This window comes from Streptomyces sp. NPDC043685 (assembly GCF_056436585.1).
In genome coordinates, this window is sequence record NZ_JBWKCH010000009.1 from 218618 (window position 1) to 276288 (window position 57671).

At 72.7% G+C, this 57671-nt stretch carries 50 protein-coding genes (2 of these 50 running past the window's edge); 36 read left to right on the forward strand and 14 right to left on the reverse strand.

What is annotated here, in order from left to right; all coding sequences use genetic code 11:
- Positions 1 to 730: the 3' portion of a thiol-disulfide oxidoreductase DCC family protein gene (locus AC0665_RS28705; RefSeq protein WP_478706060.1), read on the forward strand. The gene continues 254 nt to the left of window position 1, outside the view; 730 of the gene's 984 nt are visible here — the last part of the coding sequence; the start codon falls outside the window, past its left edge; it ends in the stop codon at positions 728 to 730.
- A 177-nt stretch (positions 731 to 907) separates the two neighbouring features.
- Here AC0665_RS28705 and AC0665_RS28710 read toward each other — a convergent pair whose 3' ends face one another.
- Positions 908 to 1681: a TetR/AcrR family transcriptional regulator gene (locus AC0665_RS28710; RefSeq protein ID WP_363119808.1), complete on the reverse strand. Its 774-nt coding sequence runs from the start codon at positions 1679 to 1681 to the stop codon at positions 908 to 910.
- Between the two features lie 109 nt (positions 1682 to 1790).
- Here AC0665_RS28710 and AC0665_RS28715 point away from each other — a divergent pair, with 109 nt between their 5' ends.
- The 5 genes from AC0665_RS28715 to AC0665_RS28735 all read left to right on the forward strand — a co-directional run bounded on the left by AC0665_RS28715 (position 1791) and on the right by AC0665_RS28735 (position 7878).
- On the forward strand, positions 1791 to 2750 hold the full coding sequence (locus AC0665_RS28715) for an ATP-binding cassette domain-containing protein (RefSeq protein ID WP_478607696.1): 960 nt from the start codon (positions 1791 to 1793) through the stop codon (positions 2748 to 2750).
- Entirely contained in the window at positions 2747 to 3565 is an 819-nt protein-coding gene (locus AC0665_RS28720) for an ABC transporter permease (protein WP_468411752.1), read from the forward strand. The genes AC0665_RS28715 and AC0665_RS28720 overlap by 4 nt, the downstream gene beginning before the upstream one ends.
- A 136-nt stretch (positions 3566 to 3701) precedes the next feature.
- A complete protein-coding gene (locus AC0665_RS28725; RefSeq protein WP_478706061.1) occupies positions 3702 to 5222 on the forward strand; it encodes a cellulase family glycosylhydrolase in 1521 nt (506 codons plus the stop codon).
- Between the two features lie 274 nt (positions 5223 to 5496).
- Positions 5497 to 7101 carry an alpha/beta hydrolase gene (locus tag AC0665_RS28730; RefSeq protein ID WP_478706062.1) on the forward strand — a complete coding sequence of 535 codons (1605 nt, stop codon included), beginning with the start codon at positions 5497 to 5499 and terminating at the stop codon, positions 7099 to 7101.
- Between the two features lie 111 nt (positions 7102 to 7212).
- Positions 7213 to 7878: a formylglycine-generating enzyme family protein gene (locus tag AC0665_RS28735; RefSeq protein WP_478706118.1), complete on the forward strand. Its 666-nt coding sequence runs from the start codon at positions 7213 to 7215 to the stop codon at positions 7876 to 7878.
- Positions 7879 to 7941: 63 nt separating this feature from the next.
- Here the strand turns inward: AC0665_RS28735 and serC are convergent, their stop codons facing one another.
- Positions 7942 to 9060 (reverse strand): phosphoserine transaminase, encoded by a 1119-nt coding sequence (gene serC / locus AC0665_RS28740; protein ID WP_363119801.1) that lies wholly within the window; start codon positions 9058 to 9060, stop codon positions 7942 to 7944.
- A 75-nt stretch (positions 9061 to 9135) separates the two neighbouring features.
- Between serC and AC0665_RS28745 the strand changes: the two genes are divergently transcribed.
- From AC0665_RS28745 to AC0665_RS28760, 4 genes are all read left to right on the forward strand, one after another.
- On the forward strand, positions 9136 to 12036 hold the full coding sequence (locus AC0665_RS28745) for an FAD-binding and (Fe-S)-binding domain-containing protein (protein WP_478706063.1): 2901 nt from the start codon (positions 9136 to 9138) through the stop codon (positions 12034 to 12036).
- Positions 12037 to 12157: 121 nt separating this feature from the next.
- Positions 12158 to 13294, forward strand: a complete 1137-nt coding sequence (locus tag AC0665_RS28750) for a lipid II:glycine glycyltransferase FemX (protein WP_478706064.1) — start codon at positions 12158 to 12160, stop codon at positions 13292 to 13294.
- Positions 13295 to 13455: 161 nt separating this feature from the next.
- Complete coding sequence (locus AC0665_RS28755) at positions 13456 to 14415, forward strand: EamA family transporter (RefSeq protein WP_468636230.1); 960 nt, start codon at positions 13456 to 13458, stop codon at positions 14413 to 14415.
- A gap of 71 nt (positions 14416 to 14486) precedes the next feature.
- Positions 14487 to 15089: a DinB family protein gene (locus AC0665_RS28760; protein WP_478607709.1), complete on the forward strand. Its 603-nt coding sequence runs from the start codon at positions 14487 to 14489 to the stop codon at positions 15087 to 15089.
- A gap of 43 nt (positions 15090 to 15132) precedes the next feature.
- Here AC0665_RS28760 and AC0665_RS28765 read toward each other — a convergent pair whose 3' ends face one another.
- Positions 15133 to 15825, reverse strand: a complete 693-nt coding sequence (locus AC0665_RS28765; protein WP_478607712.1) for a hypothetical protein — start codon at positions 15823 to 15825, stop codon at positions 15133 to 15135.
- Positions 15826 to 16284: 459 nt separating this feature from the next.
- Between AC0665_RS28765 and AC0665_RS28770 the strand changes: the two genes are divergently transcribed.
- The 9 genes from AC0665_RS28770 to AC0665_RS28810 are packed head-to-tail and all read left to right on the forward strand — an operon-like array spanning position 16285 to position 26920.
- Positions 16285 to 17079 (forward strand): TIGR03084 family metal-binding protein, encoded by a 795-nt coding sequence (locus AC0665_RS28770; RefSeq protein ID WP_478706065.1) that lies wholly within the window; start codon positions 16285 to 16287, stop codon positions 17077 to 17079.
- On the forward strand, positions 17076 to 18743 hold the full coding sequence (locus tag AC0665_RS28775) for an acyclic terpene utilization AtuA family protein (RefSeq protein WP_478607716.1): 1668 nt from the start codon (positions 17076 to 17078) through the stop codon (positions 18741 to 18743). The genes AC0665_RS28770 and AC0665_RS28775 overlap by 4 nt, the downstream gene beginning before the upstream one ends.
- Entirely contained in the window at positions 18740 to 20338 is a 1599-nt protein-coding gene (locus AC0665_RS28780) for an acyl-CoA carboxylase subunit beta (protein ID WP_478706066.1), read from the forward strand. Before AC0665_RS28775 ends, AC0665_RS28780 begins: the two co-directional genes overlap by 4 nt.
- A gap of 10 nt (positions 20339 to 20348) precedes the next feature.
- Positions 20349 to 22193 (forward strand): acetyl/propionyl/methylcrotonyl-CoA carboxylase subunit alpha, encoded by a 1845-nt coding sequence (locus AC0665_RS28785; protein WP_478607722.1) that lies wholly within the window; start codon positions 20349 to 20351, stop codon positions 22191 to 22193.
- Between the two features lie 42 nt (positions 22194 to 22235).
- Positions 22236 to 23366, forward strand: a complete 1131-nt coding sequence (locus AC0665_RS28790) for an acyl-CoA dehydrogenase family protein (RefSeq protein ID WP_478607725.1) — start codon at positions 22236 to 22238, stop codon at positions 23364 to 23366.
- A gap of 39 nt (positions 23367 to 23405) precedes the next feature.
- Positions 23406 to 24974, forward strand: a complete 1569-nt coding sequence (locus tag AC0665_RS28795) for a 4-coumarate--CoA ligase family protein (protein ID WP_478706067.1) — start codon at positions 23406 to 23408, stop codon at positions 24972 to 24974.
- On the forward strand, positions 24971 to 25705 hold the full coding sequence (locus tag AC0665_RS28800; protein WP_478706068.1) for an enoyl-CoA hydratase family protein: 735 nt from the start codon (positions 24971 to 24973) through the stop codon (positions 25703 to 25705). Before AC0665_RS28795 ends, AC0665_RS28800 begins: the two co-directional genes overlap by 4 nt.
- Positions 25693 to 26304: a TetR/AcrR family transcriptional regulator gene (locus AC0665_RS28805; RefSeq protein ID WP_363119788.1), complete on the forward strand. Its 612-nt coding sequence runs from the start codon at positions 25693 to 25695 to the stop codon at positions 26302 to 26304. The genes AC0665_RS28800 and AC0665_RS28805 overlap by 13 nt, the downstream gene beginning before the upstream one ends.
- 34 nt (positions 26305 to 26338) lie before the next feature.
- Positions 26339 to 26920 carry a hypothetical protein gene (locus AC0665_RS28810; RefSeq protein WP_478509560.1) on the forward strand — a complete coding sequence of 194 codons (582 nt, stop codon included), beginning with the start codon at positions 26339 to 26341 and terminating at the stop codon, positions 26918 to 26920.
- Between the two features lie 12 nt (positions 26921 to 26932).
- Here the strand turns inward: AC0665_RS28810 and pdxH are convergent, their stop codons facing one another.
- Entirely contained in the window at positions 26933 to 27601 is a 669-nt protein-coding gene (gene pdxH, locus AC0665_RS28815; RefSeq protein WP_468411716.1) for a pyridoxamine 5'-phosphate oxidase, read from the reverse strand.
- 283 nt (positions 27602 to 27884) lie between these two features.
- Here pdxH and AC0665_RS28820 point away from each other — a divergent pair, with 283 nt between their 5' ends.
- A complete protein-coding gene (locus AC0665_RS28820; protein WP_478706069.1) occupies positions 27885 to 28985 on the forward strand; it encodes a citrate synthase 2 in 1101 nt (366 codons plus the stop codon).
- Between the two features lie 50 nt (positions 28986 to 29035).
- On the opposite strand, the gene AC0665_RS28825 is transcribed toward AC0665_RS28820, so the two are convergent.
- On the reverse strand, positions 29036 to 29515 hold the full coding sequence (locus AC0665_RS28825; protein WP_478607737.1) for a diadenosine tetraphosphate hydrolase: 480 nt from the start codon (positions 29513 to 29515) through the stop codon (positions 29036 to 29038).
- A 455-nt stretch (positions 29516 to 29970) separates the two neighbouring features.
- Here AC0665_RS28825 and AC0665_RS28830 point away from each other — a divergent pair, with 455 nt between their 5' ends.
- Positions 29971 to 31365, forward strand: coding sequence for a PAS domain-containing protein (locus AC0665_RS28830; protein ID WP_468411710.1), 1395 nt, complete (start codon positions 29971 to 29973; stop codon positions 31363 to 31365).
- 22 nt (positions 31366 to 31387) lie between these two features.
- Here AC0665_RS28830 and AC0665_RS28835 read toward each other — a convergent pair whose 3' ends face one another.
- On the reverse strand, positions 31388 to 32143 hold the full coding sequence (locus AC0665_RS28835) for an SIS domain-containing protein (protein WP_478607739.1): 756 nt from the start codon (positions 32141 to 32143) through the stop codon (positions 31388 to 31390).
- Positions 32144 to 32413: 270 nt separating this feature from the next.
- Between AC0665_RS28835 and AC0665_RS28840 the strand changes: the two genes are divergently transcribed.
- A complete protein-coding gene (locus tag AC0665_RS28840; protein ID WP_366050025.1) occupies positions 32414 to 33106 on the forward strand; it encodes an iron-dependent transcriptional repressor DtxR in 693 nt (230 codons plus the stop codon).
- Between the two features lie 633 nt (positions 33107 to 33739).
- On the forward strand, positions 33740 to 34627 hold the full coding sequence (locus tag AC0665_RS28845; protein WP_468636258.1) for an alpha/beta fold hydrolase: 888 nt from the start codon (positions 33740 to 33742) through the stop codon (positions 34625 to 34627).
- 19 nt (positions 34628 to 34646) lie between these two features.
- Here the strand turns inward: AC0665_RS28845 and AC0665_RS28850 are convergent, their stop codons facing one another.
- From AC0665_RS28850 to AC0665_RS28860, 3 genes are all read right to left on the reverse strand, one after another.
- Positions 34647 to 36269, reverse strand: a complete 1623-nt coding sequence (locus AC0665_RS28850; protein WP_478706070.1) for a transporter — start codon at positions 36267 to 36269, stop codon at positions 34647 to 34649.
- On the reverse strand, positions 36266 to 37057 hold the full coding sequence (locus AC0665_RS28855; protein WP_468411702.1) for an ABC transporter ATP-binding protein: 792 nt from the start codon (positions 37055 to 37057) through the stop codon (positions 36266 to 36268). The genes AC0665_RS28850 and AC0665_RS28855 overlap by 4 nt, the downstream gene beginning before the upstream one ends.
- Before the next feature lie 113 nt (positions 37058 to 37170).
- Positions 37171 to 37833: a bifunctional DNA primase/polymerase gene (locus AC0665_RS28860; protein ID WP_363119996.1), complete on the reverse strand. Its 663-nt coding sequence runs from the start codon at positions 37831 to 37833 to the stop codon at positions 37171 to 37173.
- A 306-nt stretch (positions 37834 to 38139) separates the two neighbouring features.
- Here AC0665_RS28860 and AC0665_RS28865 point away from each other — a divergent pair, with 306 nt between their 5' ends.
- Complete coding sequence (locus AC0665_RS28865; protein WP_468636263.1) at positions 38140 to 39525, forward strand: NsdA family TPR-like regulatory protein; 1386 nt, start codon at positions 38140 to 38142, stop codon at positions 39523 to 39525.
- A gap of 200 nt (positions 39526 to 39725) precedes the next feature.
- The gene (locus tag AC0665_RS28870; protein WP_478706071.1) at positions 39726 to 41447 is read left to right on the forward strand and encodes a hypothetical protein; all 1722 of its coding nucleotides are present in this window, start codon (positions 39726 to 39728) and stop codon (positions 41445 to 41447) included.
- 73 nt (positions 41448 to 41520) lie between these two features.
- Here AC0665_RS28870 and AC0665_RS28875 read toward each other — a convergent pair whose 3' ends face one another.
- Positions 41521 to 42831, reverse strand: coding sequence for an ABC transporter substrate-binding protein (locus tag AC0665_RS28875; protein ID WP_478706072.1), 1311 nt, complete (start codon positions 42829 to 42831; stop codon positions 41521 to 41523).
- A gap of 117 nt (positions 42832 to 42948) precedes the next feature.
- Here AC0665_RS28875 and AC0665_RS28880 point away from each other — a divergent pair, with 117 nt between their 5' ends.
- Positions 42949 to 43449, forward strand: a complete 501-nt coding sequence (locus tag AC0665_RS28880; protein WP_363119774.1) for an SCO4402 family protein — start codon at positions 42949 to 42951, stop codon at positions 43447 to 43449.
- A gap of 46 nt (positions 43450 to 43495) precedes the next feature.
- The gene (purU, locus tag AC0665_RS28885) at positions 43496 to 44377 is read left to right on the forward strand and encodes a formyltetrahydrofolate deformylase (RefSeq protein ID WP_468636267.1); all 882 of its coding nucleotides are present in this window, start codon (positions 43496 to 43498) and stop codon (positions 44375 to 44377) included.
- Between the two features lie 96 nt (positions 44378 to 44473).
- Here purU and AC0665_RS28890 read toward each other — a convergent pair whose 3' ends face one another.
- Positions 44474 to 45784 carry a maleylpyruvate isomerase N-terminal domain-containing protein gene (locus tag AC0665_RS28890; RefSeq protein ID WP_478607751.1) on the reverse strand — a complete coding sequence of 437 codons (1311 nt, stop codon included), beginning with the start codon at positions 45782 to 45784 and terminating at the stop codon, positions 44474 to 44476.
- Entirely contained in the window at positions 45781 to 46362 is a 582-nt protein-coding gene (locus AC0665_RS28895) for a sigma-70 family RNA polymerase sigma factor (RefSeq protein ID WP_478706073.1), read from the reverse strand. Before AC0665_RS28895 ends, AC0665_RS28890 begins: the two co-directional genes overlap by 4 nt.
- A 363-nt stretch (positions 46363 to 46725) precedes the next feature.
- On the opposite strand from AC0665_RS28895, the gene AC0665_RS28900 reads away from it, so the two are divergent.
- A complete protein-coding gene (locus tag AC0665_RS28900; RefSeq protein WP_468411688.1) occupies positions 46726 to 47106 on the forward strand; it encodes an STAS domain-containing protein in 381 nt (126 codons plus the stop codon).
- A gap of 168 nt (positions 47107 to 47274) precedes the next feature.
- On the forward strand, positions 47275 to 47787 hold the full coding sequence (locus AC0665_RS28905) for an EF-hand domain-containing protein (RefSeq protein WP_468411686.1): 513 nt from the start codon (positions 47275 to 47277) through the stop codon (positions 47785 to 47787).
- 37 nt (positions 47788 to 47824) lie between these two features.
- On the opposite strand, the gene AC0665_RS28910 is transcribed toward AC0665_RS28905, so the two are convergent.
- Positions 47825 to 49327, reverse strand: coding sequence for a class I adenylate-forming enzyme family protein (locus AC0665_RS28910; RefSeq protein WP_478706074.1), 1503 nt, complete (start codon positions 49325 to 49327; stop codon positions 47825 to 47827).
- Positions 49328 to 49427: 100 nt separating this feature from the next.
- Here AC0665_RS28910 and AC0665_RS28915 point away from each other — a divergent pair, with 100 nt between their 5' ends.
- The 4 genes from AC0665_RS28915 to AC0665_RS28930 all read left to right on the forward strand — a co-directional run bounded on the left by AC0665_RS28915 (position 49428) and on the right by AC0665_RS28930 (position 53689).
- Positions 49428 to 50630 carry an amidohydrolase family protein gene (locus AC0665_RS28915; RefSeq protein ID WP_468636274.1) on the forward strand — a complete coding sequence of 401 codons (1203 nt, stop codon included), beginning with the start codon at positions 49428 to 49430 and terminating at the stop codon, positions 50628 to 50630.
- Between the two features lie 9 nt (positions 50631 to 50639).
- On the forward strand, positions 50640 to 51773 hold the full coding sequence (locus AC0665_RS28920) for an acyl-CoA dehydrogenase (RefSeq protein ID WP_478607759.1): 1134 nt from the start codon (positions 50640 to 50642) through the stop codon (positions 51771 to 51773).
- A gap of 6 nt (positions 51774 to 51779) precedes the next feature.
- Complete coding sequence (locus AC0665_RS28925; RefSeq protein ID WP_478607761.1) at positions 51780 to 52766, forward strand: acyl-CoA dehydrogenase family protein; 987 nt, start codon at positions 51780 to 51782, stop codon at positions 52764 to 52766.
- Positions 52767 to 53209: 443 nt separating this feature from the next.
- The gene (locus AC0665_RS28930; protein WP_468412135.1) at positions 53210 to 53689 is read left to right on the forward strand and encodes an ATP-binding protein; all 480 of its coding nucleotides are present in this window, start codon (positions 53210 to 53212) and stop codon (positions 53687 to 53689) included.
- Between the two features lie 400 nt (positions 53690 to 54089).
- Here AC0665_RS28930 and AC0665_RS28935 read toward each other — a convergent pair whose 3' ends face one another.
- Positions 54090 to 55016 carry a cyclase family protein gene (locus AC0665_RS28935; RefSeq protein ID WP_478706075.1) on the reverse strand — a complete coding sequence of 309 codons (927 nt, stop codon included), beginning with the start codon at positions 55014 to 55016 and terminating at the stop codon, positions 54090 to 54092.
- A 104-nt stretch (positions 55017 to 55120) separates the two neighbouring features.
- Between AC0665_RS28935 and AC0665_RS28940 the strand changes: the two genes are divergently transcribed.
- The 3 genes from AC0665_RS28940 to AC0665_RS28950 form a co-directional block, all read left to right on the forward strand.
- The gene (locus AC0665_RS28940; RefSeq protein WP_478509549.1) at positions 55121 to 56035 is read left to right on the forward strand and encodes an SDR family NAD(P)-dependent oxidoreductase; all 915 of its coding nucleotides are present in this window, start codon (positions 55121 to 55123) and stop codon (positions 56033 to 56035) included.
- Between the two features lie 84 nt (positions 56036 to 56119).
- The gene (locus AC0665_RS28945) at positions 56120 to 57268 is read left to right on the forward strand and encodes an acyl-CoA dehydrogenase family protein (protein ID WP_478706076.1); all 1149 of its coding nucleotides are present in this window, start codon (positions 56120 to 56122) and stop codon (positions 57266 to 57268) included.
- Positions 57268 to 57671: the start of an alcohol dehydrogenase catalytic domain-containing protein gene (locus AC0665_RS28950; RefSeq protein ID WP_478607773.1), read on the forward strand. The gene runs 646 nt beyond the window's last position; the window shows 404 of its 1050 coding nt (coding positions 1–404); the start codon lies at positions 57268 to 57270; its stop codon lies beyond the right edge, outside the window. Before AC0665_RS28945 ends, AC0665_RS28950 begins: the two co-directional genes overlap by 1 nt.

The following is a 57671-nucleotide window of genomic DNA, read 5'->3' on the forward strand; positions in this document are numbered from 1 at the left end:
CGTGGGCAGCCCCCGCGACGTCGAGGCCATCTCCATCGGCCCGGACGACCAGATCTACGTCGGCGACATCGGCGACAACCTCGGTGGCACCTGGCCGTACGTCTGGATCTACCGGCTGCCCGAGCCGAAGAAGCTGCGCGACCAGACGATCAAGGCCACGCAGTACGTCGTGAAGTACTCCGACGGTGCGCGGAACGCCGAGTCCCTCGTCGTGCACCCGAAGACCGGCCGTGTCTACATCGTCGACAAGAACGAGAAGGGCGGCCACCTGTACGAGGGCCCGGCCCGGCTCTCGCCCTCCGGGCCGAACGTCTTCCGCCCCGTCGCGGCCGTCCCCGACCTGGAGGCCACCGACGCCGCGCTCTCCCCGGACGGCGAACACCTCGTCGTGCGCAGCTACTTCGGGGCGATCGCGTACGACTGGAACGGCGGGAAGATCAAGCGGAAGGAGCGGCTGGGAGTGCCGTTCCTCGGCCAGGGCGAGTCCGTCACGTACACCGCCGACGGCAAGAAGCTCATGTACGGCGCCGAGGGCGCGGACAGCCCCGTGGAGCCGCAGGACGCCCCCGGGGCCGGAACGTCCGACTCCTCCTCGGGCAGCGGCGGTCCGGCCACGTCCGAGGACGGCGGCGAAGGCCTGAGCGGCAACCTGAAGACGGGGGCGATCGCCGCGGGCGTGGCACTGCTGGCGGTACTGGGGCTGCGGGGGATGAGGCGGCGACGGGGGTAGCCGGGCCGGGCGGCTGCTGCCTGGGTGGGGCGATCGCCGCGGGCGTGGCACTGCCGGCGGTACTGGGGCTGCGGGGGACGAGGGTACTGCACCTGCACCGACATCCTGGCCGGCCTCGCCCGGCTCGGTGCCGTAACCGGGCCCGACGCCCGGCTTGGCCGTGACGGCCCCGCACCCCTAGGCCGTGCGCTCCGCCACCAGTACCTCCAAGCCGTCCAGCATCCGCTGCAACCCGAACTCGAAGTGGTCGAACTCCGAGTTGAAGGCGTCCTCGGAGAGGGACGCCATCACCGGGTAGCGGCCCGTGGCCATGGCCTTCTCCAGGGCCGGCACCTGTGCCTGCCAGAACTCGGCGTCGGTCAGGCCCGTCCGGCGTTCGGCTTCGATCTGGTACAGCCGCGTGCGCGCGGCCCCGACCACATACCCGTCGATCATGATGATCGCCGAGACCAGTTCGGGGTCGCTCAGTCCCATCGGGCGGATCAGGGTCAGCACCTTCTCCATGCCGTCGAGGGCGCTGGGGCCGAGGATCGGCCGGGACTGGTTGACCTGGAGCAGCCAGGGGTGGCGCTGGTAGAGGGCGAGCGTGGCACGGGCCAGGGCCTCCAGGGCGGCCCGCCAGCCGCCGTCGCCCAGGGCGGCCGGGTTCTCGGAGGGGCGCTGCACCCGGTCCAGCATGAGATCGAGCAGCTCGCCCTTGCCCGGCACGTACCGGTACAGCGACATGGTCCCGGTGCCGAGCTCCGCCGCGACGCGGCGCATGGAGAGGCCCTCCAGGCCCTCGGTGTCCGCCACCCGGATGGCCGCTTCCACGATCCGGTCCAGCGTCAGGGTCGGTTTGGGGCCCCGGCTGGGTCGGTGGCCGGTGTCCCACAGCAGTTCGAGGGTGCGGGCGATGTCGCCGCTGCCGCTGGTCTCCGTACCGCCCGTGCCACTCGTGCCGCTCGTCATGGTGTCCAGCTTAAGTGGCCGCCGAAAAACTGGGTACGGCGTACGCGTAATCGGGTACGCTGTACTCAGTTCGGTGCCGGCGGGGCCCGGGCGCACAGGAGGGGGCGGCATGGAGGGATACGCGGTGCGGGCCGAGGCCCTGGAGAAGCGGTACGGCGAGAAGCGCGCTCTGGACGGCTTCGACCTGGCCGTGCGCGAGGGCACGGTGCACGGTCTGCTCGGGCCGAACGGGGCGGGCAAGACCACCGCCGTCCGCATCCTGTCCACGCTGATCCGGCTGGACGGGGGCAGCGCGACGGTCGCGGGGCTGGACGTCACCCGGCAGGCGCGTGAGGTGCGGGCCCGTATCGGGCTGACCGGCCAGTACGCGGCGGTCGACGAGGTGCTCACCGGCCGGCAGAACCTGGAGATGTTCGGCCGCCTGTTCCACCTGGGCGGCAGGCGGGCCCGGCTGCGGGCGACCGAACTGCTGGAGCAGTTCGACCTGACCGACGCGGCCGACCGGGGCGTGGGCAAGTACAGCGGCGGCATGCGGCGCCGCCTCGACCTCGCCGCCTCGATGATCCTCGCACCGGCCGTCCTCTTCCTCGACGAGCCGACGACCGGTCTCGACCCCCGCAGCCGGGGCGAAGTCTGGGATTCCGTACGGGCGTTGGTGGCCGACGGCACGACCGTGCTGCTGACCACGCAGTACCTGGAGGAGGCCGACAAGCTGGCCTCGCACATCACCGTCATCGACCAGGGGCGGGCGATCGCCGACGACACCCCGGACGGTCTGAAGAACCTGGTCGGCGGCGACCGGATCGAGGTCGTGGTCGCCGAACGGTCCGAGATGGGCCGGGTGGCGAAGGTGGTCGCCCGGGTCGCGGACGGCGAACCGGAGTCGGACGAGACCGAGCTGCGGGTGCACGCCCCGGTCACCGACCGGGTCACGGCCCTCACCGAGGTCGCGCGGACCCTCCAGGACGAGGGCGTCCGTGTCGAGGACATCGGGCTGCGCAGGCCGAGCCTCGACGACGTGTTCCTGCGCCTGACCGGGCACCGCACCGAGAAGGAGGCAGCGGCGTGAGCACCGTCGACCTGAGCACACCGAGCACCCGGAGCGGTCTGTACTGGCTGCTCGCCGACTGCTGGAACATCGTCCGCCGCGGCCTGACCCACTACCAGCGCCAGCCGGTCAACATCGCCTGGCAGCTCGGTTTCCCGATCCTGTCCGTGCTGCTCTACGGCTATGTGTTCGGCAGCGCGATGAAGGTTCCGGGCGGCGGGGACTACAACGACTTCCTGATGCCGGGCATGTTCGCGATGACCATGGCGTTCGGCTTCATCAACACGGCGACCGTGGTGGTCTACGACTCCACCAAAGGCGTCATCGACCGCTTCCGCTCGATGCCGATGGCCTCCTCCGCCGTGGTGGCGGGGCGGGGGGTCACCGACATCATCGTCGCCTGCGCCGAGTTGGCGATCATGATGCTGACCGCGCTCGCCATGGGCTGGCGGCCGGACGGCGGCCCGGGCTTCCTCGGCGCGTTCGGGCTGCTGCTGTGGCTGCGCTTCTCGCTGATCTGGATCGGGGTGTGGCTCGGCCTGCTCGTGCCCAACCCCGAGGCGGCGGGCGGCCTCTTCGCGGTCGCCTTCCCCTTCACGATGATCTCCAGCATCTTCGTCGCGCCGCAGCTCATGCCCGACTGGCTGGGCTGGGTGGCGGTCTGGAACCCGATCTCCTCCACGGCGGCGGCCACCCGGGAGCTGTTCGGCACGCCGGTCACCGGCGACTCGTGGGTCGAGCAGCACGCGCTGCTGATGGCCGGGGTGTGGCCGGTGATCCTCACGGTGATCTTCCTGCCGCTGGCGGTACGGCGGTTCAAGAAGCTGAGCCGTTAGCGGTCCCGGCGGCGGCAACACCTTCCAGAGTCTTGACGTGCTCATGTTGCGTCAGTTCTCTGGGAGGTGCACGGCGTGATGGGAGCGCTCCCAGCCTGTTCCGGGCGCCGTGCCTCCCCCGAGAGGAAGCAGCCACATGTTCCGCACTCTGCGCAGAGCGCTGTGTGTTGCCGCGGCGCTCCTGTTACCGCTGGCGGGTGTGCAGTCGGCGCGCGCCGATGTCTCCGCCGAGGCCGCCGGTGGCGGGTACTGGCACACCAGCGGCCGGCAGATCCTGGACGCGTCCGGGCAGCCCGTCCGGATCGCCGGCGTCAACTGGTTCGGCTTCGAGACCGACATCCACGTCGTCCACGGCCTGTGGGCCCGCGACTACAAGAGCATGATCGACCAGATGAAGTCGCTGGGTTACAACACCATCCGCATGCCCTACAGCGACGACATCCTCAAGCCCGGCACCATGCCGGACAGCATCAACACCGACGGCAAGAACGCGGACCTGCGCGGCCTGACGTCCCTCCAGGTCCTGGACAAGATCGTGGCCTACGCCGGTCAGTCCGGCCTCAAGATCGTCCTGGACCGGCACCGTCCGGACGCGGCGGGCCAGTCGGCCCTCTGGTACACGTCCTCGGTCCCCGAGTCGACCTGGATCGCCAACCTCAAGGCCCTGGCGGCGCGGTACAAGGGCAACTCCACCGTGGTCGGCATCGACCTGCACAACGAGCCCCACGACCCCGCCTGCTGGGGCTGCGGCGACACCGCCCGGGACTGGCGCCTGGCCGCCCAGCGCGCGGGCAACGCGGTGCTGTCGGTCAACCCCGAGCTGCTGATCATGGTCGAGGGCGTGCAGTCGCACAACGGCACGAACGGCTGGTGGGGCGGCAACCTCATGGGCGTGGCCCAGTACCCGGTCCAACTGGACGTGCCGAACCGGCTGGTGTACTCGGCGCACGACTACGCCACGTCGGTGGCGCAGCAGTCGTGGTTCTCCGACCCGTCCTTCCCGGCCAACATGCCCGGGATCTGGGACAAGTACTGGGGGTACATCTTCAAGCAGAACATCGCCCCGGTGTGGCTCGGCGAGTTCGGTACGACCCTCCAGCCGGCGGTGGACCAGAAGTGGCTGTCCGAACTGGTGAAGTACCTGCGCTCGACGTCCGCGTACGGCGCCGACAGCTTCCACTGGACGTTCTGGAGCTGGAACCCCAACTCCGGTGACACCGGCGGCATCCTGAAGGACGACTGGCAGACGGTCGACACGGCGAAGGACGCGTACCTGGCGTCCGTCAAAGCCCCCGCCTTCGACTCCGGCACGCCCGGCCCCGGCCCGGGCGGTCCCGGCGGCCCCGGTGGCTCCACACCCACCTGCTCCGCCGCCTACACCGTCAGCAGCGACTGGGGCGGAGGCTTCAACGCCGAGGTGAAGGTGACCAACACGGGCACGCTCGCGCTGAAGTCCTGGAAGGTCACCTGGACGTGGAGCGGGTCGCAGAAGGTCACGAGCATGTGGAACGCGTCCCACACCCAGAGCGGGGCGACGGTCACGGCGGTGAACGCGGCGCACAACGGGACTGTGCCGGTGGGCGGTTCGGCGAGCTTCGGTCTGGGCGGTGCGCCCGGGGGCGGGGCCGTGCCGAGTGTGAGTTGCACGGCGACATGAGCGGAGGGTGAGGCGGCGGGCGCCCGGTGTTCCGCCGGGCGCCCGCCGCCCGGCCCGCCCGACCGGACCTCCGCGACCGGTCAGGCACGCCGGTCCGGCTGTCCGGAATTGCCAGAAAATCCGCATACTGAGGGGTTCTTAAGGGCCGGCTGTGACTCGATTCGGTCAAGTCTCTGTCGAATCCGTACATGAGTGCTGCGCTCATCCGCAACGATGCGGCACGGCCCGTGTCAACTCGCGGGCCTGACCCCCCTCACCGTTGCGAGAGAACTCCATGAGAAGAAGCGCAGCCGTACTGTGCGGCGCGACCGTCGTTCTGGCCGGGACACTCACCGCCGTCCCCGCCAGCGCGTCGCAGTCCGCGCACACCGCCCCGGTGGCGACCGCCGCCGCGAAGATCACCTGGAAGAAGTGCGGGACGGACGACACCCCGACGCTCCAGTGCGCGTCGGTGAAGGTGCCGCTCGACTACGCGAAGCCGCGAGGGAAGCAGATCAAGCTGGCCCTCTCCCGCGTGCCGCACACCGCGTCGAAGTCCCAGGGCCCGCTGCTGGTCAACCCCGGCGGCCCCGGTGGCAGCGGCCTGTCCCTGGCCGAATTCGTCGCGTCCTCCCTGCCCGAGGCGGTCGCCGCCCAGTACGACGTCATCGGCTTCGACCCGCGCGGAGTGGGTCAGAGCCAGCCCGCCCTGGACTGCAAGCCGGGCCACTTCGACCCCGTGCGCCCCGACTCCGTGCCGAGCACACCGGCGCTGGAGAAGGCCAACGTCGCGCGCGCCAAGGCCTTCGCCAAGGCCTGCGGCACGAAGTACGCGGACGTCCTGCCCTACATCGACACGGTCAGTGCCGTGAAGGACATGGACTCGATCCGCAAGGCCCTCGGCGCGTCGAAGATCAACTACTTCGGTTACTCGTACGGCACGTACCTCGGCGCCGTCTACGCCAAGCTGTTCCCCGAGCGGGTGCGGCGCCTGGTGCTGGACTCGATCGTCGACCCGACCGGTGTCTGGTACGACGACAACATCCAGCAGGACTACGCCTTCGACAAGCGTCACAAGGCGTTCACGGCGTGGGTGGCCAAGTACAACGGCACCTACAAGCTCGGCACCGACCCGAAGAAGATCGAGGCCAAGTGGTACGCCATGCGGTCGGCCCTGGCCAAGAAGCCGGCCGGCGGCAAGGTGGGCGCCTCCGAGCTGGAGGACATCTTCATACCCGGCGGCTACAACAACGCCTACTGGCCCACGCTCGCCCAGACGTTCGCCGCCTACGTCAACGACCACGACACCGCGGCGCTGGTCAAGGCCTACGACAGCATCGCCGCCATCGACGCCTCCGGCGACAACGGCTACAGCGTCTACACCGCCGTGCAGTGCCGTGACGCGTCCTGGCCGCGCGACTGGAAGCAGTGGCGCAAGGACAACTGGGCGGTGTACGAGAAGGCTCCGTTCATGGCCTGGAACAACGCCTGGTACAACGCGCCCTGCGCGTTCTGGCCGACGAAGTCGCTGAAGCCCGTGAACGTCAGCAACACCAAGCTCCCGCCGGTGCTGCTGTTCCAGGCGACGGACGACGCGGCCACGCCCTACCAGGGCGGTGTGACCATGCACCGGCTGCTGAAGAAGTCCAGCCTGGTCGTCGAGCAGGGAGGCGGCAACCACGGCATCACGCTGAGCGGGAACGCCTGCCTCGACAAGCACCTCGCGACGTACCTGACCAACGGCAAGGTCCCGCACGGCAACGGCGTGGCCGACGCGGTGTGCAAGAAGACCCCCGACCCGAAGCCGCAGCCGGCGGCGCAGCAGGCGCCGAGTGCGGTCCAGCCGGCCGTCGCGGCGATCGGTGACAGCCTGCGCGGAGTCCTGGGGTTCGGACGCTGAGCGCGTCAGTGACCCAGGTCTGACGTGACCGAACGGGGGCGCCGGGCGACACTCGCCGGGCGCCCCCTAAGGTGTCCGGTCATGGGCGAGGGCGAGGGCGCGGACGACGAGATGGTGACCGTCCCGGCGGGGCGCGTCACGCTGTCCGACCGGCGGACCGAGCGCAGTTGGGCGGTGGAGGTCCGGTCGTTCCGGTTGTCGGCGTTCCCGGTCACCCAGGCGTGGTACGCCGAGGTCACCGGCGAACGCCCGAGCGCGGTCCGCGGCGACCGGCTGCCCGTCGAGGGCGTGTCCTGGTGGGACGCCGTCCGCTTCTGCGACGAACTGTCCCGGCGCGAGGGCCTGACCCCCGCCTACACGCTCCGGCCCGGTGCCGAGACCGCCGACTGGGACACCACCGCCGACGGATACCGGCTGCCGACCGAGGCCGAGTGGGAACACGCCTGCCGCGCCGGCACCACCGGCCCCCGCTACGGCCCGCTCGACGACATCGCCTGGTACCGGGCCAACTCCGGCGGCGGCATCCACCCGGTGGGCGGCAGGAAGCCCAACGCCTGGGGCCTGTACGACATGCTGGGCAACGTCTGGGACTGGTGCTGGGACCTCTACGACGCCGACGTCTACGGCTCCTACCGGGTGCTGCGGGGCGGCGGCTGGTCCGACGAGCACTGGAGCTGCCGCGCCTCGGTGCGCCGCCGGAGCCACCCGACCTTCCGGATCGACGACGTGGGGTTCCGCGTGGCGCGCTCGGCCCCGCCCGGGCCCGAACGGGGCTGAGCACGGCCGAGGGCGCCCCGCTCGTGCGGGACGCCCTCGGCACTCAGGTCGTGTGCGGGAAGGTCAGAGCTTCTCGATCACGTAGTCGACGCACTTGGTGAGCGCCTCGATGTCCGCCGGGTCGATCGCCGGGAACATCGCCACCCGCAGCTGGTTGCGGCCCAGCTTGCGGTACGGCTCGGTGTCGACGATGCCGTTGGCGCGCAGCACCTTGGCGACGGCGGCGGCGTCGACCTCGTCCGTGAAGTCGATCGTGCCGATGACCTGCGAGCGCTTGGCCGGGTCGGTGACGAACGGGTTGGCGTACTTGATGTCCTCGGCCCAGCCGTACAGCGTGCGGGCGGAGGTCGCCGTGCGCCGGACCGCCCAGTCCAGGCCGCCCTGGCCGTTGATCCACTCCAGCTGCTGGTTCAGCAGGAAGAGGGTGGCGAGGGCCGGGGTGTTGTACGTCTGGTTCTTGCGGGAGTTGTCGATGGCCGTCGGCAGCGAGAAGAACTCCGGCACGTGGCGGCCGGAGGCGTGGATCCGCTCGGCGCGCTCGATGGCGGCCGGGGAGAAGACGCCGATCCACAGGCCGCCGTCGGAGGCGAAGGACTTCTGCGGGGCGAAGTAGTAGACGTCGGTCTCGGAGACGTCCACCGGCAGGCCGCCGGCGCCGGAGGTGGCGTCGACCAGGACCAGCGCGCCCTCGTCGGCACCGGCCACGCGCTTGATCGGCATGGCGACACCGGTCGAGGTCTCGTTGTGGGTGAACGCGTAGACGTCCACACCCGCCTCGGCGACCGCCTCGGGGTGGGTGCCCGGGTCGGCGGAGATGACGTCCGGCTCGGCCAGCCAGGGTGCGAGCTTGGCGGCCTTGGCGAACTTGGAGGAGAACTCGCCGAAGCTGAGGTGCTGCGACCTGTTCTCGATCAGGCCGTGCGTCGCGACGTCCCAGAACGCCGTCGAGCCGCCGTTGCCGAGGACGACCTCGTAGCCGTCGGGCAGCTGGAACAGCTCGCTGATGCCTTCGCGCACCTGGCCGACCAGGTTCTTGACGGGGGCCTGGCGGTGTGAGGTGCCCAGCAGAGAGGTGCCGGTCGCGGCGAGGGCGTCCAGCGCCTCCGTCCGCACCTTGGAGGGACCCGCGCCGAAACGTCCGTCCGCGGGCTTGATGTCAGAGGGAATCCGGATCTCAGCCACGCAGGCGAGCGTAGCCGTTTACGGAAACGCGGGCGAAACGTCGTCCGTCGGGTGAGACGGTGTTGAGTGGGGGACATGGGGAATCTCGAAGCAGGGCTGCGGGGGGCCGTCCACGGCGAGGTGGGGTTCGACGTCACCTCCCGTGCGCTGGTCACGATGGACGCGTCCAACTACCGGCGCGTACCTCGGGGGGTCGTCGCCCCCGTCGACGCCGACGACGTGGCAGCCGTCCTCGCGGTGTGCCGGGAGCACGGCGTTCCGGTCGTCGCCCGCGGCGGGGGCACGTCCATCGCCGGCCAGGCCACCGGCACCGGTGTCGTCCTGGACTTCACCCGGCACATGAACCGGCTGGTCGCCCTGGATCCCGGGGAGCGGACGGCCGTGGTGCAGCCGGGACTGGTGCTCGACCGGCTCCAGGAGGCCGCCGCCCCGCACGGGCTGCGGTTCGGGCCGGATCCGTCCACGCACAGCCGGTGCACGCTCGGCGGTATGATCGGCAACAACTCGTGCGGCTCCCACTCGGTGGCGTGGGGGACCACGGCGGACAGTGTGCGGGAGCTGGACGTCGTCACCGCCCGCGGGGAGCGCCTGCGGCTCGGCCGGGACTGGGCCGGGGCGCCGGACGGGCTGCGGGCCCTGGCCGAGGGGGAACTGGCGCGCCTGCGCACCGGGTTCCCGGAACTGCCCCGCCGCATCTCCGGCTACGCGCTGGACGCCCTGCTGCCCGAGCGGGGCGCCGATGTGGCCCGCTCCTTCTGCGGCTCCGAGGGCACCCTCGGTGTGCTGACGGAGGCGGTCGTACGCCTGGTCGAGGCGCCCCCCGCGCGGGCGCTCGCCGTGCTGGGGTACGCCGACGAGGGCGCGGCGGCGGAGGCCGCCGCCGGTCTGCTGCCGCTCCGGCCGCTGACCGTGGAGGGGATGGCGGCGGACCTGGTGCCGTCCGCGGCCGGGCTGCCGCGGGGCGGGGCCTGGCTGTTCGTGGAGACCGGCGGGGAGTCGGCGGCCGAGGCACGCGCGCGTGCGGAGGCGATCGTGCGGGCGGCCGACGTGGTGGACGCGCTCGTGGTCACCGACCCGGCCGGGCAGCGTGCGCTGTGGCGGATCCGGGAGGACGCGAGCGGTACGGCGACGCGCATGCCGGACGGGACCGAGGCGTGGCCGGGCTGGGAGGACTGCGCGGTGCCGCCCGCCCGGCTCGGGGCGTATCTGCGGGACTTCCGGGCTCTGATGGCGGCGCACGGGCTGCGCGGCGCGCCGTACGGGCACTTCGGGGACGGCTGCATCCACGTCCGGATCGACTTCGACCTGCTGACACCGCCCGGGATCGCCCGTTTCCGCCGCTTCTCGCAGGAGCTCGCCGACCTGGTGGTGGCGCACGGCGGGTCGCTGTCCGGGGAGCACGGCGACGGGCAGGCGCGTGCCGAGCTGCTGCCGCGGATGTACGGGGACGAGATGGTGGGCCTGTTCGAGCGGGTGAAGGGGGTGTGGGACCCGGACGACCTGCTCAACCCCGGGATGCTCGTCCGCCCGGCGCCCCTGGACACGAACCTGCGCTTCTCCGCCCTGCCCCGCGAACCGGTCGACGTGGCCTTCGGCTACCCCTCCGACGGCGGCGACTTCTCGGCGGCGGTGCGGCGCTGCGTGGGCGTGGCCAAGTGCCGTACGACGCCGGCGCCGGGCTCTGGCGTCATGTGCCCCTCCTTCCGGGTGACGGGCGCCGAGGAGCACTCCACGCGCGGTCGGGCCCGGCTGCTGCACGAGATGCTCGCGGGCGAGGTGGTGACGGACGGCTGGCGCTCGGCCGAGGTCCGGGACGCGCTCGACCTGTGCCTGTCCTGCAAGGGCTGCCGCTCGGACTGCCCGGTCGGGGTCGACATGGCCACGTACAAGGCGGAGTTCCTGCACCACCACTACGCCGGGCGGCGCCGCCCGGCCGCGCACGTCGTGATGGGCAGACTGCCGGTGTGGCTGCGGGCGGTGTCCCGCACGCGCACGGCGTGGCTGGTCAACGCGCTGGCCCGGGTACGGCCCCTGGTCTGGGCGGCGAAGCGGCTGGGCGGGATCGCGCCGGAGCGGGACCTGCCGCGGGTGGCGTCGCGGACGTTCAGCCGGTGGTGGGAGCGACGCAGGGCACCCGGCGCCTCCGCGCGAGGCCCCGCCGCGCAGGGCGAGCTGGTCGTCCTGTGGCCCGACACCTTCACCGAGCACCTCTCGCCGGACGTGGGGCGGGCGGCCGTGCGCGTGCTGGAGGCGGCCGGGCTGCGGGTGGCGCTGCCGCCCACCCTGCACCTGGCGAAACCGCCCGTGGGCGACGGCAGGACGGTCGCCCTCGACCCGCTGTCCCTGCTGCGCGGCCGGGGCCGGGTCTGCTGCGGGCTGACGTACGTGTCGACGGGCCAGCTGGACCGCGCCCGGGCCGTCATGCGCCGCACCCTCGACCTGATGGAACCGGTGCTGGAGACCGGCGCCCCGGTCGTGGTGCTGGAACCGAGCTGCGCCGCCGCCCTGCGCACGGACCTCCCCGAGCTGCTGCACGACGACCCGCGCGCGGCCCGGCTCGCCGCGAAGGTCTACACCTTCGCGCAGACGCTGGAGCGGCACGCCCCCGGCTGGACCCCGCCACGCGTGGACCGCCCGGTGGCCGGGCAGACCCACTGCCACCAGCACGCGGTGCTGGGCGACGCCGCCGAGCGCCGGCTGCGGGAGGCGGCCCTGCTCTCCGGGGAACTGAGCGGCGGCTGTTGCGGCCTGGCGGGGAACTTCGGCTTCGAGAAGGGCCACTACGAGGTGTCCGCCGCCTGCGCGCGGGAGCAGCTCCTGCCGGCCGTGCGGGACGCCCCCGACGGCACGGTGGTGCTGGCGGACGGTTTCTCCTGCCGCACCCAGCTGGAGCAGCTGGCGGGCGTACGGGGCAGGCACCTGGCGGAGGTGCTGGCCGAGGCGCTGGAGGAGGACCGCCGGCCCGGCGGCGCGTAAGGCGTTCGGGCCACGGCACGGGTCCACCCGAGTGTCTGAGCCGGGGGAGGGACGGGGCCGCTCCTAGGCTCGCGGGACCAGTCACCGCCCGCCGAGGGCCGCTGCTCGAAGGAGCCCGCGCATGAGCGTCCGCGTCCAGCCGATCACCCGTGACGAGCACCTCACGTTCGTCACGGCCCGCCCCTCCGCGAGCCACACCCAGGTCCCCGCCTGGGGCGAGGTGAAGCCCGACTGGCAGGCGGAGAGCCTCGGCTGGTTCGACGACGGCGGGCAGCTCGTCGGCGCGGGGCTGGTGCTGCTGCGCCCGCTGCCCGGGCCGCGGGTGCCCGGGCTGCCGCGCCACCTCGCGTATCTGCCCGAGGGTCCGCTCCTGGACTGGCACGAGCCCGGCCTGGAACGGCTGCTGGAGCCGATGCTCGCCCACCTGAGGCGGCGGGGCGCCTTCGCGGTGCGGATGGGGCCGCCGGTCGTGGTGCGCCGCTGGAGCGCCGAGGCCGTCAAGGCGGCCATCGCGGACCCGTCCGCCCGGCGGCTGCGCGATGTGCGGGCGACGTCGTACGAACCGCGGGCCGGGCAGGTCGCGGACAATCTGCGCCGCATGGGCTGGCGGCAGTCCGGGGCCGCCGGGGAGGACGGCTTCGCCGCGGGGCAGCCCCGCTACGTCTTCCAGGTGCCCTTCGCCGGCCGGTCGCTCGAGGAGATCCACGGCGGCCTGAACCAGCAGTGGCGCCGCAACATCAAGAAGGCGGAGAAGGCCGGGGTGAAGGTCGTGCGCGGCGACCTGGAGGACCTGCCGGCCTTCCACGAGCTGTACGGCGAGACCGCCGAGCGGGACCGTTTCATCCCGCGCCCGCTGCCGTACTTCCAGCGCATGTGGAGCGCGCTCACCGCCGAACACCCGGACCGGATGCGGCTCTACCTCGCCTACCACGACGGGGAGGTGCTCGCCGCGGCCACGATGCTGACCGTGGGCGACCACGTCTGGTACTCCTACGGCGCCTCCACCGACCGCCGCCGCGAGGTCCAGGCCAGCAGCGCCGTGCAGTGGCGCATGATGACCGACGCGCACGAACTCGGCGCCGCCGTCTACGACCTGCGCGGCATCACCGACACCCTGGAGGAGTCCAGCCATCTGCTGGGCCTGCTGCGCTTCAAGGTGGGCACCGGGGGCGAGGCGGTGGAGTACCTCGGCGAGTGGGACTACCCGCTCAACCGCCTGCTCTACAAGGCGTTCGACATGTACCTGTCCCGCCGCTGAGGTCTCACAGCCCGAGACAGAGGCAAAAAGGGTTCACGCACCTGACGGAGTCCATTACCCTGGACTGTGCAGTGCATCGGGCTGTACGTTAAGTGCATCCGGGTGTACGCACCGCACACACGCAGGACCCGGACACCGCCCCTCGAGTACAGGACCCGCCCGTGACCCCGCCGGAGACCGCCACCTCGCTTCCGTCCGCGACCGCCGACGCCACCGCGCCGGGCGCCGGCCCGGGCCGGTTCGGCTCCCTGGGGCCCGTGGGCCTGGTGCTGGCGGGCGGGATCTCCGTGCAGTTCGGCGGCGCCCTGGCCGTGACGCTGATGCCGAGGGCCGGTGCTCTCGGGGTGGTGGCGCTGCGGCTGCTGGTCGCGGCGGTCGTGCTGCTCCTGGTGTGCCGTCCGCGGCTGCGCGGCCACTCGCGCGCCGACTGGGGCACGGTCGTCGTCTTCGGCGTCACCATGGCCGCGATGAACGGCCTCTTCTACCAGGCCGTCGCCCGCATCCCGCTGGGCCCCGCCGTCACGCTGGAGGTGCTCGGCCCGCTCGCCCTGTCGGTCTTCGCCTCCCGCCGCGCGATCAACGTCGTCTGGGCGGCGCTCGCCCTCGCCGGTGTCTTCCTCCTCGGCGGGGGCGGCTTCAGCGGCCTCGACCCCACCGGTGCGGCCTTCGCCCTGGGTGCCGGCGCCATGTGGGCGGCCTACATCGTCTTCAGCGCCCGTACGGGCCGCCGCTTCCCGCAGGCGGACGGGCTGGCCCTGGCGATGGCGGTGGGCGCGGTGCTGTTCCTGCCCCTGGGCATCGCCGAGTCGGGGACGAAGCTGCTCGACCCGGTGACGCTCGGCCTCGGCGCCGCGGTGGCCCTGCTCTCCTCGGTCCTGCCCTACACCCTCGAACTCCTCGCCCTGCGCCGCCTGCCCGCCTCCACCTTCGCGATCCTGATGAGCCTCGAACCGGCGATCGCCGCGACGGCCGGCTTCCTCATCCTCGACCAGGCCCTCAGCGCCGCCGAGGCCGCCGCGATCGCCCTGGTCGTCGCGGCGAGCATGGGCGCGGTACGCACCCAGGTGGGCCGCGGCCGCAAGAGGGCGGCGGCGCTCGAAGGCACGGCACTGGAGGGCTGACGGGCCTGCGCGCCCGGCGGTCCCGGGGCCGCCGGGCCCCGGTTGTCAGTGCCGGGTGCGAGACTGCGCGCATGACCGCTTCGGATCCGAAAGCCGACCTCCTGCGCTATCTCCAGGAGGCGCGGAACGCGCTGTTGTGGAAGCTCGACGGGCTCTCGGAGTACGACATCCGCCGGCCGCTGACACCGACCGGCACCAATCTGCTGGGGCTGGTCAAGCACACCGCCGGTGTGGAGCTGGGGTACTTCGGCGACACCTTCGGCCGGCCGTTCTTCGCGCAGGACCCGCCGTCCTGGTGGTACACGGAGGACGCCGAGCCGAACGCCGACATGTGGGCCACCCCGGACGAGTCCCGCGAGGACATCGCCGGGCTGTACCGCGCGGCGTGGGAGCACGCGAACGGCACGATCGCGGCCCTGCCGCTGGACGCGGTCGGACGCGTCCCGTGGTGGCCCGAGGAGCGGCGCGAGACCACGCTGCACCACATCCTGGTGCGGGTGATCGCCGACACCAGCCGTCACGCCGGTCACGCCGACATCGTGCGCGAACTCATCGACGGGTCGGTCGGTCTGACGCCGGGCAAGGACAGCATGCCGCCGGGCGACCGGGCCATGTGGGAGGCCCACCGGCTCCGGCTGGAGAAGGCGGCGCGCGCGGCGGACGAGGCCGGCTGAGCCGACCGGGCCCACCGGGCCGTGACGCCGCGGGCGCCGGGCTCTACCGCACGACAACCCCGCGCACCGAGATCCCGTAGTGCGCCCTCAGCCGACGCAGCTCCCACAGTCCGACGGCGGTCACCGACAGCGGTGCCCCGAGCATGAACACCGCCCGCACCGGCCCCGGCACCCCCGCGTACGCCCCGGTGAACAGGTCGATCAGCGTCATCTCCCACACCAGCGTCATGGCGAGCAGCGGCGGCATGGTCTGGTGGATGTCGGCCGTGCGGAACACGTGCAGCAGCGCCAGGCCGATGCCCCAGGCGATGAACGGCAGCACCCACACCAGGATGAGCACGATGATCACCCATGTGACCACGGTCATCGCCGGGTTGGTGGCGAACCGTCCGTCGACGAAGCCGGTCAGCACCGTCAGCGGGAACACGAACACCGCGGCGATCAGGGCAACGATCGCCCCGAACGGCTTCGCGGCCCGGCGCAGCAGATCCCGCCGGGCCGACGGCGCGGTCAGCGCCAGCAGGATTCCCACCGCCACCGGCAGGGTCACGGACAGCACCAGCACGTTGATCCAGGACTGGTGGACGCGGTCGTCGGCGACGTCCCGCACGGAACTGTCCACCTTGTAACTCACCGACACCCACACCACCGCGGCCAGTCCCACCAGCGTGCGGATCTTCTGCATGCGGGCGATGAAGGCGTCCTCGACGAGGTCGGGCCGGGACGGCCGGAACACCCGGCGCGCGGTGTGGACGGGCCCGATCCGCCGTCGCAGCCGTGCGACGGGGCCAGGGGGCGGTGGCGCCGGCTGGGGCACATAGGGGTGCGGCACATGGGGCGGATAACCACCCCCGGGCGGCGGCACATGGGGTGGATAACCACCCCCAGGCGGCGGATACCCACCCCCCGGCGGCGCGTACGGGCCGGGCGAGGGCGGCAGGGGCCCTGGCCGTGGGCCGTTCGGGTCGTACGGCGGCTGCCCGCCCGGATTCCAGGTGCTCATCCTCGTGTCTCCCCCGATGCGTGACCAATGGAACGAGCGCGCCCCGGAGTGTAGTGACCCCGCCGCCGAGGAGCACGCTTCCGGCCACCTCACCATTTCATGCAAGCACGCTTGATTGTTTCCGGCCTCGCTGCCATGCTCCTCAGCACGCCGCACCACCCCGCACACCGAAGTGCCCCGAGGGGAGCGCCCGTGTCCGATCCGACGTCCGTGATCGACGACCTGCGCGAGGAGAGCGAGGAACTCGACCGCCTCGTGGCCGGGTCGCCCCCGCAGCGCTGGTCGCTCGCGACCCCCGCGCCCGGCTGGACGGTGGCCCACCAGATCGCCCACCTCGCCTGGACGGACCGCTCGGCCCTGCTCGCCGTCACGGACGCCGACGGCTTCCACGCGCTGGTCGAGAAGGCCCTCGCCGCACCGGACTCCTTCGTCGACGAGGGCGCAGAGGAGGGCGCCGCGCTCCCGCCCGCCGAACTGCTCGCCCGGTGGCGGGAGGGCCGTACGGCACTTCAGAGGGCGCTGCGGGCGGCCCCGCCCGGGGCGCGCTTCCCCTGGTACGGCCCGCCCATGTCGGCCGCCTCCATGGCGACGGCCCGGCTGATGGAGACCTGGGCCCACGGACAGGACGTGGCCGACGCGCTCGGTGTGGCACACCCGCCCACGGACCGGCTGCGCCATGTGACCTGGCTCGGGGTGCGCACCCGGGACTTCGCCTTCGGCGTGCACGGCCTCACCCCGCCCGCCGACCCCTTCCGCGTCGAACTGCGCGCCCCCTCGGGCGACCTGTGGACGTACGGCCCCGACGACGCCTCGCAGCGGGTCACCGGCCCCGCCCTCGACTTCTGCCTCCTGGTCACCCAGCGCGCCCACCGCGCCGACCTGGCCCTGCGGGCCGAGGGCCCCGACGCCGACCGCTGGCTCGGCATCGCGCAGGCCTTCGCGGGACCGGCCGGCAGCGGACGCCCGCCGAAGGACTCCGCCTCGTGACCCTGCGCATAGGCAACGCCTCCGGCTTCTACGGCGACCGCTTCGAGGCGATGCGCGAGATGCTCACCGGAGGCGAACTCGACGTCCTCACCGGGGACTACCTCGCCGAGCTGACCATGCTCATCCTCGGCCGGGACCGGCTCAAGGACCCGGCGGCCGGCTACGCCCGCACGTTCCTGCGGCAGTTGGAGGACTGCCTCGGACTCGCGCGCGAACGCGGCGTCAGGATCGTCGCCAACGCCGGCGGACTGAACCCGGCCGGACTCGCCGACGCCGTCCGGCGGTTGGCGGACCGGCTGGGCATCCCCGTACGCGTCGCCCAGGTGGCGGGCGACGACCTCACCGCCGCGCATCCCGGCAGCCTCGCCGCCCACGCCTACCTCGGCGGCTTCGGCATCGCCGAGTGCCTGCGGGCGGGCGCCGACATCGTCGTCACCGGGCGGGTGACGGACGCGGCCCTGGTCACCGGGCCCGCCGCCGCCCGGTTCGGATGGACACCGCAGGACCACGACCGGCTCGCGGGCGCGGTGGTGGCGGGACACGTCCTGGAGTGCGGGGCGCAGGCCACCGGCGGCAACTACGCCTTCTTCCGGGACGGCGACGTGCGCCGCCCCGGCTTCCCGCTCGCCGAGCTGCACGAGGACGGCAGCTGCGTCATCACCAAGCACCCCGGCACCGGCGGCTTCGTCGACGTCGGCACGGTGACCGCGCAACTGCTGTACGAGACGGCCGGTGCGCGGTACGCGGGGCCGGACGTCACCGCCCGGCTGGACACCGTACGGCTGCGCCAGGACGGGCCCGACCGGGTGCGGATCGAGGGCGTGCGCGGTGAGGCGCCGCCGCCCACCCTCAAGGTCGGGCTCAGCAGGCCGGGCGGCTTCCGCAACGAGGTCGTCTTCGTGCTCACCGGCCTCGACATCGAGGCCAAGGCCGCCCTGGTGCGGGACCAGCTGGAACCGGCCCTCGGCAAGGTCGCCGACGTGCGCTGGGAACTCGTCCGCACCGATCGGCCCGACGCGGACACCGAGGAGACGGCGAGCGCGTTGCTGCGGCTGGTGGTCAGGGATGCCGACCAGCAGACCGTGGGACGTGCCCTGAGCGGGGCCGCGGTGGAGCTGGCCCTGGCGAGCTACCCCGGCTTCCATGTGTCGGCGCCACCCGGGAAGGGCTCGCCCTATGGGGTCTTCGAGGAGGTGTACGTCCCCCATGGGGCCGTCGACCATGTGGCCGTCCTCCATGACGGACGCCGGATCACCGTGCCGCCCCCACAGGACACCCGGGCCCTCGAACCCGCGCCGGAGCCCACGCCGCCCGAGCCGCTGCCGCCGGGGCCGTGCCGTCGCGCCCCCCTGGGGCTGGTCGCCGGGGCCCGCAGCGGCGACAAGGGCGGCAACGCCAACGTCGGGGTGTGGGCCCGCACGGACGAGGCCTGGCGCTGGCTCGCGCACGAGCTGACCGCCGACCGGTTCCGGGAGCTGATCCCCGAGAGCCGCGAACTGACGGTCGTGCGGCACCTGTTGCCGAACCTGCGCGCCCTCAACTTCGTCGTCGAGGGCATCCTCGGCGCCGGTGTCGCCGCGCAGCACCGCTTCGACCCGCAGGCCAAGGCCCTCGGCGAATGGCTGCGCTCCCGCCACCTGGACCTACCGGAGGCCCTGCTGTGACCGTCCTGTCCTCCGCGCTCGACCCCGGCAGCCCGGACCACCGGGCCCATCGCGAGGCGATGCTCGCCAAGCTCGCCGCACTCGACGCCGAGCACGCCAAGGCCCTCGCGGGCGGCGGCGAGAAGTACGTCGCACGGCACCGGCAGCGCGGCAAGCTCCTCGCCCGCGAGCGCGTCGAACTGCTCCTCGACCCGGACACCCCCTTCCTGGAGCTGTCCCCGCTGGCCGCCTGGGGCAGCGACCACACCGTCGGCGCGTCCCTCGTCACCGGCATCGGTGTCGTCGAGGGCGTCGAGTGCCTGATCACCGCCAACGACCCCACCGTGCGCGGCGGGGCGAGCAACCCCTGGTCGCTGAAGAAGGCTTTGCGCGCCAACGACATCGCCCTCGCCAACCGGCTGCCCGTGATCAGCCTGGTGGAGTCCGGCGGCGCCGACCTGCCCTCCCAGAAGGAGATCTTCATCCCCGGCGGCGCCGTCTTCCGGGACCTCACCCGGCTGTCCGCCGCGGGGATCCCGACCGTCGCGGTCGTCTTCGGCAACTCCACCGCGGGGGGCGCCTACGTCCCCGGCATGTCCGACCACGTGATCATGGTCAAGGAGCGGGCGAAGGTGTTCCTCGGCGGCCCTCCGCTGGTGAAGATGGCGACCGGCGAGATCAGCGACGACGAGTCCCTGGGCGGCGCCGAGATGCACGCGCGCACCTCGGGCCTCGCCGACCACTTCGCCGTCGACGAGCCGGACGCGCTGCGGCAGGCCCGGCGCGTGGTCGCCCGCCTCAACCACCGCAAGGCGTACGAGGATCCGGGCCCCGCCGAGCCGCCGAAGTACGACGCCGAGGAGCTGCTGGGCATCGTCCCGGGCGATCTGTCGAGCCCCTTCGACCCGCGCGAGGTCATCGCCCGGATCGTCGACGCCTCCGACTTCGACGAGTTCAAGCCGCTCTACGGCACCAGCCTGACCACCGGCTGGGCCGCCCTGCACGGCTATCCGGTCGGCATCCTCGCCAACGCCCGGGGGGTGCTGTTCAGCGAGGAGTCGCAGAAGGCCGCCCAGTTCATCCAGCTCGCCAACCAGCGCGACATCCCGCTGCTGTTCCTGCACAACACCACCGGCTACATGGTCGGCAAGGAGTACGAGCAGGGCGGCATCATCAAGCACGGCGCGATGATGATCAACGCCGTCAGCAACTCCAAGGTCCCCCACCTGTCCGTCCTGATGGGCGCCTCCTACGGCGCCGGCCACTACGGCATGTGCGGCAGGGCCTACGACCCCCGCTTCCTCTTCGCGTGGCCCAGCGCCAAGTCGGCCGTCATGGGCCCGCAGCAGCTCGCGGGCGTGCTGTCGATCGTCGCCCGCCAGTCGGCCGCCGCCAAGGGGCAGCCCTACGACGACGAGGCGGACGCCGCGCTGCGCGCCATGGTGGAGCAGCAGATCGAGTCCGAGTCGCTGCCGATGTTCCTGTCCGGGCGGCTGTACGACGACGGCGTCATCGACCCGCGCGACACCCGCACCGTCCTCGGCCTGTGCCTGTCCGCGATCCACACCGCCCCCTACGAGGGCGTGCGCGGCGGCTTCGGCGTCTTCCGGATGTGAGGAACCCTCAGTGATCACTTCCCTGCTGGTCGCCAACCGGGGCGAGATCGCCTGCCGGATCTTCCGCACCTGCCACGACCTGGGCATCCGTACCGTCGCCGTGCGCTCGGACGCCGACGCGAACGCCCTCCACGCGCGCGTGGCCGAGGTGAGCGTACGACTCCCGGGGGAGACGCCCGCCGACACCTACCTGCGCGGCGACCTGATCATCGAGGCCGCCCTCGCCGCCGGCGCGGACGCCGTGCACCCCGGCTACGGCTTCCTCTCCGAGAACGCCGGCTTCGCCCGGGCCGTCGAGGACGCCGGCCTGATCTGGGTGGGACCGCCCCCGTCCGCGATCGAGGCGATGGCGTCCAAGACCCGCGCCAAGCAGCTCATGGGCATCCGGCCGCTCACCGAGGTCACCGAGGCCGACCTGCCGGTCTTGGTGAAGGCGGCGGCCGGCGGCGGGGGCCGCGGCATGCGGGTCGTACGCCGTCTCGCGGACCTGGACGCCGAGTTGGCCGCCGCACGGGCCGAGGCCGCGAGCGCCTTCGGTGACGGTGAGGTCTTCACCGAGCCGTACGTGGAGAACGGCCGCCACGTCGAGGTGCAGATCCTCGCCGACACCCACGGCACGGTCCGGGCCCTGGGCACCCGCGACTGCTCCCTCCAGCGCCGCCATCAGAAGGTGATCGAGGAGGCCCCGGCCCCGGGCCTGTCCGGCGCGCTGGAGGACGAGCTGTGCGCCCTCGCCGTGCGGGCCGCACGGGCCGTGGACTACGTGGGCGCCGGAACGGTCGAGTTCCTGGTCGCCGACGGCAGGGCGCACTTCCTGGAGATGAACACCCGCCTCCAGGTCGAACACCCCGTCACAGAGGCCGTGTTCGGCGTCGACCTGGTCGCGGAGCAGATCCGGATCGCCGAGGGCCGGCCCCTCGCGGCCGAGCCTCCCCGCGCCCGGGGCCACGCCGTGGAGGCCCGCCTGTACGCCGAGGACCCCTCCCTCGACTGGGCCCCGCAGACGGGCACCCTGCACCGCCTCCGCGTCCCCGGCCCGGTCCGCCTGGACACGGGCTACACGGACGGCGACGAGATCGGCGTCCACTACGACCCCATGCTCGCCAAGGTCGTGGCCCACGCCCCCACCCGCGCGGAGGCCGTCCGCGTACTCGCCGCCGCCCTGGAGCGCGCGGTGCTCCACGGCCCCGTCACCAACCGCGACCTCCTGGTCCGCTCCCTGCGCCACCCCGAGTTCACCACGGCCCGCATGGACACCGGCTTCTACGGCCGTCACCTGTCCGGCCTGATCCAGCCGTCCCCCGACCCGCACGCCCCCCTGGCCGCCGCCCTCGCCGATGCCCACGGCCGCTCCCGCTTCGGCGGCTGGCGCAACGTGCCCGCGCAGCCGCAGACCAAGCGGTACCTGATGGAGGGCGAGGAGCACGAGGTCCGCTACCGGCACACCCGGCAGGGCCTGGAGGCGAACGGGGTACGGGTGGTGCACGCCGACTCCGGCCTGGTCGTACTCGAAGCGGACGGGGTGGAGCGGAAGTACGAGGTCACCCGCTACGGCGAGCAGGTCTACGTCAACGCCACCGCCCTGACGGCCCTGTCCCGCTTCCCCGACCCCACCGCCCAGCACGCCCCGGGCTCCCTCCTGGCTCCCATGCCGGGCACGGTCGTCCGGGTCGCCGACGGCCTCACGGCGGGAGCACCGGTGAAGGCGGGCGAGCCCCTCCTCTGGCTGGAGGCGATGAAGATGCAGCACAAGATCACGGCCCCCGTCACGGGAACACTGACCGACCTGCGCGTCGTACCGGGCCAGCAGGTCGAGCCGGGCTCACTGCTGGCCGTGGTGACGGAAACCTCCTAGGGGCGCGGGGAACTGCGCGATCAGCCACGACGAAGGAGTCACATGGCCATGGTCGAGACCGACGAACACCAGTCCCTGCGCGCAGCCGTCGCCGCACTGGGCAAACGCCACGGCCGGGAAACCGACACCGCCGCACTCTGGTCAGAGGCGGGAAAACTCGGCTACCTGGGCGTCAACCTCCCGGAGGAGTACGGAGGAGGCGGCGGTGGCATCTGCGAACTGTCCATCGTCCTCGAAGAGCTCGGCGCGGCAGGCTGCCCCCTCCTCATGCTGGTCGTCTCACCGGCGATCTGCGGCACCGTGATAGCCCGCTTCGGCACGGACGCCCAGAAACGACAGTGGCTCCCCGGCCTCGCCGACGGCACCCGCCTCATGGCCTTCGGCATCACCGAACCCGACGCCGGTTCCAACTCCCACCGCATCACGACCACGGCCCGACGCGACGGCACGGACTGGCTCCTCACCGGCCGCAAGGTCTTCATCTCCGGCGTCGACATCGCGGACGCCACCCTGATCGTCGGCCGCACCGAGGACGCCCGCACCGGCCGCCTCAAGCCCTGCCTCTTCATCGTCCCGCGGGACACCCCCGGCTTCACCCGCCGCCCGATCGACATGGAACTCCACGCCGCGGAGAAGCAGTTCGAGCTGGTCCTGGACGACGTACGGCTGCCCGCCGACGCCCTCGTCGGCGACGAGGACGCGGGCCTGCTCCAGCTCTTCGCCGGCCTCAACCCCGAGCGCGTCATGACGGCCGCCTTCGCGATCGGCATGGGCCGCCACGCCCTCGCCAAGGCCGTCGAGTACGCCCGCGACCGCACCGTCTGGAACACCCCCATCGGCGCCCACCAGGCCATCGCCCACCCCCTGGCCCAGGCGCACATCGACCTCGAACTCGCGCGCCTGATGATGCAGAAGGCCGCCGCCCTCTACGACGCGGGCAACGACACGGGCGCCGGAGAGGCCGCCAACATGGCCAAGTACGCCGCCGGGGAAGCCTGCGTGAAGGCCGTCGACCAGGCCGTGCACACGCTCGGCGGCAACGGCCTCACCCGCGAGTACGGCCTGGCCCGGCTGATCACGGCCGCGCGCGTGGCTCGTATCGCCCCGGTGAGCCGGGAGATGATTCTCAACTACGTCTCCCACCAGACCCTGGGCCTGCCCAAGTCGTACTGAGGACCCCGAGACGGCCCGCGCCGCGAGGAGGAACCCGCCTTGTTCCGCAGCGAGTACGCAGACGTCCCGCCCGTCGACCTGCCCATCCACGACGCCGTCCTGGCCCGGGCCGCCGACTTCGGCGACACCCCTGCCCTGATCGACGGCACCGACGGCACCACCCTCTCGTACGAGCAGGTGGACCGGTTCCACCGGCGCGTCGCCGCCGCCCTCGCCGAGGCCGGTGTCCGCAAGGGCGACGTCCTCGCCCTGCACAGCCCCAACACCATCGCTTTCCCGACCGCCTTCTACGCGGCCACGCGCGCGGGTGCCACCGTCACCACCGTGCACCCGCTCGCCACGGCCGAGGAGTTCGCCAAGCAGCTGCGGGACTCGGGGGCCCGCTGGATCGTCACCGTGTCACCGCTGCTGGGCACCGCCCGCCGGGCCGCCGAACTCGCGGGCGGGGTACGCGAGGTCTTCGTGTGCGACGGCGCGAGCGGCCACCGCTCCCTGATCGACATGCTGGCCTGCACCGCCCCCGAGCCCCGGGTCGCCATCGACCCCGCCGAGGACGTCGCCGCCCTGCCCTACTCCTCCGGGACCACCGGCACCCCCAAGGGCGTGATGCTCACCCACCGGCAGATCGCCACCAACCTCGCCCAGCTGCACCCGGCGATCCCCGCCGGCCCGGGCGAGCGCGTCCTGGCCGTCCTGCCCTTCTTCCACATCTACGGCCTCACCGCCCTGATGAACGCGCCCCTGCGGCAGGGCGCCACCGTCGTCGTCCTGCCCCGCTTCGACCTGGAGCAGTTCCTCGCGGCCGTCCAGAACCACCGCATCACCGCCCTGTACGTAGCCCCGCCGATCGTCCTGGCCCTCGCCAAGCACCCGGCCGTCGCCCAGTACGACCTGTCGTCCCTGCGGTACATCATCAGCGCCGCCGCACCCCTGGACGCCCGTCTCGCCGCCGCCTGCTCCCGGCGCCTCGGCCTGCCGCCCGTCGGCCAGGCCTACGGCATGACGGAACTGTCGCCCGGCACCCACGTCGTCCCCCTGGACGCCATGGGCGACGCCCCGCCCGGAACCGTCGGCAAGCTCATCGCCGGCACCGAGATGCGCATCGTCTCCCTCGACGACCCCGGCAGGGACCTCCCCGTCGGCGAATCCGGCGAGATCCTCATCCGCGGCCCCCAGATCATGAAGGGCTACTTGGGCCGTCCCGACGCCACCACGGCCATGATCGACCCCGACGGCTGGCTGCACACCGGCGACGTCGGACACGTGGACGGTGGGGGCTGGCTGTTCGTCGTCGACCGCGTCAAGGAACTCATCAAGTACAAGGGCTTCCAGGTGGCACCCGCCGAACTGGAGGCCCTGCTCCTCACCCACCCGGGCATCGCCGACGCCGCCGTCGTCGGCAGGTACGACGACGACGGCAACGAGGCCCCGCACGCCTACGTGGTCCGCCAGCCGTCCGCAGCCGACCTCACCGAGGCGGAGATCATGATGTTCGTCGCCGAACGCGTGGCCCCCTACAAGCGGATACGCCACGTCACCTTCATCGTCGGCGTCCCCCGCGCGGCCTCCGGCAAGATCCTCCGGCGACAGCTCAGGGAGAGCACATGACACTCGTCGCCCGCACCCGCGACCGCGCCGTGGACACCCTGTCCCTCGACTCGCCGCACAACCGCAACGCCCTGTCGGCGGCCCTCGTCGGCGAACTGGCCGGCGCGCTCACCGACGCCGGCGAGGACCCCGGCGTCCGCGCGATCGTCCTCACCCACATCGGCAACACCTTCAGCGCGGGCGCCGACCTCAAGGACCCCCCACCGCCCGAGGCACTGGTCGCCCTGCTGCGGCAGATCATCGAGCTGCCCAAACCGGTCGTCGCCCGGGTCACCGGCCACGTCCGCGCGGGCGGCCTCGGCCTCCTGGCCGCCTGTGACATCGCCGCCGCCTCCACGGACGCCACCTTCGCCTTCACCGAGGTCCGCATCGGAGTCGCCCCCGCGGTCATCTCCCTGCCGCTGCTGCCCCGCGCGAACCCCCGCGCCCTCGCCCGCTACTACCTCACCGGCGAACGCTTCGACGCGGCGCGAGCGCGGGCGACGGGCCTGCTCACGACCTGCGCGGACGACGTCGACACGGCCCTCGGGCCCATCCTCGAAGGCCTGCGCCGCTCCGCCCCCGACGCCTTGGCCGAGACGAAACGGCTGCTCACGGCTAGGGTGCTGGAAGCCTTCGACCGGGACGCCGCCGACCTGACCGCGCTCTCGGCCCGGCTGTTCTCCTCGCCGCAGGCCCGCGAGGGGATGACGGCCTTCCTCGAACGACGGGATCCGGCATGGGTGGTGTGAGCACGGCCGACCGTGCGGAGAGAGTCCCCAAGCAGGACCGCAGCCGGGCGACCCGGCAGCGGCTCCTGGAGGCCGCCGTGTCCTGCCTCGCCGAACACGGCTGGGCAGGATCGACCGTCTCCGTCGTCGCCGAACGCGCCGGTGTCTCCCGGGGCGCCGCCCAGCACCACTTCCCGACCCGTGAGGACCTCTTCACGGCGGCCGTCGAGTACGTCGCCGAGGAACGCTCCACGGCCCTGCGCGCCCTGTTCCCCGACGGCGCGGCCGGAGACCGCCACGCCGTCGTCGCCGCCCTGGTCGACCTCTATACCGGGCCGCTGTTCCGCGCGGCCCTCCACCTCTGGGTCGCCGCGTCCAACGAGGAGCAGCTGCGGCCCCGCGTCACCGAACTCGAATCGCGCGTCGGCCGCGAGACCCACCGGATAGCCGTCGACCTCCTGGCCGCCGACGAGTCCCTCCCGGGCGTCCGCGAAACGGTCCAGGGCCTGCTCGACATGGCCCGCGGCCTGGGCCTGGCCAACCTCCTCACCGACGACGCGGCCCGCCGGGAACGGGTGGTGGCCCAGTGGGCGGGGCTGCTGGAGGAGACGCTGGGCTGAGGGCGGTGTCAGTGGCCGGGGCTAGGGTCCCGGCATGGGTGATCACTTCCAGACGATCGTCGACCTCGACGCGAACGCGGCGGATGCGGAACCGCTCGCGCGACGGGTCGTGGAGTGGCTCGTGGCCGAGGGCATCGTCCTCGCCGAGCGCACGGACTGTGTCCTGAGCCCGTCCCTGGGACACCCGCCGGGCCCGCGCTGGGGCCGCGCGGTCGGGAGGACCTCCGCGGACGACGAGCTGTGGGACGGCCTCGCCGTGCATACCGGGCGCACCGTCTTCCACGGCTGCCCAGGAGGCCTGGAGTCAGCCGTCTGCCCGCGCTGCTCGACCACGACCCGCCTGGTCGACGACGCGTGGGCGATGATCGACGAGGTCTGGTCGCCCTTCGCCGACGCCATCGGCACCTGGTCCGCCACCGGTACGGCCGAGGTCCGCTGCCCGGCCTGCGCGCGCCGGGTTCCCCTGCGCGACTGGGCCTGGAGCGACGACCACTTCGCCTTCGCCCACCTCGGGTTCCGGTTCTGGAACTGGCCCGAGCTCACCCTTGAGTTCCGCAGCCGCGTGGCCGGGCTGCTCGACGGACACCGCACGGCGTACCTCCGGGGAAAGATCTGAGGCCCGGGCCCGTCACGGACTGAGCCGCTCCACCCGCCAGCTCCCGTCCGGCTGCTCCACGTACCGCAACCGGTCGTGCAGCCGGTTCTCCCGGCCCTGCCAGAACTCCACCGTCTGCGGGGCCACCCGGAAACCGCCCCAGTGCGGGGGCACCGGCACCTGCTCGCCCTCCGGATAGCGGGCCGCCAGCTCCGCGTACGCGGCGTCGATGTCGGCCCGGGTGGAGATCACCGAGGACTGGGCGCTGGCCCACGCGCCCAGCTGCGAGCCGTGCGGGCGGGTGCGGAAGTACGCCGCCGTCTCGTCGCGGCCGGTGCGCCGGGCGATCCCGCTCACGATGACCTGCCGGGCCATGGGATGCCAGGGGAACAGCAGCGAGACGAAAGGGTTCTCCGCCAGGTCACGGGCCTTGCGGGACCCGTAGTTCGTGTAGAAGACGAAGCCCTGCTCGTCGAAGTGCTTCAGCAGCACCGTGCGGGCACTCGTCCGCCCCTCGGCGTCGGCCGTCGAGACGATCATGGCGTTCGGCTCGAACAGCCCGCCGTCGGTCGCGGCCTGCTTGAACCAGCGCGCGAACTGCTCGACGGGGCTCGCCGCCAGCTCGGTCTCGGAGAGCCCCTCCGCCCGGTACTGCTTGCGCATCGAGGCCAGATCGAAGGGGACGTCGTCGCGGTGGGTCACCCGGTCATCTTGCCGTACGGACGGTGTCCTTCGTCACTGCATGGCACTGAGTGCCGTGAACCCTCCCCAAAGCTGGCACTCGGGGATATCGTTTCCGTGCCGTTCCGGTTGGGTGACCGCCGACCGCACGGGGCATCACAGGGGGAGACCGGCCGGGACCGCGAGTCGCGCAGACGACCGTGGATCCACCGGACGGCCGCCCGCTTCGCCAGCTGACTGACACATGGTTCGCACGACCCACCCCACCACACCATCTGTCACTTACATCACGAGGAGCCGCCTGATGTCCGACTTCGTACCCGGGCTCGAGGGAGTCATCGCGTTCGAGACGGAGATCGCCGAACCGGATAAGGAGGGCGGCGCGCTCCGGTACCGAGGCGTCAACATCGAGGACCTCGTCGGCCACGTCTCGTTCGGCAACGTCTGGGGCCTGCTCGTCGACGGCGCCTTCAACCCCGGTCTGCCGCCCGCCGAGCCGTTCCCCATCCCCGTGCACTCCGGCGACATCCGCGTGGACGTCCAGTCCGCCCTGGCCATGCTGGCGCCCGTCTGGGGCCTCAAACCCCTCCTGGACATCGACGTCGAGGAGGCCCGCGAGGACCTGGCCCGCGCGGCCGTCATGGCACTGTCGTACGTCGCCCAGTCGGCGCGCGGGCAGGGCCTGCCGATGGTTCCGCAGCGCGAGATCGACAAGGCCCAGTCCGTCGTCGAGCGGTTCATGATCCGCTGGCGCGGCGAGCCGGACCCCAAGCACGTGGCCGCGGTGGACGCCTACTGGACGAGCGCCGCCGAGCACGGCATGAACGCGTCCACCTTCACCGCCCGGGTCATCGCCTCGACCGGCGCGGACGTGGCGGCGGCGCTGTCCGGCGCCGTGGGCGCGATGTCCGGCCCGCTGCACGGCGGCGCCCCCTCCCGGGTCCTCGGCATGATCGAGGAGATCGAGCGCACGGGCGACGCGGAGGCCTACGTCAAGAACGCGCTCGACAAGGGCGAACGCCTCATGGGCTTCGGTCACCGCGTCTACCGCGCCGAGGACCCCCGCGCGAGGGTCCTGCGCCGCACCGCCCGCGAGCTGGGCGCCCCCCGCTTCGAGGTCGCCGAGGCTCTGGAGAAGGCGGCCCTCGCGGAACTCCACGCCCGCCGCCCCGACCGCGTCCTGGCCACCAACGTCGAGTTCTGGGCGGCGATCGTCCTGGACTTCGCCGAGGTCCCGGCGCACATGTTCACGTCCATGTTCACGTGCGCCCGCACGGCCGGCTGGTCCGCCCACATCCTGGAGCAGAAGCGCACCGGCCGCCTGGTGCGCCCCTCGGCCCGCTACGTGGGCCCGGGCACCCGCAACCCCCAGGAGATCGAGGGCTACGAGGACATCGCCCACTGACCGACCACCCGACGGCCTCACCCACCCCCGGGTGAGGCCGTCCGCCCGCCTCACCCCGCGAGCCGGTCCAGCTCCTCGCCGATGACCTCCCGCAGCCGGTCGTGCCGGGACCCGAGCGCGTACCGCTCCTCGCCCCACCGCTCCCGCGGATACAGCCACACGGGCAGCCGCACCAGCTCCTCGGGCTCCCAGTCGTACCGCGGCCACACATGCGCGTGCAGAAACCCGTCGGCGTTCCCGAGGATCTCCAGATTCACCCGCCGGAACCCCGACTCCACCCGCCGGCAGGCCCGCTCCACGGCCTCCCCCAGCCGGTCCATGCCGTCCAGGAACGCCAGCCGCCTGCTCCGCGGCAGCTCGGACAGCCGCCGCACCCCGGGGTCATCGGCCAGCAACACCGAGTAGCCCGGCAGGAACTGCACATCACCGATCACCGCGAACCCGGCCTCCAGCCTCCGCAGCACGGTCGGGTTCTCACCCCGCAGGGCGCTGCCGATCCGGTCGTCGCGCCACGTACCCACTACCGCCACCCCCGGAAAGCACGGGAAAACGCAGACGACCCGCGAGTCTGGTTCCTCCTGGGGAGGAGCCGGCCGGACGTACCGGCGACTCGCGGGTCGGGTGACTGCCTGAGATTGGGCCGGCTGCGCGCCTGGTACACGCGCTGGTCCGGCACCGCACTGAGTGTGGTGACGAGCCCTAGCCCGCAGCCACCTCACGCGTCCGGTTCTCATACATCTGCCGAACCACCTCCCTTCTCGTGTACCTGGAACCCTAGGAAACGGTCCGGCCCCGCATCAACTGTTTTTATCGGGTTCGATCCGCCCCGTGGGACCGTCCCGTGGCGTTGACGTGGGGATTGCCGCCGTACAACGATTCCTTCAATGTTCTGGGAACTCGGTGTGCGCTGGGTCACGTTCCAGTTGAATGATGACAAGGAGCGCCGGCGTGCCGGACGTACGGACGCAGCCTGCAGGGGGTCCAGGTGAGTGCTTCCCGGCGTAGTGGGACCACCGACGAGCTGGGGCCGGACGAGCCCGAGCACGGCTCGGACGGTTCGGATCTGCTGGCCGCGCTGCTGGACGGGATGGACGCGGCGCTGTGCGCGTTCGACGCCGACGGGGTCGTCACGCACTGGAACCGTGAGGCCGAGCGGATCCTCGGCTGGAGCGCGGACGAGGCCGTGGGGCGGCGCGGACTGGCCGGATGGGCCGTGCGCAGCGCGGACGCCGAGGAGGTCGAGGGGCGGCTGCTGTCGGTGATGCACGCGCCGGGGCGGCAGGTGCACGAGTTCGCCCTGCTGACCAAGGACGGCGGGCGGGTGCTCGTGCGGACGCAGTCGGCGGCGGTGCGCGGCCCGGACGGGAAGCCGGCGGGGGTCTACTGCGCGTTCAGCGAGGTGCACGCGCAGATCGACCTGGAGCGGTCGATCGCCCTGAGCGAGGCCCTGTTCGAGGACGCCAGCTGGGGTGTCGTGCTGGTGGACGTGGACCTGCGCCCTGCCGTGGTGAACGCGCACGCGGCCCGCGCGCTGGGCACCGGGCGCACGTCGGTGCTGGGGCGCCCGCTCGGGGAGTTGCTGTCGCAGGGCGTGGAAGAGCTGGAGAGCGCGCTCCAGCACGTGCTGGCGGAAGGCGCGCCGCCCGCGCCCGCCGAGGTGTGGGTGACGGTGCGCGCGTCGGAGGGCGAGAAGCGGCGATGCTGGCGCAGCGGCTTCCTGCGGCTGGCCTCGCCGCTCGCGGAGGAGCCCGTTCCGCTGGGGGTGGGCTGGCTGTTCCAGGACGTCACGGAGGCCAAGCAGGCCGAGCAGGAGGCGTCCTTGCTGCGGTTCCGCATGCAGCAGCTGCACCGGGCGTCGCGGGCCGCCGCCGAGTGCGAGGACCCGGGGGAGGCGGCGACGGTCCACCTGGACTTCGCCCTGGCCGGTTTCGCCGACCACGCGCTGATCGACCGGGTGGCCGGGGGCGCGCTCACCGACGCGGAGACCGAGGGGCCGGTGCGGCTGGTCCGGATCGCCGCCACACCCTCCGGGGCGCCGGGCCCGAGCAGGCTGGCGGGCCGCGCGGGCCTGCCCGTCCGGTACGCCGAGGGCCACCCGGCCCTCCAGTGCGTCGAGCGCGCGGGAGCCCTGCGCGCCGGCGCGGGCGCGGTCTCACCGGAGGCGGCCCGCGAGTGGGCCCTGGCCCGCCAGTGGCCCCCGGACGCGGTCCACGCCCTGTGCGCGGTGCTGCGCAGCCGGGGCCGGACCCTGGGCGTCGTGACGTTCCTGCGGGGCGCGGGCCGCAGCGCCTTCGAACGCTCCGACGCGATGTACGCGGAGGACGTGGCGGTACGGATCGCGGCGTCCCTGGACCTGGCCGGGTTGTCGCAAGGGGAGTGAGCGGCGCTCGCGCCCGGTCTGCTCAGTGCCGGTAGAAGATCCGGTCGCGGTACTGCTCCATCACCCGGGTGTTCCAGTCGTGGCCGCCGTCGACGTTCCCCGAGCGCAGCAGGGGCGGTTCGATGCCGCGGTCGGCGAGGGTGGTGGCCGCGGTCGCCATGACGGCCTGGAGGAGCGCCGAGGTGACGACCGTGGAGGCGGGGGCGAAGGGGGCCGGGATGCCGTCGTGGGTGAGTTCCGCGTCGCCGACCGCGATCTTCGAGTCGAGGACGAGGTCGCAGTGGTCCTTGAGGTACGTGCCGGAGGAGTGCCGGGACTTCGTCTGTGAGGCGTAGGCCACCGAGGTCACACCGATGACCTTGACGCCCAGGGAGCGCGCGCTCATGGCCATCTCCACGGGCAGGGCGTTGCGCCCCGACAGGGAGATGATCAGCAGGGCGTCGCCCTCGCGGAGCGGGGAACTGTCGAGGACGGCGCTCGCGAGGCCGTCGACGCGCTCCAGGGCGGAGCCGAGCGGCGCGGGCATGACGTCGACGCCGACGACCCCCGGCACGGCGAGCAGATTCATCAGCGCGAGGCCGCCGGCGCGGTAGACGAGGTCCTGCGCGGCGAGGGAGGAGTGCCCGGCGCCGAAGGCGAAGAGCCGGCCACCTCCCGCGACGGTGTCCGCGAGGAGCGTCCCGGCCGCTGCGATGGCTTCGGCCTCCTCGTCGCGGACCCGCTCCAGCAGGCCGATCGCGGCGTCCAGGAACTGTCCGGCCGGCGCGCGGTCGCTCATACGGGGTCCCTTCGGCGGGCTCGGCGGCTTGTGTCGCGCCTCACCGTGCGGTCTGGACCAGCGCGGTGTCAATACGGCCGTGCGGGTCGCGCGCCGAGCGCCCGGGGGACGCCCGAAAGGGAACTCCGTACCCTTGCGCACGGCCGTGTAATCCCCGGCTTTCCCTCCGGCGGCACGGTTGTCGGTGGTATCCGGCAGAATTGGTTGCAGGGCCAGCGCACACGCCGGTGAGCCGTCCAGCCTCCGGCAGATCTCATTCGAGGGGCACGTATGTCCGGACTGATCGACACCACGGAGATGTATCTCCGCACCATCCTCGAGCTGGAGGAAGAGGGTGTGGTCCCCATGCGCGCCCGTATCGCCGAGCGGCTGGACCAGAGCGGTCCCACCGTGAGCCAGACCGTGGCGCGGATGGAGCGCGACGGCCTGGTGTCCGTGGCGAGCGACCGGCACCTGGAGCTCACGGACGAGGGACGCCGGCTGGCCACGCGGGTCATGCGCAAGCACCGCCTCGCCGAGTGTCTGCTCGTGGACGTGATCGGTCTGGAGTGGGAGCAGGTGCACGCCGAGGCGTGCCGCTGGGAGCACGTGATGAGCGAGGCCGTGGAGCGCCGCGTCCTCGAGCTGCTGCGGCACCCCACGGAGTCGCCGTACGGCAACCCGATCCCGGGTCTGGAGGAGCTCGGCGAGAAGGACGGCGCCGACCCGTTCCTGGACGAGGGCATGGTGTCGCTGGCCAGCCTCGCCCCGGGCGCCGAGGGCAAGACCGTGGTGGTGCGCCGGATCGGCGAGCCGATCCAGACGGACGCCCAGCTGATGTACACGCTGCGGCGGGCGGGCGTGCAGCCCGGCTCGGTGGTGAGTGTGACCGAGTCGGCGGGCGGGGTGCTGGTGGGCAGCGGCGGCGAGGCGGCCGAGCTTCAGTCGGACGTCGCCTCCCACGTGTTCGTCGCCAAGCCCTGAGCCGCCCGGCGCCGGTGAGGGCGTGCCCGGGCATCGTCAACGGCCGGGGCGGGCGGGGCCCTTGCGGGTTGGCGTGATCCGGACCGCATCCGTGATCCACTGCGTCGAATCGCAGCGCTCGTGGACTTCCCGTGCGACGCTGTCGCGTGAGGCATATGACCTGAGGGGCTCTGGGCCGCGGCTCGACAGCGATGTCACCCGGCCGGGGAGGGGGCTGGAGGATGTGCCGTGACGTCGGGGATGGCCCCGGCGCCCTGTGGCGCCGGGGCCTGTCCTCCCCTGTGCTGACCCGGAGCCCCGAGCTCTCAGGGTCATTCCCTCCGGACCGGTTTCCCCGAGCGGTCCGTCCCCCGCTGAAGATCTCCCCCCGGCAGCGCCGGTCAATCCCCGGGGATGGTCACTCGAACGAGGGGTGTTGCCCGCGAGAACCCCATCCTCGAATGCGCATTCGATAGTCTGCGGGCGGCGCACGGCACGGTGCACCGCGCACGGCACACGTCCTCGGACAGGTACGACGGCTAGCAGGGCAGAAGGAACAGCAGGGCAGAAGAACAGCAGGCGGAACACGGTTCACAGGACCGGCCGGCTCGCAGGGGAGTCACGGTCCGCGCGAAGCTTGGGGGGTGCCAGGGCATGGCGCGACGCATCGACGTGACCGGGACGGGCGGCGTACGCCTGGCGGCCTGGGAGTTCGGCGACCCGCCCAAGACCGATCCGGCGCGGGACGGGCAGGGCGCGCCCGACGGGCACACCGCGCCCGGCGTGCTGTTACTGCACGGCCTCATGGGCCGCGCCTCGCACTGGGCGTCCACCGCCCGCTGGCTCTCCGCGCGCTACCGCGCGATCGCCCTCGACCAGCGCGGCCACGGCCGCAGCGACAAACCGCCGCAGGGCGCCTTCACCCGGGACGCCTACGTCGACGACGCCGAGGCCGCCCTGGAGCAGCTCGGCCTCGCCCCGGTCGTCCTCATCGGCCACGCCATGGGCGCGCTGACCGCCTGGCAGCTCGCCGCCAAGCGCCCCGACCTGGTCCGCGGCCTGATCATCTGCGACATGCGGGCCTCCGCGCTCGGCGGTGCCTCCCAGCGCGAGTGGGGCCAGTGGTTCGAGTCCTGGCCGCTGCCCTTCGCCACCCTCGCCGACGTCCGCAAGTTCTTCGGCGAGGACGACCCCTGGGTGGAGCGGCCCAATCCGGCCAGGGGCGAGTTCTACGCCGAGGTGATGGCCGAGTCCCCGGACGGCTGGCGCCCGGTCTTCGAGCCGGAGCAGATGCTCCGCTCCCGTGAGACGTGGGTGTACGACGCGCACTGGGAGGAGCTGGCCCAGGTCCGCTGCCCCACCCTGGTCGTGCGCGGCCTGGACGGCGAGCTGGGCCGCGCCGAGGCCCAGGAGATGGTCCGCGTCCTGCCCCGCGGCCAGTACGCGGAGGTCGCCGACGCCGGCCATCTGGTGCACTACGACCAGCCGGATGCCTGGCGCGCCGCCATCGAGCCGTTCCTGGACGCGCTCGGCGACCACTGACGCCCGCCTGCCGGGGGCGTCACCCCTTGCTGACCGCGGCCAGGATCTCCGGCAGCCGCCGGGCCGTGCGCGGCGCGGCCAGCCTCAGCCCCGCCGCCGTGAGCGCCGCCCCGTACGCGGTGCCCACCGGCAGCAGCAGCCAGGCCCAGTCGTCGCCGCCGGCGCTCACGTTCAGCCAGATCGTGAGCGCGATGACGGGCGCGCACAGCAGCGCGGCGGCCATCATCCCGCCGAAGATGGAGATCCAGGCGAGCCCCACCTGCCCGGGGGCGACGTTCTTGTAGCCCTCCTGGGGGATGGAGTAGGGGAAGCGGGCGGACGTCCACGCCCCGGTCGCGAGCATCGCGCCGAGCAGCGCGAAGGACAGCCCGAGCGCCTCGGGCAGCCGCCGCCAGTCGCCGAGCATGGCCGTCGTCAGGACCGTCACGAGCGTGGCGTACGGCAGGGTGATCAGCAGCAGGGCGTACGCCCGGGCGCGCAGCTCGGCGTAGGCGTCGCGCGTCGAGGAGATCGTCAGCGCGACCATCCAGAACGCCGAGGTGTCCTGCCCGAACTGGTTGTACATCTGGATGCCGAGCATCCCGGCGGCGAAGCAGGCGAAGTACACCGACCCGGTGCCCTGCCAGGCGTTGAACACCGGCACGATCAGCCCGATGGCCAGCGATGTCACCCAGGCGGCCTTGGTCTTCGGGTCACGCCACACGTACCGCAGGCTGCGCTCCATGACCGTGCCCGTGCGGCTGGGGGTACCTCCCGGGCTTTCGCCACTGAGGGAGGGCAGCAGCCGCGTGAGCCCGGTCGACGAGCGCTCCTTCGCGGCCGACTCGGCGCTCGCCAGGGTGGAGCCGTCGGGCGAGGTCATCAGCCGCGTCAGATGCCGCGACCAGAGGGCGAGCAGCGCCACCAGCGCACCGGCGGTCAGCGCCAGTTGGACCGCGGCGCGTCCGTACGAGCCCTCGCTCACCGCGTGCACGGCCCCGATCGCCGTCGCGGGCGGCAGCCACTGGAGCACGTCGGCGGCCGGGTCGAGTTCGCCCAGGCCCGACGTCCCGAGCCGCTGTGCGCCGAAGTTGACGATCTGCGCCCCGACGGCGATGACCAGCCCGCTGAGCACCGCGAGGTCGCGCCCCTTGCGGCTGGTCAGCAGCCGCACGTTGGCGGCGGCGACGGCCCGCGCGAGGGCCACGCACACCAGCAGCGCCAGCCCGACGGCGACGACGCCTACGGCGAACGCCGCCCCGCCCCGCGCCACCGCGACCACGGATCCGACCAGCAGGCACAGGGTGAACAGCGGCCCGATGCCCACCAGCGAGGCCGTGAGCAGGGCCCGTACCAGCGGCCGGGGCCGCAGCGGCAGCATCACCAGCCGGGTCGGGTCGAGGGTCTCGTCGCCGCTGGGGAAGAACAGCGGCATCACCGCCCAGCCGAGCCCCAGCACCGCCACCGCCAGCACGACCACCGACTCGGCGTGCGCGTGCCCGCGCAGCGCGATCAGGCCGATCAGCTGGAGCGCGGCGAACAGCAGGGCGCAGACGGCCGAGGCGATGTAGGCCGCCTTCCGGCCGCCGGACTGCCGCAGCCCGTTGCGCAGCAGCGACAGCTTCAGCCGGACGAAGACGGGGGTGATCGCGGGGGTGCTCACCGCGACCCACCGCCCAGCCAGTCCAGGTCGGATCCGGCGTCCCGGCTCTCGGCGCCGACGAGTTCGAGGAACGCCCGTTGCAGCGAGGGCGCGTCCCCGCGCACCTCTTCGAGGGTGCCGGTGGCGCGGATCCGCCCGGCGGCCATCACCGCGACCCAGTCGCACAGCGACTCGACGAGCTCCATGACGTGGGAAGAGAACACGACGGTGGCGCCGGAGGCGGTGTACCGCTCCAGGACGCCCCGGATGGTCTGCGCGGAGACGGGGTCGACACCCTCGAACGGCTCGTCCAGGAACAGCACTTCGGGATTGTGGAGGAGAGCGCTGGCGAGCCCGATCTTCTTGCGCATGCCGGTCGAGTAGTCGACGACCAGCTTGTGCTGGGACCCGGCGAGATCGAGGACGTCGAGGAGCTGGGTGGCCCGCTTGTCGACCTCGGCACCGGGCAGCCCGCGCAACCGCCCGCTGTACGCCAGCAGTTCCCGCCCCGAGAGCCGCTCGAACAGCCGCAGCCCCTCCGGCAGCACGCCGATCCGCGCCTTCACCTCGACGGGGTCCCGCCACACGTCGTGCCCGACCACCTCCACGGTCCCGTGGTCGGGCCTGAGCAGCCCGGTCACCATCGACAAGGTGGTCGTCTTCCCGGCCCCGTTCGGCCCGACGAGCCCGATGAACTTGCCCGCGGGCAGCTCCAGATCGATCCCGGCGACAGCGACCTGCTGCCCGAACCGCTTCCAGAGCCCCTGCACACGCACAGCGCTGGCTCCCACCGCGCCTCCCTCCGTCACGGAGAACCCTACGGCGGGGCAACGCCCTTCTTTCAGGGGCGCGGGGAACTGCGCGATCAACCACGACGCCGCGGCCGCAGACGGACACGGACCAGGCAGGACAGAAGGCGCCCTCAGCGATCCCTGCCGCACGCATAGGCCAACGGCGAGATCAACTCCTCCGCGTCCGGCAGCCACCGATTGGCCGGAGTCGGCCGGCAGGCCCACTGCACGGCCCCCCGCGACCCGAACCGCGTGGGCGGCGCGGCCACATACGCACCCTCACCCAGCACGGTCAGATCCAGCGACGACACCGACCACCCCAGCTTCCGCACCAGATCGGGGACCTTCGCCCCGGCCCCCGGCAGCACGAAGAACTCCATCCGCCGGTCCGGGGTGAGCGTCACCGGCCCGAGCGTCAGCTCCATCCGCTCCATCCGCGCCAGCGCGAGGAACCCGGCCGTCTCCGCCACGGAGATCGCGTCGAACGTACGCCCCGTCGGCAGCAGGATCGACGCGGTCGGCTGCTTCTGCCACATCCGCCGCGCGACCGTCGCGCTGCCCGTCGCCTGCGTCGCCCAGTCCGGACGCGCCGGGTGCGACCCGGGCGCCGGGCACGCCGCGTCACCGCAGGAACAGCGCTGACTGCCGTCGACGGCTTCCAGCCAGGTGCCGGGGAACACGTCCCAGTGGCGCTCCTCGGCGTAGCGAACAGCGGTCTCCAGCAGCGATTCCCCGCGCTGCTTCGGGATCTGAGCGGCTTCCGTGCCGGCGATCGTCTCTTCCACGATGAACACAACTCTGGTCGTCACCAGGGGTTACGCCCGCCCGCGTGCGCGGGGGAGAGCATCGCCCCTGTTCCCGGGGCGCATGGGTGCATGTGCGGGGGCGCGCGGGAGGAACCGTCGTCGGAGCTGGGTAACCACGAGGGGGGCCGGCGGCAGCCGGTACCCCGGCATTCCTCACATGCCTCGCATTTTCACCTGGTCGGCGGGGCATTGATCTTCACGGCCGGATCCTTTCGCTGGGACGTGGGAGGCCCGGCCGCGGAAGACACGTCAACTCGGTGCGTGGGCAGGCACCGCAGCCACAGGGGGTACGCCATGGCCGCAAGGCCGCTCGTCGCCAGGCAGCCGAACGAACGGCTCCAGGCGCTCATCCAGGAAGCCGGATGCTCCAACGCCGGCCTGGCCCGCCGGGTCAACATGTGCGGTGCCGAACACGGCCTCGACCTGCGCTACGACAAGACGTCGGTGGCGCGCTGGCTGCGCGGGCAGCAGCCACGCGGGCGGGCCCCGGCGATCATCGCCGAGGCCCTGGGCCGCAAGCTCGGCCGTACGGTCACGATCGACGAGATCGGCATGGCCAACGGCAAGAACCTCGCCTCGGGCGTGGGCCTGCAGTTCTCGCCGACGGTCCTGGGGGCCATCGAGCAGGTCTGCGAGCTGTGGCGCAGCGACGTGGGGCGGCGGGACTTCCTGTCCGGCTCCTCCGTCGCCGCGTCCGCGCTGGTCGAGCCCAGCCGCGACTGGCTGATCTCCGCGCCCGACGCGCAGGTGTCGCGCTCGGCGGGACCGCGGGTGGGGCAGTCCGACGTCCAGGCGGTGCTTGCCATGACGCAGGCGCTGGTGGATCTCGACCACCAGTACGGCAGCGGGCATGTGCGGCCGGTCGTCGTGCACTACCTCAACAGCGTCGTCTCGGGGCTGCTGGCGGGCTCGTACCGGGAGGCCGTCGGGCGGGACCTGTTCGCCGCGGTGGCCCGGCTGACGGAGCTCGCCGGATACATGGCCGTCGACACCGGGCAACCGGGCCTGGCCCAGCGCTACTACATCCAGGCGCTGCGGCTCGCGCAGGCGGCGGGGGACCGCGGCTACGGCGGGTACGTCCTCGCGGCTTCCATGAGCCACCTCGCCGCGCAGCTCGGAAACCCGCGGGAGATCGCGCAGTTGGCGAGGGCGGCGCAGGAGGGGGCGCGGGGGCGCGTGTCCCCGCGTGCGGAGTCCATGTTCCACGCGGCGGAGGCGCGCGGGCACGCCCTCCTGGGCGACGTGCGCGCCGCCCAGACCTCGGCCGGGCGCGCGGTGAGCGCCCTGGAGGCGGCCGACCCGGCCGCCGGGGACGACCCGGTGTGGATCGCGCACTTCGACGAGGCCTATCTCGCCGACGAGTTGGCCCACTGCCACCGGGATCTGGGGCAGGCCGAGGCGGCGGCCCGGTGCGCGCAGGAGTCGCTGGCCGGACATCCCCGGTCGCGGGCGCGCCGCCGGGCCATCGGCTATGTGCTGTTGGCCACGGCGCAGGTGCAGCAGCGAGAGATCGAAGAGGCGTGCGCCACAGGCATGAAGGCCGTGGAACTGCTGGAGGGGCTGCGGTCCAACCGGGGTGCCGAGTACCTGGAGGACTTCCAGCAGCGGCTGGAGCCGTACCGGGACGAGGCGGTGGTCAGGGAGTTCGGAGCACGGCTGGACCTCCAGGCCGCGGCGTGAACACACGGTCCGCGTATGCGTGAACGTACGGCAAACGGCCGCCCGGCCCAGGGGAGGTGACAGGAACGGCGGCCGTGATCCGGCGGTGTCACCGCGCTCACAGGGCAGGAGGCCGGGCCCTGTGCTGCGTGGCACGGGGCTCCGGGGACCCGGTAGCGTGAGCCGACGATTCACAAGGTCCCCCATTAGTAGGAGTCCCGGTGACGCAGAGTGGACAGGGCGAGGAGCCCTCGGCGCGCCCCGCGCGCGAAGGCATCGTGCTGCCCTCGGACGGTGGCGAGCCCCTGCTGCCGGGCATGACGGGCGGACCGGGTGACGCCCCCGGCCACCGGACCGCCCCGCCTCCGACGGGCGGGCCGCAGGCGTCCGCCCCCGCGGAGGGCCAGACCTGGGGCCAGCCGTGGGGCCCCGGACAGCAGCAGACTCCGCCGCCGGACCGAAGCGGGCAGTCCGCGCAGCAGTGGGGCACGCAGGCCCCGCCCGCCTGGGACGCCCAGGCCCCGGGAGCACTCCCTCCGGAGGGCCCCCGGCATCAGAACCCGTACGCCGGTACGGCGGGGAACCCCGACCCGTACGGCGCGGCCCAGCCGTCCGCGACTCCGCCCGGCCACAACCCGTACGGCACCCCCGGCGCCGGAGCCCCGCTGCCCCCGGAGGGCTCGGGCGCACCCGCGTACGGCTACCCGCACGGGAACGGCCCCGGCGGACAGCAGCCGCAGGCGGCCCCGGGCCACGGGTATCCGTACGGGACCGGCCTGCCGCCGGCCGTCGACGCGTACGGCGGGCCGGCCGCGCACTCCCCGGCCTCCGGTGCCTACGGGACCGCCCCCGGCGGCGCGCCCCTGCCCCCGGCCGCCGACGAGGGGGCCACGCAGTACATACCGCCCGTGGCCGCCGACGAAGGGGCGACTCAGTACATACCGCCCGTGGCGCCGGCCGCCGACGAAGGGGCCACCCAGTACATACCCCCCGTCCGGCCTGGGGCGCTGCCGCCCGAGATGCCGTCCGGGGCGGACCCCGAGGCCACACGGTTCCTCGGGACCGGGCCGCTGCCGCCCGCCCCGAACCCGGACGCCGAGGCGACGCAGTACATCGCGCCGGTGCCCGGCGGGGACAAGCAGCCGCCCGCCGAGTTCGACAACCTCTTCCGCGGTGGCGGTCAGGGCGCCGAGGGCCCGGCCGGGGCCACGCAGCAGATGCCCCGCATCGAGCAGCCCCGGCCCCAGCCCGCGTACGGCGCCCCGGAGCCCTCTCACGTCCCGCCCGGCGCAGGGCGCTCGCGCGGTGGCCGTTCCGGCTCGCGCGTGCCCGTCATCGCGGCCGTCGGCATCGGCATCGCCGTCCTCGGCGTCGGCGCGGGCGCGCTGCTCGCCAGTGGCGGAGGCGGCGAGGACGAGGGTGGCGACAACAAGACCGTGGCGGCCTCCGCGCCCGCGACGGACGGCTCCGCCTCACCGTCGGCCGACCCGGCCCGGGCCCAGGCCGTCGAGCTGGACAAGCTGCTGGCCGACAGCGGCAACAGCCGCAGCACCGTGATCAAGGCGGTCGCCGACGTCAAGGGCTGCGACAACCTCTCCCAGGCCGCGAAGGACCTGCGCGACGCGGCCAAGCAGCGCAGCGGGCTGGTCACCCGGCTCTCCGGCATCGAGGTCGACCGGCTGCCCGACCACGTCGCGCTGACCACCGCCCTCACCAAGGCCTGGCAGGCCTCCGCCTCGGCCGACAACCACTACGCGGCCTGGGCCGACCAGACCGCCGGCCGCAAGGGCTGCAAGAAGGGCCAGGCCCGCGTCACCGGCCAGACCCAGGCCGGCAACCGGGCCAGCGGCGTCGCCAGCGCCGAGAAGGCCAAGGCCGCCGGGCTGTGGAACGGGATCGCCAAGAAGTACGGCCTGACCGAGCGTCAGCCGACCCAGCTGTGACGGGGACGGCGCGGGCGGGACATCCACAGCAGGGACGTCCGCGGCCGTGCCGTCCCGCACCGGGCCGTCGGGCTCAGTAGTTCACGTCGGCGTCCTGCAGCGTCTTCGTCGTGTCGACGAAGCCCTTGCGCGCCGACACCAGCCGCCCCTCCCGCACCACCTGGAGGGTCACGTTCGCGTTGACCAGGCGCGGGAAGCCCACCGAGGCGAGTTTGTCCTGGAACCGCCACCGAAGCGTCGGCGTGAGCCCGCCCGTGGTGACCTTCAGACCGTCGTCCAGGGCCTCCGTCACCGTGTCCGCGGTCACCTCGCCGCCGCCGAGCGACTCGGCGATCTGCCGGAACACCGTGTAGGCGATCCACGTGGTCTGCACTCCGGCGTCCGCGGGGTCGATGCGGTTGTCGCCGAAGGCCTCCTCGCGGATCACCCGCTTCATCTCGTCCCAGCGCGGGTCGCTCGCCACCGGGTACCAGCCGGTGATGTACGAGCCCTCGTAGGGCCCCGAGGCGCCGCCGGTCGCGTCGATCACCGTCTGGTCGACGCTGCCGAGCACGGTGGCCGTCCGCACGTCCGGGTAGTCCTCGCGGGCCCGCCGGAAGGAGTCCATGAAGGTGCCGTTGCGGTCCCCCAGCGCGGGCACCACGCACCCGTCGTCCGCCGCGCCGGCCGTCGTCGTGCGCAGCGCGCGCTCCGCCTGGCCGTCGTACTCGGTGGCGTCCTCCGCCGCCCGCAGGTCGTGCGAGGCCCGGTGCCCGCCCGCCTTCAGACCGGAGTCGAGCAGCGGGGGCAGTTGATCGCCCGTGATGGTGTCGGGCCGGATCAGCGCGACGGTCCCGCACCCGGCGAGGGCGCTGCCCAGACCGGCGAGCAGTGCGGGCTGGCCGCCGTTGACCGGGTAGGACAGGGGGCTGGTGAACTCGGCGTTGGTGATGCCGTAGCCGCCTATGTAGGGGATGCCGGCGCCCTCCAGCGAGGGGAAGAAGGAGTCCGCGTGCTGGCTGTAGGACCCGACGACCGCGACCACGTTCTCCTTGGCGGCCCGCCGGGCGCACTTCGCGGCCGCCACGCTGTCGTTGTGGTCGTTGCAGGTCAGCACGTTGAGCTCGCGGCCGTCGATCCCGCCGTGGGCGTTGACCCAGCGGGCGTAGGCCTGGGCGAAGGCGGGCATGCCGGGCTTGTTGGTGGCCTTGGTGTCCTGCGGGGCCCAGGTCATGACGGTGATGGTGTCGCCCCCGGCATCCCCCGTGGTGCCGGGGACGACACCGCAGCCGGCGAGGAGCGACGCGCTCGCGACCGCCGTGCCCGCGCGGAGTATCCCGTTTCTGGCGTGACGGGTGAGGAGGCCGGGGAGGAATGGGCTGCGGATGCGTCGCCTGCCGGTCATGGTTCCGCACGATTCCGTCACATGACCAACCCTTGAGTGATCTCTGGTCGACAATGGGTGACGCGCCGGTGAATTGCGGGGGTCGGTGTGACCGATGTGGAGGGGAACGTACGATCGATGACCGTGCAAGCTTCGGAAAACTCTTCCCGTCGTGGCCGTCGCTCATCCACCATGGGCGGCATGCCTGTCAACGACATGCCGTGGTGGCGCTGGCGCAGCAACGTGCGCTCGGCGTTGCACATGCTCTCCGACCCGGGGTTCCAGAGGGAGGTCTGGCTGGCCGGCGTGGAGGGCTACGGGGACGTGACCGACGCGGTGTACCGGCTGGTCGAGGACACCTGGCTGGACCACTGGTCCGCCGAGAAGTACGTCGGCACGATCTTCCGCGACTCCCAGGAGGCGGCCCTCGTCGACACCGCGGTGCTGCGGGTGCTGCGGATCATGCACCAGGTCGGGCCGGACGCACCGGTCGCCGCGTACCTCGAGCACGAGGCGTGGCCGGAGGCGGTCCGGGCGGCCCGGGACGCGCATGTGCGGCTCGCGGCGAGCGACGGCGAGGAACCGGACACGCCGCCGCGCAGCCTCGACGTGCTGCGGATCATGACCAGGTCCGCCTAGCGGGACGATTGCCGGTGGTGTCGTTCCTTGTGGGAACCTGTCCTGCATGAACGAGCAGTCCACCAGCGCCGCGGTCCCGCCCGACCAGTACGTCCTCACCCTGTCCTGCCCTGACCGCAAGGGCATCGTGCACGCCGTGTCGAGCTACCTCTTCATGACCGGGTGCAACATCGAGGACAGTCAGCAGTTCGGCGACCACGACACGGGACTGTTCTTCATGCGGGTCCACTTCTCGGCGGACGCGCCGGTGACCGTGGAGAAGCTGCGGGCCAGCTTCGCGGCGATCGGTGACTCGTTCCAGATGGACTGGCAGATCAACCGGGCCGACCAGAAGATGCGCATCCTGCTGATGGTCAGCAAGTTCGGGCACTGCCTGAACGACCTGCTGTTCCGGGCGCGGACCGGGGCGTTGCCGGTGGAGATCGCCGGGGTGGTGTCGAACCACACGGACTTCGCCGAGCTGGTGGGCTCGTACAACATCCCCTTCCACCACATTCCGGTGACGAAGGACACGAAGGCCGAGGCCGAGGCGCAGCTGCTGGAGATCGTGCGCGACGAGGGTGTGGAACTGGTCGTGCTCGCCCGGTACATGCAGGTGCTGTCGGACGACCTGTGCAAGGCGCTCTCCGGGCGGATCATCAACATCCATCACTCGTTCCTGCCGAGCTTCAAGGGCGCGAAGCCGTACCATCAGGCGCACGCCCGGGGTGTGAAGCTGATCGGAGCCACCGCTCACTATGTGACGGCCGACCTCGACGAGGGGCCGATCATCGAGCAGGAGGTCGAGCGGGTCGGGCACGACGTGACGCCCGAGGGGCTGGTCGCGATCGGGCGTGACGTGGAGTGCCAGGCGCTGGCGCGGGCCGTGAAGTGGCATGCGGAGCGGAGGATTCTGCTCAATGGGCGGCGGACTGTGATTTTCGCCTAGTAGCCCGGGTTGTCCTGTTTCGTGGCGGGTGCGGGTTGTGTGTGGTTGTTCGCGCAGTTCCCCGCGCCCCCAGGGGCGCGCCCCCCGAGGCCGGGTCTACATCCTGCTCAGTGAGGCGGCCGCGAACAGGACGTCCCTGATCGCCTCTTTGTCTCCCACCTGGCCTGCCGCCGCCTCCTGCGGAGGGACGTGGCCGGCGGCCAGGCGGCAGAACTCGACGCCGTCCAGGGCCACATGGGCCACCTCGTGCTCGGCGGAGCCCTTCGCCGCGGGGGAGTCCAGCGGGATCAGCCACTCGCCGCCGCCCGAGCCCTCGATCTCCAGGCGGAGGCTGCGGCCCGGTTCGCCCGCCGCGACCAGGTGGCGGTGGTGGGCGGGGGAGGCCAGGCCGGCCAGGCGGCGGTGGGCCAGGGCCGTCGGCAGCATCCGGGCCGCCAGGTCGATCATCCGGTGCAGATGGCGCGGCGAGGGCGGGTCGTAGGGGTAGTCGACCGCGTCGGCGATGTCCTCCGCGTGCACCCAGCACTCGAAGGCGCGGTCGAGCATCGCGTCGTGCAGGGGCAGCTCGAAGTCGCCGTAGGAGACGGGCAGCCGGCCGCCGCCGTCCGTGAAGGCCACCGTGCGCACGAGGTGGTGGCTCTGTTCCCGCCAGGGCGCCCGCAGGAAGCGGGAGGGCGGGAAGTGCGAGGCGCGCCAGAACGCCTCGGTGCGCCCCGCCGGAGTCGGGTGCCGGGGCGGGGCGTCGCCCAGCGGGTCGTCCAGGCCGAGCGCGACCGCCACCAGGCCGTCGACGCTGAGCAGGTGCGCGATGACCCCGGCGACGGTGGTGCGGCGGCTGGTCGGCTCGTCGGAGCGGAACCAGCGCAGCCGTACCGGCGCGTGCCACTCGGCGTCGCCGAAGTCCTGGAGCAGCGCGTCCAGGCGCGCGGTCTCGGCGTCGTAGGCGGCCGCCCACTCCGGTACCGGGATGCGCGGCGGGCGCCGCTCCAGGCAGGTCTGAAGGACGCGGGTGCGCAGTCCGGGGTCCAGGTCGAGACTCTCGGAGCGTTGCAGCAGTCCGACCGCCTGGCGCAGCCGCCGGGCCTCGTCGGCGCAGTCGCCGCACTCGCCGAGGTGCTCCTCGACGGCCGTGGCCTCCTCGGCCGAGCAGGCGGCCAGTGCCCAGGCGCCGAGCAGGGCCTTCAGCACGGCGTGCTCGAAGACGGGCGGTGCGGGCGGCGGCGTGGGCAGCGGCAGTCCGCCGTCCTCGACGGAGATCCGGGGCATGGGGATGCGCGGCGGGCGTCCGGGCTCCGGGGTGTCGCCGCCGTCGTCCCGGGCGCCGTCCCCGTCCCGCCGGCTGCCCTGCTCCTCGCGGCCGTCCTCCTCGCCGCCGTCGTACGCCTCGAACCGCTCCGGCCCGTTCACACCGCACCCCCGAATCCGGGCGGTGCGCCCGGTGCCTCGGTCTCGTGGGCGGTGGAGAGCAGTTGCAGGCCCAGGCGCAGCCGGCGGCGGGCCTCGTCCTCGGTGATGCCCAGGTCGGCGGCGGTCTGGCGGTAGTCGCGGCGCTGGAAGTAGGCCCGTTCCAGGGCCGAGCGCAGCGGGACCGGCATGGACTGGACGATGTAGTCGGCGCGGGCGGCGACCGAGGCGCGGCGCACCCGGTGCTCCAGCTCCTCCGCGGTGCCGGCGCCGTCGCGGGCGAGGGCGGCGGTCTCGGTGGCGCGCAGCCGCTGCACCGCCAGCCGGTGGGTCAGCGTGGCGACCCAGGTGCGCAACGGGCCCTGCTTGGGGTCGTAGGTGTCGGGATGCTCCCAGACGTGGAGGAAGACCTCGCGGGTGACGCGGTCGGCGGCGTGTTCGTCGCCGAGCACGCGGTGGGCCAGGCCGTGCACCAGGGAGGCGAACCGGTCGTAGAGCTCACCGAGGGCGGCCGCCTCTCCGCGGGTGAGCCGCTGCTGCATCTTGCGGTCCCAGCGCGGCGGTACGTCCTTTTTCGCCATGCGGCCCCCTCACCCCCTGCTCGTGTCCCGCGCGCGTGCCCTGTCCAGCCTGTGCCCGACGTCTCCTCGAATGTAGTCGGCACGTCCGGTAGCGCACGCCCCTTTGTGGCAATGTGCGCCCCCTGACCGGCCGCAGGTGGTAGAGGACCACCGGCGCTCGCACCGGGGGCCTTTGGGCTCGCGCCTACCCATGAACCCTCCGATCAGACCTGACTGAAGAGGATCGAACAGGATCGAACTCGACTAAAACAAGCCTCTTACGTGGGGGATCCGTTTTTCGGGTTGCGTTTCGGGGAAACGCCCGCTGGGCAGCCGCGCTGCAAGGAAGCGTAGGGACTGCTTCCGTTCTGGCGAGCGAGGGGCGTGGTGGTGACCTTCAAAGTGACCGGCGGTGAGCAGGGCCAATGGGCCGTGCTCCAGGTGTCGGGCGAGCTGGATCTGGTGACATCCCCGGTGCTGCGTCAGCGCGTGCACGACGTGGTCGCCGAGGGACACCACTGTCTCGTCCTGGATCTGTCCGAGGTGTTCTTCTGCGACTCCAGCGGTGTCGGTGTGCTCATCGCGGCCCGCCGGCTGATCCGCTCCTGCCAGGGCCGGCTGCGCCTGGTGCTGCCCGCCCGGGGCGCGGCCGACGGCTCCCACGTCAACCGCGTCCTCGGCGCGCTGGGCGTCCGCAGGCTGTTCGACGTGTACGGCGATGTGGACGAGGCCCTGGGCGACGAGGGCGAACCCCTGTCCGCGTGACGGGGCGGTGACGCACGGTCGGCCGAGTGTCGCCGTTCCGGCACACCGTTGTCCCGGAATTCCCCCGGTCTTGGCTGAAGTGACGTTTTTCCACGCCCGAACGGCTCCCTCCGTCGTACGCTCCGACCGAGACCCACCCCACCCGACGTAAGGCGGCCCGAGAGAGACATGGTCAGCAGCGAGTACGAGCGCAGGATCGCCGCCCGGTTCGCCACCTTCGACCAGGACGGCAACGGCTACATCGACCGCGAGGACTTCTACGGCGCGGCCAAGGGGCTCCTGGCGGAGTTCGGCGTGGCGGCCCGGTCCGACAAGGGGCAGGCCCTGTACGGCGGTGCCGAGGCCTTCTGGCAGGGCATGGCCGGGATGGCGGACCGCGACGGCGACCAGCGCATCACGCGCGAGGAGTTCGTCAACGGCGCGGTCAAGCGCCTGCGCGACAACCCCGACCGGTTCGCCGAGATCGCCCGCCCCTTCCTGCACGCGGCCCTGGACGTCGCCGACACCGACGGTGACGGTGCCGCGACGGTCGAGGAGGCCGCACGCGTCCTGAAGTGTCTCGGCGTCCCCGAGGACGCCGCCCGGCCGGCCGCCGCCGCGCTCGACGGGGACGGTGACGGCAAGGTCGGCGAGGCCGAGGTCGTCCCGGCCTTCGCCCGCTACTTCACCGTGCCCGAATAGGCCGAACAGCCCGAGCAGGCCGCGCGCCCGAGCGTTCTCACATGCCCGCGAAGCGCGCGCGGAGCCGGTACTTCAGCACCTTCCGCAGGGTCTCGCCCCGCGGAAGGGCGTCCACCACCTCCAGCCGCTCGGGCAGCTTGTGCACCGACAGCCCCTCGGCGCGCAGGAAGGCGGTCACGCCCGCGAGCGTCAACGCCTCCGATCCCGGGGGCTGTTCCACCACCGCGCACACCAGCTCCCCGCGTTCGGCGTCCGGCAGCCCGATCACCGCCACGTCGCCGACCGCCGGGTGCCGGTGCAGCAGGTCCTCGATCTCCCGGGCCGGGATGTTCTCGCCCTTGCGGATGATCACGTCCTTCAGGCGGCCGGTGAGCACCAGGTGCCCGGTCTCCGTCAGGTGCCCCAGATCGCCGGTGCGCAGGAACCCGTCCTCGTCGAAGGCCTGAGCCGTGTGCCCCGGGTCCAGGTACCCGCGGCACACGGCCTCCCCGCGCAGCCGCACCTCCCCGTCCACGACGCGGATCTCCATGCCCTCCGGTGGCCGTCCCTCGGTCGTCGCCAGCAGCTCGGAGCCGTCGTCCGGTGCCCCCATGGTGATCATCGGCACCTCGGTCATGCCGTAGCCGTGGGTGAGCTGCACGCCCATCTCCCGCACCACGGCGTGGTACAGCTCCGGCGGCTTGGGCGCCCCGCCGCCCGCCAGCAGCCGCAGGGTCGGCACCACGGGCGTGTCCGGCCGCCTGCGCTGCTCGGCCAGGAACATCGAGTAGAACGCCGTCGACCCGCCGGCCATGGTCACCCCGTGCGCGCGGTAGGCATCCAGCGCCTCCGGCAGCGCGAACTGCTCGAACAGCACCGCCGGGAAGCCGTACAGCAGCAGCATCACGGTGTAGTCGGGCCCGCCGATGTGGGCGTAGGGGAAGGCGATCGAGCCCACGTCGTCCGCCGAGGGGCGCAGCGCGTGGGCCAGGCAGGAGCCGCCCGCGAGCAGCGAACGGTCCGTGTGCAGCACGCCCTTGGGTTCGGAGGTGGTGCCGGACGTCCAGTAGATCCAGCGGACGGCGGTGCCGTCGCGGGGCGGGGGAGGCAGCACGGAGGGGTCGCCGTCGGGCAGGTCGCCGTAGGCCTCGAAGACGCCCTTGGCGCCCAGCCGGCGGGCCATCTCCGCGTGGTCGAAACCGCGCCAGAGGCCCGGCACGGCGAAGAACTCCGCCCGGGACTCGCGCAGCGCGAAGCCGACCTCGCGGTCCCGGTGGAAGGGGATCAGCGGGCTCTGCACGGCGCCGAGCCGGGCCAGGGCGAAGGACAGCACGGCCGTCTCGATACGGGTGGGCAGCTGCCAGGCCACCACGGTGCCGGGGCGTACGCCCATGCCGTGCAGCCCGGCCGCGACCCGCTCGGCACGCGCGCGCAGGCCCTCGAAGGTGAGCGTGCGGCCGTCCTGGAGGAACAGCGGCCGGTCGGGGGTGAGAGCGGCGCGGCGGGTGACCAGCTCCCACAGGGTGCGGGACGAACTCAGGGCGTGCGGGGTGTCGTTCACTGCTGCCCCCTGCTCCTTGGGTACCGCTTGGCTGACGGGTTGTCAGATGCGATGCTATCTGACGGAGTATCAGATGAGCACCGTCTGGCGGAGGGGACCCATGGCGACCGAACTGCCCCGCATCATCAGCGTCGACGACCACGTGATCGAGCCCGCCCACCTCTTCGAGACCTGGCTGCCGGCCCGGTACCGCGAGCGCGGGCCCAAGGCGCTGACCGCCGGCATCGGTGAACTCGCCTACATCGGCGGCACCTACCGGATCACCATGGACCCGGACGGCCAGCCCACCGACTGGTGGATCTACGAGGACCTGAAGTTCCCGTACAAGCGCAACATCGCCGCCGTCGGCTTCGACCGGGACGAGATGACCCTGGAGGGCATCACCCGCGCGGAGATGCGGCCCGGCTGCTGGGACCCGGCGGAACGGCTGAAGGACATGGACCTCAACCATGTCGAGGCGAGCCTCTGCTTCCCCACCTTCCCCCGGTTCTGCGGGCAGACCTTCGCCGAGGCGCACGACAAGGAGGTCGCCCTCGCCTGTGTGCGCGCCTACAACGACTGGATGGTCGAGGAGTGGTGCGGCGACAGCGGTGGGCGGCTCATCCCGCTGTGCCTGATCCCGCTGTGGGACGTGGACCTCGCGGTCGCGGAGATCCGCCGCAACGCCGCGCGCGGGGTCAGGGCGGTGACCTTCTCCGAGATCCCCACCCACCTGGGCCTGCCGTCCATCCACTCCGGCTACTGGGACCCGTTCTTCGCCGTCTGTCAGGAGACCGGGACGGTCGTCAACATGCACATCGGCAGCAGCTCCCAGATGCCCGCAGCCTCACCGGACGCCCCGCCCGCCGTCCAGGCCTCCCTCAGCTTCAACAACGCGATGGCCTCGATGATGGACTTCCTCTTCAGCGGGGTCCTGGTGCGCTTCCCGCGCCTCAAACTGGCCTACTCCGAGGGCCAGATGGGCTGGGTCCCCTACGCCCTGGAGCGCGCCGACGACGTGTGGGAGGAGCACCGCGCCTGGGGCGGCGTGCGCGAGACGGTCCCCGAGCCGCCGTCGACGTACTACTACCGGCAGATGTACTGCTGCTTCTTCCGCGACAAGCACGGCGTCGCCTCGATCGACGTGGTCGGCCGGGACAACGCCACCTTCGAGACCGACTACCCGCACGTCGACTCGACCTTCCCGCACACCAAGGAGGTCGCCCTCGACCATGTGAAGGGCCTCGACGACGAGACGGTGTACAAGCTGATGCGGGGCAACGCCATCCGGATGCTCGGCCTGGACCTGGACTCGGACCGCTGAGGCCCGCCGATGGATTTGTCGTACACGCCCGAGGAGGAGGACTTCCGGGCCCGGCTGCGCGACTGGCTCGCGCGCACGCTCCCCGGCCTCCCGCCCGAGCCGTCCCCCGACGACTGGCCCGGGCGGCGGGCGTACGACCTCGGCTGGCAGCGCAGGCTCCACGACGCCGGATACGCCGACGTGCACTGGGGTGCCTCCCCGACCCTGCGGCTGATCTTCCTGGAGGAGACCGAGAAGGCCGGTGCGCCCTATGTGGGGGCCAACTTCGTGGGGCTGCTGCACGCCGGCCCGACCATCGCCGCCGAGGGCACGGCGCGGCAGCGGGAGCGCTGGCTGCCGCCGATCCTGCGCGGCGAGGAGGTCTGGTGCCAGGGCTTCAGCGAACCGGAGGCGGGCTCCGACCTGGCGGCGCTGCGCACGCGCGCCCGGCGCGACGGCGACTCCTACGTGGTGACCGGTTCCAAGATCTGGACCTCCCACGCGGAAGTCGCCGACTGGTGCGAGCTGTTGGTCCGCACCGACCCCGAGGCGCCCCGGCACCGGGGCATCACCTGGCTCGCCCTGCCCATGGACGCGCCCGGCATCACCGTACGGCCGCTGCGCACGCTCGCCGGGTCGGCCGAGTTCGCCGAGGTGTTCCTCGACGAGGTGCGGGTGCCGGTGGCGAACCGGGTGGGGGAGGAGAACGACGGCTGGCGCGTGACCATGGTGACGCTGTCCTTCGAGCGGGGCACGGCCTTCGCGGGCGAGGTCGTCGCCTGCCGCCGGGTGCTGGGCGAACTGGCCGCCGAGGCCCGCGAGAACGGTCGCTGGGACGACCCGGTGCTCAGGCGCCGGCTGGGCAGGCTCAACGCCGAGTTCCGGGCGCTGTGGCGGCTCACGCAGTGGAACGTGAGCGCGGCGGAGGCCTCGGGCGGCGTGCCGGGCGCCGCGGGCTCGGTCTTCAAGCTCCGCTACTCGCACGCCCGCCAGGAGCTCTACGACGCCGCCGCCGAGGTGCTGGGGCCCGACTGCCTCGACCTGGACCGGCCGTGGACGCTCCACCGGCTGTCCTCCCTCTCCTACACCATCGCCGCCGGCACCTCGCAGATCCAGCACGGCATCATCGCCGAGCGCCTCCTCGGCCTGCCGAAAGGACGGTGAGACGCGGTGCGGTTCCGCCTGACCGACGACCAGCGCGCACTGCGGGAGGGAGTACGGCTGCTGCTCACCCGGCGCTTCGGCGCGGAGGCACTGCGGGCGGCCGTGGGGGCGGGTGAGACCGCCGACGGCGCGGGGGGTGACGCCCCGGGGACGGGTCGTGCGGCTGCCCGGCCGGAGCGGGACGCTGCCGGGGTCGGGGTCGGGGTCGGGGCCGGTTCCTGGCGGCTGGACCGGGGGCTGTGGCGGGTCCTCGGGGACGCCGGTTTCTTCTCGCTGCGGCTGCCGGAGGCGGACGGAGGGGTGGGACTGGGGCTGCCGGAGGCGGTGTTGGTGTTCGAGGAGGCGGGGCGGGCGCTGCTGCCCGGGCCGCTCGTCGCCACCCACCTGGCGGCCGGTACCGTCCCGGGCGCGGCCACCGGGGAGACGGTGGTGACGGCCGTGGACGGCGGGCCGGTCGAGTGGCTGGCGGAGGCGGACGTCGTACGCGGGGACGCCACCGGGGCCATGCCGCTGCGGTCGGTCGATCCGCTCACCCCCCTGCACCGCGTGCCCGCCGGGCATACCGCCGCCCCCGACCCCGTGGCGATCCTGCTCACCGCCGCCGAGCAACTCGGCACCGCCGCGCGCGTCGGTGAACTGGCGGCGCAACACGCCCGGGCCCGCGAACAGTTCGGCCGGCCGGTCGGGGCGTTCCAGGCGGTGGCACACCTGTGCGCGGGGATCCTGGTCCGGGTGGAGACGGCCCGCGCCGCGGTGTACGCGGCCGCCGTCACCGCCGACCCGGCCGACATCGCCGCGGCCCGGCTCCTCGCCGACGAGGCCGCCGTGCGCGGCGCCCGCGACTGTCTCCAGGTGCACGGCGGCATGGGCTTCACCTGGGAGTCCGACGTCCATCTGCATCTGAAACGCGCATGGGTTCGAACCCAACGTGCGGGCGGTGTCACGGAGAGTGAGGAGCTGCTCGCGGCCGCCCTGTTGCCCGGGGCGGCCTGACAGGCCGTCTGGCTGCGGTATCGCCGCGCGTGCGCCGGAAGATGTCATGGATCGTGGCATGACGGGATCACGGAGCGTTGATACCGGCTTGTGTCCTCAGCGTGACTCGTCACGACCTGGAGTCGATGGCCCGCTCCGGTACCTTGTGTGAGATGCGAGTGGCTCCGAGCGCAGTGCGACCCAGTGGCGCGGCCTGTTCGACTGCCCGCGGCGAGCGTCGCACAGTATGCCGCACGGGTAATCCTTCGCGCTGGAATATGCCCGAAGCGCTTGTTGGCGTGACTGTACGTCAACCATGCTGTCCCACAAGGGATTCACGTTCCGTGATCCTTGTCCCGGCCGTTGTTCTGGCCATGCAGAAAATGGCTACGATCGTGGCCCTCGTGAGGCGCGAGCCTAAGTGTCCGCCGGTTCGGATGGTGTGAGCGGTGCAGGTGCTTCAAGTGCAGCTGGAGATCCGGCCCGACCCAGCAGAAGTGGGGCGAGCCCGGCGGTGGGCCCGCTCCCGCCTGGCCGGGTCCGGCATACAGGCCGACGAACCCCTCGCCGAGACGCTGATCCTGCTGGTCTCCGAACTCGTCACCAACGCCGTGGTGCACACCGGCCGTCCCGCCGTCCTGCGGCTGTCCCTGCCTCCCGTGGTGACGGAGGAGGCCACCGTCCGTCTCGAGGTCGCGGACCGCAGCGGCCGGGCCCCCGTGCCCCGGTGCGCCGGCGACGACGCGACCGGCGGGCGGGGCCTGGCTCTCGTCGACGGGCTCGCCGACCGCTGGGGCTGGAGCGTCGAGGCCACCGGCAAGCGCATCTGGTGCGAACTGGACCGGTGCGCGAAGTCCCCCGGCCTGTCGGCGTCGTGCGGGGGCGGGGCGGTGGCCTACGGCGGCGGGGCCGCCTTCGAGGGGCTGGCCTACGAGGCGGTGTAGCGCGGCGGCACATGCCGCGGGGCTGTGCGGCGGTGCCGGGGCACGGATGCAGGCCGACGGCCGGTTGCCGTCGCGGCATGCGGCGGTGCGCCGGGATGTGCTTCCGTGCGCGCCCACGGCAAAAGCCGCATAAACGATATTCCGCCGAACGGGTGTTGACGCGTCGTGACCATGTGCTCACGCTGGTGAGCAGCGATTCGCCGTGAGGGGACGACGAGGGCTTCGGTGGACGGCAGCCCTCGTCGAGTGTGAGTCGTGATTCGGCGTCGGCTTCCTTCGGGGCCAGGAAGTCGGGGCGGGAGCGCCGGAGTCGGGTGGCGGCGCGCGCTGCCGTGCTCGGGGCGAGCAGCGCGGCGCCGCCATCCAGCTTCAGGGGATGGCGGCCCGGCCGCGCCGGGGCCTACAGCACGGCGACCGGCGCCACCGGAGAGCCGGTCGCCCCGGTGAACGGCTCGGGGGTCGCCGTCAGCAGGAACGCGTACCGGCCCGCTTGTCCACAGGCTGTGGACAACTCTTCGAGATTCCAGTTCTGGCCCTGCGGCATGCCCATCTCGACGAGGTGCAGGGCGTGCACCGGCAGCCAGAGGTCCGCCACCTCCGGCGGGAACACCTCGAAGGTCAGGGTGTCGTTGGCGACGGCCGCGACGTCGCGCGCGTGGAACCACCGCGGCGTACGGATCGAAAGACCCGGCGACGGATGCGCGTAGCCGTACCGGTCCCCGGCCAGGCAGACCCTGATCTGCCCGGTCCGTACGAGCACGACGTCTCCGGCCCGCACCCGGGTGCCGGCCAGTTCCTCGGCGGCCTCCAGGTCCTCGGGCGTCACCGCGTACCCGCCGTCGAGCCGGTCCGTGCCCCGGGCCCGGGCGACGTCGAGCAGCACCCCGCGGGAGACGATGTGCCGGACGGTGCCGATACCGCTGAACTCGGCTCCGCCGTGCGCGGTGACGGTGCCGGCGGGACGGCCGTTGTAGAGCCGGCCCCCGTGCGAGACGTGGGACAGGGCGTCCCAGTGGGTGGCGGCCTGGAGTCCCATGGTCACGACGTCGTCGCTGCACGCGACCGTGCCCGGGCCGAAGATCTCCTGGTTGATCTGCACCATCGCGTGCAGCGGGTCGATCCGGCCGGGGATCATGCCGGTCTGCACGCCGTCCTGCCGGAGGGGCAGGGCGAGCGGGATGCACAGGCCGGTGCGCACGGTCGCCGCGGCTCGCCTGACGACCTCGTCGGTGATCAGGTTCAGAGTGCCGATCTCGTCGTCGGCTCCCCAACGGCCCCAGTTGTTGACGCGCTTGGCGATGTCGTGGAACGCGTCCGGCAGCGACATGGGCCCTCCCCGGGGCTTGTCTTCCCGTATCTGACGGGTCGTAGAATCCGGTGACGAGGTATCTAACGGTCCGTCAGAAACCGTGGGACGGGAAGGGGCCGGGCGTGGGGAACTTCTTGGCAGGCAAGGTCGTCGCCGTCACGGGCGCCGGGCGGGGCATCGGCCGGGCGGTCGCCCTCGCGGCGGCGGCCGAGGGGGCGAGGGTCGTCGTCAACGACTACGGCGTCTCGGTCGACGGCGGCTCGCCGACGAGCGAGATCGCCGAGGCCGTGGTCAAGGAGATCGAGGCGACGGGCGGCACGGCCGTGGCCGTCGCCGACGACATCTCCACGATGGCGGGCGGGCAGCGGGTCGTCGACGTGGCGCTGGCCTCGTTCGGGCGGCTGGACGGGGTGGTCTGCGTCGCCGGGATCCTGCGGGAGCGGATGCTGTTCAACATGACCGAGGAGGAGTGGGACCCGGTCGTCGCGACGCATCTCAAGGGCACCTTCACGGTGTTCCGGGCGGCCTCCGCGGTGATGCGGAAACAGCGCTCCGGCACGCTCATCGGCTTCACCAGCGGCAACCACCAGGGGTCGGTGTCCCAGGCCAACTACAGCGCCGCCAAGGGCGGGATCATCTCGCTGGTGCGCAGCGCCGCGCTGGGGCTGCACAAGTACGGGGTGACCGCGAACGCGGTGGCGCCGGTCGCCCGGACCCGGATGTCGGCGGGAGTGCCGGTGGAACTGGCCGAGATCGGGGAGCCGGAGGACGTCGCCGCGCTGGTGGTCTACCTGCTGTCCGACGCGGCCGCCCGGCGGGAGATCACCGGGCAGGTGTACACGGTGGCCGGGGCGAAGATCGCGGTGTGGGCGCAGCCGAGGGAACTGCGCGCCGCGTACGCCCCCGGCGGCTGGACCGCGGAGAGGATCGCGGAGTTCCTGCCCGGGTCGGTGGGGGTGGACCCGATGCCGATGCTGGAGCGGGTGCGGGAGATGGAGCGGGCGGCGGTCGAGGGGGAGCGGCCCAACGCCCAGTAGCCCGGGGGGTTCGGAGATTTGGCGGGTGCGGGTCCGTCGTGGTTGTTCGCGCGGTTCCCCGCGCCCCTGGAGGAGGCGGCGATCGTGGATTTCGGGTTCACGCCGGACGACGAGGCCTTTCGTGCCGAGGCCCGGGACTGGCTCGGCGCGCATGCCAAGGACGCCGCCCACCGCCCCACTTGGGAGCGCACCCTCGGCGCCGCCGGGTGGATCGGGCTCGGCTGGGACGAGGACGGCTACGGAAATCGCAGAGCCACCCTCACCCAGCAGGTCGTCTGGGCCGAGGAGTACGCCCGGTCGGCCGCGCCCCCGCGCTCCGGGCACATCGGGGAGAACCTGCTCGCCCCCACGCTCCTGGCCCACGGCACCGACGAGCAGAAGTCGAGGTTCCTGCCGCCGATCGCCGCCGGGGAGGAACTGTGGTGCCAGGGCTACAGCGAACCCGGCGCCGGATCGGACCTGGCCGGTGTCCGCACCGCGGCCGTGCGCGAGCCGGGCGGCGGGGCGTACCGCGTCACGGGGCAGAAGATCTGGACGTCGCTCGCGCACGAGGCGGACTGGTGTTTCGTGCTGGCCAGGACCGAACCCGGCTCGGTGCGCCACCACGGGCTGACGTTCCTCCTCGTCCCCATGGACCAACCGGGCCGGATCGAGGTCCGTCCCATCCGGCAGCTGACGGGCACCAGCGACTTCAACGAGGTCTTCTTCGACGGTGCCCGCGCGGAGCACGTCGTCGGCGGCGAGGGCGACGGCTGGCGTGTCGCCATGAGCCTGCTCGGCTTCGAGCGAGGGGTGTCCACGCTGGCCCAGCAGATCGGGTTCGCCGCGGAACTGGCCGGTGTGGTGCGGGCGGCCGTCGAGTCGGGCGCGGTGCGCGATGCCGTCGTACGGGAGCGGCTCGTGCGGCAGTGGGCCGAGCTGCGGACGATGCGCTGGCACGCCCTGCGCACCCTGGGCGGCCGTGGTGACGCGGGGGCCCCGAGCGTGGCCAAGCTGCTGTGGGCCGGCTGGCACCAGCGGCTCGGGGAGCTGGCGGTGCTGGTGCGGGGCGCGTCGGCCGGAGTGGGCCCCGCCGACTGGTCCGCCTCGGCGCCGTACGAACTGGACGCCGCACAGCATCTGTTCCTCTTCTCCCGGGCCGACACGATCTACGGCGGCTCGGACCAGATCCAGCGCACGATCATCGCCGAGCGCGTGCTCGGCCTGCCCAGGGAGCCAAAGGGGGCCGTGTGATGCGAGGCGTGATCTTCGACGGGAAGCAGGTCCGGGTCGTGACGGACCTGGAGGTGCGCGAGCCGGGGCCGGGCGAGGTGCGGGTCGCGATCGCGGCGGCCGGGCTGTGCCACAGCGACCTGTCGGTGGTGGACGGGACCATACCCTTCCCCGTTCCCGTGGTGCTGGGCCATGAGGGTGCCGGGGTCGTGGAGGCGGTCGGTGGGGGCGTCACCCATGTCGTGCCCGGGGACCATGTGGCGCTGTCCACCCTGGCGAACTGCGGCACGTGCGCGGAGTGCGACAGGGGCCGGCCGACCATGTGCCGGCGGACCATCGGACGCCCGGGCCGGCCGTTCGGCCACCGGGGCTCGCCGGTGCACCAGTTCGCGTCCAGCTCGGCGTTCGCGCAGCGCACGGTCGT

Bases quoted from the DNA above. Each gene is read 5' to 3' on its own strand.
- AC0665_RS28710 (WP_363119808.1), bottom strand. From the start codon at position 1,681: ATGACGAGCGGCACGAGTGGCACGGGCGGTACGGAGACCAGCGGCAGC.
- AC0665_RS28880 (WP_363119774.1), top strand. From the start codon at position 42,949: ATGACCGTGCAAGCTTCGGAAAACTCTTCCCGTCGTGGCCGTCGCTCA.
- AC0665_RS28715 (WP_478607696.1), top strand. From the start codon at position 1,791: ATGGAGGGATACGCGGTGCGGGCCGAGGCCCTGGAGAAGCGGTACGGC.
- AC0665_RS28750 (WP_478706064.1), top strand. From the start codon at position 12,158: ATGAGCGTCCGCGTCCAGCCGATCACCCGTGACGAGCACCTCACGTTC.
- AC0665_RS28760 (WP_478607709.1), top strand. From the start codon at position 14,487: ATGACCGCTTCGGATCCGAAAGCCGACCTCCTGCGCTATCTCCAGGAG.
- AC0665_RS28935 (WP_478706075.1), bottom strand. From the start codon at position 55,016: ATGTCGCTGCCGGACGCGTTCCACGACATCGCCAAGCGCGTCAACAAC.
- AC0665_RS28895 (WP_478706073.1), bottom strand. From the start codon at position 46,362: ATGGCGAAAAAGGACGTACCGCCGCGCTGGGACCGCAAGATGCAGCAG.
- AC0665_RS28805 (WP_363119788.1), top strand. From the start codon at position 25,693: ATGGGTGGTGTGAGCACGGCCGACCGTGCGGAGAGAGTCCCCAAGCAG.
- AC0665_RS28835 (WP_478607739.1), bottom strand. From the start codon at position 32,143: ATGAGCGACCGCGCGCCGGCCGGACAGTTCCTGGACGCCGCGATCGGC.
- AC0665_RS28875 (WP_478706072.1), bottom strand. From the start codon at position 42,831: ATGACCGGCAGGCGACGCATCCGCAGCCCATTCCTCCCCGGCCTCCTC.
- AC0665_RS28725 (WP_478706061.1), top strand. From the start codon at position 3,702: ATGTTCCGCACTCTGCGCAGAGCGCTGTGTGTTGCCGCGGCGCTCCTG.
- AC0665_RS28820 (WP_478706069.1), top strand. From the start codon at position 27,885: ATGTCCGACTTCGTACCCGGGCTCGAGGGAGTCATCGCGTTCGAGACG.
- AC0665_RS28745 (WP_478706063.1), top strand. From the start codon at position 9,136: ATGGGGAATCTCGAAGCAGGGCTGCGGGGGGCCGTCCACGGCGAGGTG.
- purU (WP_468636267.1), top strand. From the start codon at position 43,496: ATGAACGAGCAGTCCACCAGCGCCGCGGTCCCGCCCGACCAGTACGTC.
- AC0665_RS28865 (WP_468636263.1), top strand. From the start codon at position 38,140: ATGGCCGCAAGGCCGCTCGTCGCCAGGCAGCCGAACGAACGGCTCCAG.
- AC0665_RS28840 (WP_366050025.1), top strand. From the start codon at position 32,414: ATGTCCGGACTGATCGACACCACGGAGATGTATCTCCGCACCATCCTC.
- AC0665_RS28905 (WP_468411686.1), top strand. From the start codon at position 47,275: ATGGTCAGCAGCGAGTACGAGCGCAGGATCGCCGCCCGGTTCGCCACC.
- AC0665_RS28845 (WP_468636258.1), top strand. From the start codon at position 33,740: ATGGCGCGACGCATCGACGTGACCGGGACGGGCGGCGTACGCCTGGCG.
- AC0665_RS28920 (WP_478607759.1), top strand. From the start codon at position 50,640: ATGGATTTGTCGTACACGCCCGAGGAGGAGGACTTCCGGGCCCGGCTG.
- AC0665_RS28735 (WP_478706118.1), top strand. From the start codon at position 7,213: ATGGTGACCGTCCCGGCGGGGCGCGTCACGCTGTCCGACCGGCGGACC.
- AC0665_RS28730 (WP_478706062.1), top strand. From the start codon at position 5,497: ATGAGAAGAAGCGCAGCCGTACTGTGCGGCGCGACCGTCGTTCTGGCC.
- AC0665_RS28800 (WP_478706068.1), top strand. From the start codon at position 24,971: ATGACACTCGTCGCCCGCACCCGCGACCGCGCCGTGGACACCCTGTCC.
- AC0665_RS28790 (WP_478607725.1), top strand. From the start codon at position 22,236: ATGGCCATGGTCGAGACCGACGAACACCAGTCCCTGCGCGCAGCCGTC.
- AC0665_RS28915 (WP_468636274.1), top strand. From the start codon at position 49,428: ATGGCGACCGAACTGCCCCGCATCATCAGCGTCGACGACCACGTGATC.
- AC0665_RS28810 (WP_478509560.1), top strand. From the start codon at position 26,339: ATGGGTGATCACTTCCAGACGATCGTCGACCTCGACGCGAACGCGGCG.